The organism is Bacillus lumedeiriae (assembly GCF_044891285.1).
Classification (GTDB): Bacteria; Bacillota; Bacilli; order Bacillales; family Domibacillaceae; genus Pseudobacillus; species Pseudobacillus lumedeiriae.
Genome location: NZ_JAUIYO010000009.1, coordinates 1 through 57,671 on the forward strand (window position 1 = coordinate 1; position 57,671 = coordinate 57,671).

Genomic DNA, 57,671 nt, shown 5'->3' on the forward strand with positions numbered 1-57,671 from the left:
CTATATTTCTGTCAATAAACATGCCTTCACCTTCTAAATCTAATATTTGGAATAATATTCTTGATATATTCTAGTAAATAATAACTCAGATTTTCGTATACCTAGAGATCATCTGTAATTTTGTCACTATCTATTATATCGGATGCTACTATTTTTTTTTCATCACCTTCAACTCAAAAAATCCCTCCCAATGCTTACCACACTAAATTTCAGATATTTGAATTAAGTTTATAATTCCGTATTTAAAAGGAACACAGGCCTGCCAAAACATGATCTCTTCGTTATAATTGGATTAATGTCGATGGTTGAAAGATTAGTTTTAAATCGTTGGATAGATTTTAAATTATATAATTCTTGCAAATCAAGCAGGATTCTTTAGCGTATAATAGTCATAAGTAGTCTTCTTCCATCCTTGGAATTAGTTTGATCACTTACTCGGTTCGACATTTTGAGGAGGTGCTCTTTTTTGTGTGTCTCAAAATCCCTCGAGGCTCTAAAGGGTCAATTTATGAAATTCCTTCATTTATATGCACATCCAGCTTGTCAAACCGACACAAGAATTATCCCCTTATCCTGATTCAAATAGGTGTGAAGAGAGTGGGCTATATCGGAAAATCAGAATACGCTTATATAGTTTAACAAAATAGATCAAAAAGAGACCCTAGTAAAACTAGGATCTCCATTGTAATAAAAGTTATTAACGAAGAAGTTGTAGAACTCCTTGTGGTTGTTGGTTGGCTTGCTTTGCCACTATGTCTTTCGATCATAGAATAGACTATATCTTCACCCTTGTTCTCCAAGGGGCTGGGCACTTCGAACAGCGTTTGCTGCCCTACGAGATTCATAGCCATAGCTTTCGCCTTAGACCGTACTTCTCTAGTCGTTGAACCTTCTCCAGAGTTTCCTCACAGGAGCTTGGCTGCTGATTATCCATTGTTTCATCTTCACCATTTTCACACCCTCACGCTGACCGTTTCCAGTTACGTTGTGGTTGGTAAAGCTTTAGGAAGTTCCAGCAATTCACCCAGTTATACTCTGGCTCGTTACCAAGCTAGACGCCCTTTCAAAATTACTGAAGAAGTTGTAAAACTCCTTGTGGTAATTGTTGAGATTGAGCCAACATTGCTTGTGCTGCTTGAGAAAGAATAGAATTCTTCGTTTGGTTCATCATTTCTTTCGCCATCGTGCGAACATTTGCTTTCACAAATGACTAGACTATATCTTCACCCTCTAGCTTTCTAGTAGGGGTCGGGCACTTCGGATTCACAATGCTGATGATACACTGTTTCACCTATGGACTCATCGTCATAGCAATTGCCTTAGACGGTTTCCTAGTCGTTGAACCTTCTCCATTCTTTCGAAACAGGAGCTTGGCTGCTGATTGCCCAATCTTTTCTTTTTTCTAACCTTCACGCTTGTCGTTTCCAACTACGTTGTGGCAAAAAAAGCTCTAAGGGTTTTCCAGCAATTCACCCGATTATGATCTCTAACCGTTACCAGCTAGGACGACTGTGCTTGTCACTGCCTATGCAGCTAAAGCATAATCTACGTCACGGATACGAGATTCCGCGGCAGTTAGGTTTTCAGAAGATGTGCTTAAGTTATTGATTGTATGTTCTAAACGGTTTTGGATAGCACCTAGTTTTGAACGTTCTGAAGAAACTGATTTAATTGCAGAGTCTAAAGATGTTAAAGCATTAGATGCCCCAGCTTGTGTAGAAACATCAACACTAGCAATTCCTAGTGCTGCAGAGCGCATATCGTTAATACCAAAAGTGATCGTTTGACCTTTATTCGCACCAATTTGGAACGTCATTCCACCATTACCCGATGAGTCTGTTTGTGCCAAAGATAACCCTAAGTCTTTTACTGTTGTTTTACCAGACTTATCAGATAGATTAATCGGGCCTGTTTCACTTACAATTTCAAAACGTCCATCATCTAAAACATTAACTTTTACAGCGGCAATAAAACCTGGATCGGCATTTGAAGTAGCACCTGCAGTATTGTTTGCACTAGTAATAGCAGTATTAAGTGCTGTTTGTAATAAATCAGCTGCAGCAGACATGGCAGTCGTTCCATTTGTAATTGCTGCTGTAAGAGTAACATTCATTGTTACACCGTTGATATCTGCAGTAAAACTAGAACCACTAACAACAGTTGTTCCGTTATAAGTATTTGTTCCAGCTGCTGAAGTACCAGCTCCTCCAATAGCTTCTTTTAATACGCCTGCACTTCCTGCTGTAATTTTAGAACCTGTACCTTCCGATCCACTAGTAAGTGTAATTTTCCCACTAGTGTTATAACCACTTACATGAGCAACTCCACTTCCAGATTGATCAATTGCCTCATTAATTTTGCTTACGATTAAATCAAGCGCTTTTTGTTGGGAAGTAGCATCATCACTAGCACCATTTTTAATAATATTTTGCTCATCTGTGCTTAAATTCTGCCAATTCACAGTAATTTCAGTTCCATCAACATTAAGTGTTTCAGCTACAAAAGCTGCTGAGAATGTAGCTGCTGAAAGTGTATGAGTACCAGAAACAGTAATTGTTCCTGCTGCTAACTTACCAACAGTCGCACCTGTCGTTGTATTTTGTCCAACAGAGGCGCCGCCAGCAGATTTCAGGTTACCGTTCAATAACTTCTGAGTATTAAACTCTGTCGTATTACCAATACGATCAATTTCTTCTTTTAATTGCTTTACTTCATCTTGAATGGCTTTACGGTCTTCAGCTGTATTTGTACCGTTCGCTGATTGGTCAGCAAGTTCACGCACACGTTGAAGAATGGAATGTGTTTCGTTCAATGCACCTTCAGCTGTTTGGATCATAGAAATCAAATGTGTTATCGCAGTGGCTTTTTATCCGCTGCTTCTTTATGTTTCCATAAAGTTCAGGTCATATCTTCATCCCGGTAGGATGCCCCGCGCTCGTGGGTGGGTTATCGGTACGGTTCCTCACCACCTGACCGTCACACCTTCCTAACTACTTGTTACCGATTCATTAGGCTTGGCTCGGTATTGCCCACCATCCACCTTGAAAGGGTTGGTTTGGGGTTCCACCGAATTCACGGAGTGTTCATCTAAGCATTACTGCTTAGAGCGGCATTTCTAGTCTACCGTCTTGAGAGTTTTTAGCAGCTTGGTCTAAACCACGTACTTGAGCACGCATTTTTTCAGAGATTGCTAGACCTGCAGCATCATCTCCTGCACGGTTAATACGAAGACCTGAAGATAGTTTCTCCATTGATTTAGATTGTCCAGATGCAGCAGTATTCAACTGACGATACGTGTTAAGCGCCGCAATGTTGTGATTAATTCTCATTGTGAATTTCCTCCTTGAATGTGTCGTTCACGTCCGTGTGAACTTAAATTTTTTACGGGGCTTTGAGGTCGGCCGCCCTTTATTCCCCGTTACATGTTTAATATCGGAGATCGTTGGGGAAGTTTAATAGTTTTAAGGGAATTTTTTATCTTTATATCGTGAAATGTTTGTGACATCAAAAAGAGCCTCTTTTGCAGAAGCCCCTTTGTTTACGATTTATTTACTTTTCCCAACAAGCCAAAAATATCTTCCACCCCCGCTGATGCACTTTCATTTTCTTCCTGAATCGCTAAGTACACTTCTTTCCGGTGAATGTCCACATGCTTTGGTGCGTTGATGCCTAGTTTAATTTGGTCGCCTTTGACGCTGATGACAGTGATTTCGATGTCGTCGCCGATTTGGATGGCTTGTCCTGTTTTTCTTGTTAGAACTAACATTTTCTGCTCACTCCTTTGCGACGCCGACAGGCATGATGAGATGACGGGTTTGGTAGCGGCTGTCGTTTAGGATCGTTTGTTTTGCCTTTTTGTTGTTGATGTTGATAACTACTGGTGCCTGGAGATTGGCGGTTGTTTCGTTAAATGGTTCCCGAACGGTTAGGATTGTATACACCGCTGCATCTTCCGGCTTTTGCAGATCCAGTGCTTCCACTGTGGTGTCATCGAGTTGAATGTCATAGTCAGGGAAGAAGGTAAATGGGTTCGTGACGACGAAGCCCAGTGCTGGTGTATTTATGGATTGCAGAACGAAAAATGAATCGTTGTCCGGGAAAGCTAAAAGGGTGAAGCTTTTTTCATCGATGAATCCTGGAATACCGTGCGGAAACGATAAAATATCTTCTTCTTGGATCTCAACTTGTCCATGATATTTTGTTGCGATTTTCATTGCGTTCACGCTCCTTTTTTAGATTTCCTGTTCGTAATTGATGCCTCTATATTTTAAGTTCACAAAATCAATCGATAAGGACGCATACTGTTTTAGGGCGATGTGCACTTTACCCGGCTGGTAGTTGTGGATCGGCTTTTGCGGGCGGGTGTTGTTAATGACGGGGTTCGGCTGGACGTGAATGTCTACTTTCCCCGGAACGTAGTCGATACTCACGCCGCCGGCTGAAGGAATCCAGCCGATGTTGAACTCCAATTCCGGCCCTTCGCTGTTGCGCTGTGCCTGTTCTGGAATCGGATCGCCGCCGTTTTCAATCATCATGAGCTCGTCGCCCTCTGCAGAAACGCGCGCTAAACCTTCAAGCCAGTCTTGATAACCTAACTGTGCCGCTTCTTCAACCCGCTTCGATATATGCTTTAAATCCATATCTTCCCGTGCTTTTGTTTGGTTAATCGTCAGCTTCGCTGGTGTGCGTTCCAACTCCATATCCGCTTGTGGCTGCTGCAGATCAAGTTCGGCGAGCGGCTGTTCAATGGATTGAACCGGCTGCTGGATATTCAGTTCAATTTGTGCTTGCTGGGAGGTCATGCGTATTTGTGGCAGCTGCATTGTTTTTACCTCGTTTCTGTAGTGACAACTTTAAACCAAAGGGTCTGACCCCACATCAACAATATACTATACATCGTATATTAGGGGTGGGGTCAGACCCTTATAGAAAAAACTTTATCTTAAGAAGTCCATTAACGTCGGCTGAATGATGCGGGCGCCGACGCTTAGGGCGGCGCGGTGGACGCTTTCTTGCGTTTTTAAGTCGGTAATGAGTCGTTCCATATCGACATCTTCGTTTTCAGACATGACACGGCTGGCGATGACTTCTTGCTCCATTACCCGATCTTCCATTAATTCGATTCGGTTTAAGCGGGCACCTATGTTAGCGCGTTCGTAAGTGATCGCATCCTTATGCCCATCTATTTTCCCAAGAAAATCGCCAATTTTCGTTCCAGAGCCACCATCTTTTAATGAGGCAATCAGACCATCTAGATCCTCAAATAACCCTTTCGTAAATGCTTTTTGTGGATTCGCATTTACTTGGATATACACTCCTTTAGAGAGTTCTAGATTGACAGGATTGGAGTTATTACTCACCTCTAATGTAACGCCATTATCTTTAACAGGCGGATTGAGCGTATCCGTTCCATTAAACAAATACTTGTCTCCAAACTTCGTGTTAGCGATTTGGACGAGATGTTCTTTGAGCTGACTCACTTCCTGCATGACTGCTTCACGCTGAGTACCTTCGTACGTATCGTTACTTGCCTGCACCGTCAATTCACGAATCCGTTGCAGAGCACTTGTCGCCTTATCCAAAGCCGAATCCGTGTTTTCAATCCAGTTATACGCTTCGCCAAAGTTACGCTTATACTGTTCTACTTCCATCAAGTTCGTCCGATACGTCATCCCTTTCATCGCGACGACAGGATCATCGGATGGCCGGGTAATTTTCTTTTGTGTCGTCATTTGGTCTTGCAGCTTGCCGAGGCGGTCATAGCTGCTTGATAGATTCGTAAGCATATTGTTAGAAAGCATCGATTGTGTTACGCGCATTGTTTATTCACCTACCTCATCTTCCTACGGTTCCCATGCCGTTAATGATTTTATCAAGCATTTCATCAACGACTGTAATGTTTCTTGCGGCTGCGTTATACGCATGCTGGAATTTAATTAAATTCGTCATTTCTTCGTCTAGCGAAACCGAGCTGACGGATTGACGGTTCGTTTCTACAGATTGAGCGAGTACCGCGCTGTTTTTTGTCATGCGTACTGCTTGCTGGGCGTCGACTCCTAAGCGGCCAATCATTCCTTCGTAAAATGATTGGATCGTTCCACTTTCAATAGCACTTAAACTAGTCAAATCAATCGTGTTTGTGAAACCTTCTAATTTTTGTGCTGTTTCACTCAAAATCATACTTGAAATGTTGGCAAGATTAATCGCGTTTTTGCCATCGCCCGCATTATCCTTGCTGCTCGATGCCAAAATATCTCTCGCTTCAATTTTTTGATTCAATATAATCGATGAAGCTGCTCCTTTATGATCTGAACCGGCACCAAAAATAAAAAAGTTTTCTTTTTCGCTGCCAGCCGCCGGCCGATCCCCTTTTACTGGATAACCTAACTTATGAACTTCATTAAACAGCTTGCCAAACGTATAAGCCATCTTATCCAAGTTATCAAGCATGTCTGGATAAGTACCTTTTTCAGTACCTCCATCATCGTAACCATAAGCTTCTGCTAATGCCTTCAATTTTCCTTGAGAAAAACTAAGAACACCAACTTCACTAGAACCTGTGCCCCCTTCTATATTTTTCTCAATTGTAAACTGAGTTAACGGGGCTTTAGGCTGATCTGGAATATTATCCTGATCACTATCAATTCCGCCTTTAATACCTATCCGGTTAAACTTATCACCATCTACAAGCGGTACATCAGTTCCACCTGTATTGACCAACGAAATCTTATAAATCCCTTCTGCAATCTTCAACGCATTCCCGCCAGAAGCGACTTTCTCTACTTTAATATTCACATGCTGTGACAGCTGGTCTACTAATCTATCACGCTCGTCGTACAAATCATTCGGCAAGTAGCCGTGTGGTTCGATTTCGCTGATTTGTTTGTTGATGCCGCTGATTTGTTCGAGGATAGAGTTCACTTCTTTGATCGTGACACTGATTTGACTGCCAATATCGTTTTTAATCGCCGAAATCGAGCTATGTAAGTAGTGGAACGTGTCTACAACCGCTTCACCGCGCTGCAAGACAACTGCACGTGCGCCTTCATTCTCCGGATTCACACTCAAATCTTGCAGCGACTGCCAGAATTGTCCCATAACGGCGGATAGGCCGTTTGTGCTCGGTTCGTTTAAGATGTCTTCCATTTTGCTTAAGGCTTCTGATTTTGACTGCCAGTAGCCGAGTTTATTCGTTTCGCCGCGGTATTGTGTGTCTAAGAAGCTTTCGCGGACACGCTGAATAGAGCCCGCTTCGACGCCTGTTCCCATTTGGCCTGGAATTTGCGGTCTGTTCATTGAAGCTGGCGGATAGGGTTCGGTTTGTACAAAGTTCACACGCTGCCTAGTGTAGCCGGGTGTGTTCACGTTGGCGATGTTGTGCCCAGTGACGCTGATGGCGCCTTGCTGCGTGAACATGCCGCGTTTCGCGACTTCTAATCCATGAAAAGTGGAACGCATGGCTGTTCCTCCGTTTCTATCTTTATTAAATTAAAAACTAAAAGGTCAGACCCTTTTACAATTGTAAATACCATCAGGCTGATTGAAAACGTTTGTCTTTCGAGGCGCGAAGCCTGACGAGGAGCGGAGTGACCATAAGGGTCATGAGCACCGCAGGCAGACGAGCAACGAAGAAAGCGAGCGTTTGTCAACAGCCTGATTATACTTGCGAGTCAAACATCGAACGCTTCGGCCGCTGTCCTGCGCCCTTCGCTGGATGTGTGTATGTCGCTTGTTCGGGCTGGGGCTGCAGGAGGCTCATGCTCATGTTGACGAATTGCAGGGATTGATACACGAGCTGCTGGTTGAGGTCGTTTTGTTCTTTTAACTGCAGCACTTGTTCCGTTAGTCTAGCTGTGAGCTCCTGCAATGGTTCTTTCTCTTGTCCCGCTGCCGCTTCCAGGCAGTCGGTGAGTGTCGCCTCAGCTTTTCCTGTCATGGCGGCGGCTGCCTTTTGCCGCTCCCGTTCCATCGTGTGGATCGCCGCCACGTATTTCTGCTCGTCCTTGAGCAATTGATCGAGTCCGTTCATATCGTTTTGTTTGATGATGTCTGTTTTCTTGGCTGCGAGCTCCAGCAAATGCTCATGCAGGCGGCACATTTTATCAAGTACATCCATCAATGGTTGTGCAGACATGGTGTCTCCCTCTGCTTTCTTCATTAAATAAAATGAAGCGGCGGCGCTTTGTGCGCTATTTCTTGAGTGTTGTGCGCCGCGGTGATGATTTTATGCGCGGATATAACGAACTTATGCGCGCTCATGCCCCATTTGTGCGCGGCTGCTTCAAGAATATGCATGCTGCCTAGGCTTTACACCTAGAGTGCCGCTCCATTATTTCTTATAAAAATCCACAATCCCCTCGGCAATTTTCTCGGGGTTTGGCTGGTATTCGCCTTTTGCGATTTGCTGCTTTAGGCGTGCGATTTTTTCTGTTCGTTCTTTTGTCATTTTTGATACTTCCTGCATGCCTTTGGCCGCTGAAGAGATTTCCAGCTTATCTGTCTGCGCTTCGGAAGGTTTTTTCGGCCCGTGCGGTTTGTGGAACTGTTTTTGGTACGGGTTGATTCCGGATACGCCGGTTCGGTTGATTTTCACTGTCGATCCCTCACTTTCTTTTTTTCCGATTTTCTCATGTGATTATTCATTATATCGGTTTTCAGGAAAAAAAGTTAACAGCGGATTCATAGGCGATTTTTATCAATTTTATTGTCACGTCCATGGCTGCTTCAGAAAGAAAATCGGGTCATTTCTACTATTCCAGTTTTTACTTTCTTTTATTCGCTGCGTAGTACGTCAAATGTCCTTCTCCTCTTTGTTTTTCTACTTCAAACTCTTCTTCGCGCTGGATCTGTTTCAAGTCGCGTTCAATGTCCATCGTACACTTTCCACAAATTTTTCCTTTTGTGATGATCGCTCCACAGCGGTCACACGGATAGCCGAGATTCGGAAAATGAGCCGCATGGAGCCGGCCTTTTTTCACCCATTTATGAATGAGTTCTTCTTTTACCCCTGTGACTTCCACGACCCGTTCGATCGTCGCCGCCCGGTTTTCCCGCTGGCGTAAAAAACGATACACTGTTTCATACATTTCTTCTTCTGACTTTGCACATTTCGCGCATACGTCGCGAAAGGCGTTCTCCATATATAGCTCGCCGCAGCGCGAACAGTTGATGATTTCGTTCATGTCTATCCCTCCAACACTCCCTCAGCTCCCCTGCCCCCGGGCAAGTGTCAATGCCTGCACTTGCGCCGCTCCCATTTGTTTCAACAAGTGAGCAGCCTGCCGGAGAGTAGAGCCTGTAGTATATATATCGTCAATCACCAGGACTTTTTTATTAGAAACGGCCGATTTTTCTTTTAATCGAAAAACTTGCGGAGCCTGCAGCCGTTCGGCGCGGGATTTTTTCGCCTGTTTTTCAGAATGGACCCGCTGGAGAACGTCGATCAAATGGAGCCCCGCTTCCCGGGCGAGCGCTTCTGCCTGATTGAAGCCGCGTTCGTACAGCCGCTCCTCACTTAGCGGCACAGCGATCACAACATCATAGTCTATTTTTTTCGCCGCTGCTTTCAATTCTTCGGCAAACACTCGAGCGAGCACATAGTCGCCGCGGTATTTAAAGCGGGCGATGAACGCTTTCATCGCTTCGTTGTAGAGATAAAGTGAACGATTCGCAGCAAGTACGCCGTGATAAACCGGATCTTCTTCCCAGCGCCGGCAGTCGAAGCAGACGCCATTCGTGATAAATTCGGAATCCGTCCGGGAACAGATTCGGCACCCCTCTCCTGTAATCCGTTCGAAGGGCTGGCGGCACGCGGCACAAATAACAGGCGGCGCGTCCAGCAGGAAAAATTGGCGCCAGCTCAAGCTTCTGTTTGTTTCTTCTTCACATAACAAGCACACATTCATCGATCGAGCCACCCCTTTTCGCGTCCTTCTTTGTTCATTTGGCGGATATGGGCAGCTGCTTTTGCCATCGCTTTCGTTTTCCCGTAGTGAAAAAAGCGGACCTCACCATCAGGAAAATCAGCGCTTCGGCCGGCGCGTCCGGCAATTTGCACGAGCGCACTTTCAGTAAACACATCATCCTCTGCCCCAATGACAGCAACGTCAATGTTCGGAAATGTGACCCCCCGCTCCAAAATCGTCGTCGACAGCAGCAGCGGCAACTTTTTCTCACGCATGAGAGCGACCTTTTCTTTCCTATGGGGATCTTCGGCATGTACCGCCTCGATCGCTGGATGGAATTTCTGAAACAGCGGCAGCGCTTTTTCCATTGATTCGATGTGCGGGAAAAAGAGCAGTGCTTGCTTGCCCGCTTGTAAACGTTCCACTGTCCACTCTTTCACATTGGCTGGAATCCTGCCTTTTTCAATCGCTTTTTTCCAGTTGCCGCACCAGCTGAACGCGGGTACGGGCAGCGGCTGGCGATGAAAGCGGGCTGGAATTTTCATGAATGGTCTTTTTCCAGACCGGCATTCTCTTTGCCATGTTTCGTTGGGGGTGGCGGTTAAATAAATGAGAGAGGACTGGGACTTGCGGGATTTTGCAACAGCGTATTGCAGAGAGGCATCATACGAGTAAGGAAACGCATCAACTTCATCGACGATCATGACGTCAAACGCTTCGATAAAGCGAAACAGCTGATGAGTTGTAGAAACGACGAGCGGGCTATACTCGTGGCGGTCGAGGCTTCCGCCATACAAGGCAGTGACATTCACACCGGGGAACACTTTTTGCAGGCGCGGGGCGAGTTCAAGGACAACGTCGGTCCGAGGTGTCGCGATACAGACGCGTTTACGAGCGAGCAAGGCCGCTTCAATGCCCCGGAACAACACTTCTGTTTTTCCGGCACCGCACACAGCCCAAATAAGCTGCTCGCCGTCACGTTGAATCGCTTCAACAACCGCATGGGAGGCCGCGCTCTGCCCTTCTGACAAGCGGCCGCTCCAGTGAAGCGTTCCCTCCCCTTCGTGCGGCGGTTCCGCCCCCGTCCAGCGAACGAGCTTCGAACAGCCGGCAACGCGCCCCATCATGAGACAATGCCGGCAATACGAACACATTTGGCCACAGCGCGCACACGGGAACACAGCAAACCGCTCCTTTTGATCATTGCCGCATCGCTGGCAGAAAAAGCGATGATGTTTCGTTAAAATGCCGGGAAGGTACTGAATATCTGAGGAGTCAGAAAGCGGAAAAGGGATTTCTTCTTGAAGCAGAAGGCGGCCGGAAAGAAAAGTAGCGATTGAGGATGGTTGATTAGAGGAAAGCATGGGTTCATCTCCTTTTTTGATCGATCTCTTCTATTATAAAATGAAACTTCCATCAGTGGGGGCTTTCTTCCTCCCCCACTGATGGTTAGTTGAATGGATCGGGCATTTACTGGCAGCTGCTCCCCATCTATGAACCTGGGGCCTTGAGATTGGGGTCTTACTGCCAGTTCATGCGGGGTAAATAATTCTCTGTTGAAGCGGGGCTTTTTTCTCTTTTAAAAAGCTTTGTTCATGAACTATTATTGATTTTGCTGCTTTGTTGATTGGAGCGGAGGGTGCGAGACTCCTGCGGGAAAAACGTGGAGGGCACTGAAAAACTTACGATTTTAAATTCGTACCGGTTTTTCAAACAGAAATAGACAGCCGTTTGTTCGATTTTTTCTATTCTTTTTCTTTTCGTGGACCTTGCGTAAGATTTGGATTCAACTTTGCAACGAGCGCTATTTCGTTTTCTTTTGTGTATTCAATATTTGCCTTTTCGGAGTAAAGCAGTGTTTTAATTCCCTCCTGTTTTAAGCAGATACCGTTGATTGGAGCGGAAGGCGGCGACTCCTGCGGGACTAGCGGGACAGGTAAGACCCCGCAGGACGCGAAGCGGCTGAGGAGGCTTACCGCCCGCCCCGCGGAAAGCGTCCGCCTGGAGCGCAAATCAACAATGTTTAGTGTAGTCACTATTTTAGGTGGACTTTTTCAGTGCCCTCAAAAGCGTATCCAAGGGAGACCCCGCAGGAGCGATAGCGATGAGGAGGCTCCCGGACCGCCCACGGAAATCAACAGGCTCATTTAACAAAGCCTTTAAAAAAGGAAACAGCTATACTATGATGTTCTCAATGAGCTTAATATTGTCTAAATCAGACTTTGACTACATTTTTCATAATCTATTATCGCTAGTATGTTATAATGTCAAGTGTTAAAAAGTCCATCTGGAAAGGGGAAATTATGAAAAGATTAATAGCGAGTTTGGCCGTGATCGTTTTATTTTTCACATATACCGCTCAGGCGTCCGCCCAAGTGTTTAATGATGCAAAGAATCATTGGGCCGCTAAGGAAATTCAAGCGCTTGTCGATGCCGGTGTCATTAACGGTTACGACGACGGAACGTTTCGGCCAGATGCTCAAGTGAAAAGAGGCCAGTTTATTGCGTTTTTAGTACGGGCATTGGACCTGCCCCCTGGGGACTCTGCGTTTAAAGATGTCCCTCCCGGAAGCAGTTTATATAAGGATATCGCCGCCGCTAAAAAGGCCGGCCTGCTTTTAGGAAATGCGGAAGGGTACGCGCTCGCCAATGATCCGGTGACACGTTCTGATGTCGCCGTCATGCTTGATCGGGCGATGCAATTGAAAGGCGATTATCCAACGAAAGCGAAGTTAACATATAAAGACGCAGCGGACATTACGCGCTATGCTTACGAGTCCGTCCAGCGCATGACTCATTATGGGCTCATTAAAGGAACAGCCGACAACGAATTTTTACCGAAAAAAATTGCCACGCGCGGTGAATCAGCTGTCTTCGTGTACCGCATGATGGAAAAGCTTGATTTATTCTCTGCCGGCAAAGACCCGGTGCCGATTCCGAAGCCTGTTGATTCTTCAGAAGTTGTCGTGCCGGTGAATGACTATCAATATATTAAAGTGCGTATGAATACATCCGGTGTGCCGCTTACATATAACAAGCGCACGACAGATGCTCATATCCGCTCAACCGACACTCATTACTACTATCATATGGGCAATGCGTCTAAGCCGCTCGGCTCTCTGCGGGTAACGCTGAGAACGCTCGATAACGGCGATGTGTTCGTCTTTACGAAATTTGTTCATAACGGCGACAATACGTACTCTGCTTCTGTTATCGTGCCATTCCAGCAGTCAGATAACTATTCACTCGCGAAATACTCGACATTCGGCCAAGTGGATCAAAGCCACGACTCCACATTTGGCGTGGACAAAACGTCGCATCCGACAGGCATTTTATCAGCGAAAAAAGGCAGCACCGTTACAAATGAAATGATGATCGGCAAAAATTATCTTTCCGTTCACCGTCAAACGAATTACTCTAACGGACAGCGCTCTGTTCTCCGCGAACTCGCTAGTGAATTGGAAAGCTACAAAGTGTACACAGATACCGCTCGAAACCTCGTCACAACTCATGTAAATATGTCGGTGAAAGGAAAAGCGATCTCAGAAAACTGGGTCCTGCTTTCTAATAAACAGCTGTTTGCTGACAATACGAATCGCGACGAATGGTTTAAACGGACGATCAAAGAATACAGCTCAATCAACAACTGGCTCACAGCTGATGGAGCTTACACGAAACTGCCATGGTCGATTGAGCCAGGCTACAAAATGGGCTATGGCCGCAACATCGGCAGGCTGCAAGGCGGGATTTATTTAACCGCTTATACCGGCAACAAAGAACGCTACTTTTACGACCTTGTCGTGAATGCCATTGCCGACCTTGACGTCTTTTCCGGCGGAGTCATCACAGCTGGAAAAACACCTATTTTCAAAACAGAATACACGAGCACATGGCTGAAAAATGCGTATGGAACAACCGCTCCTTACGTTGATACCCGCCATAATGAAAACGCGGCGCTGTTCTTGAAGAACGCTTCGAACATCCTGAACATTCCGCAGCTGTCAGACGCGAATCTCCGCTATGCGGACTTCCTTGTGAAGCAAAAAGAAATCGGCAATATTATTCAGGTGACACCTACGAGTCATTTAATTGCTGACTATTATGCTGTAGGCGGTCAGAAAACACACGTGTCTCTCAATCACGCCCTTGGCGAAATGAGATTTTTATTAGAAACGTATCAACAGACGAAAAACTCCGCTTACTTGGAAACCGCCCTAGAGCTAAAAGGCGGGATTGAAAATCTCCATCCAAGCTGGATTCGCTCCAATGGCGACCTTTGGTACCAAGTGAACGGCAAGCTTCAATTTACAGGCAACGACTACGATTGGCTGACGCTCATGGATTTGCTGCTCTCACAAATTACTTTTGAAGAAAATGGCATTGCACGCAGTACCATTTTCGATGAGATGATCCGTTCGAAAGCGCAGTATCTCGTCGATAACAACATCCCGATTAAGTCACAAATTATTACTCTTTTAAAACAGCAAGGATTTGGCGACATCGTAAAATCAGCCTCATCCGCGTCCAATACGCCAGATGAAAAGCTGGACCTCGATGACCTGCCGAAAGATGAACTAGACTTGCTGGCAGAATAAGAAAAAGCATCCGCTGATGACTGTTCAGCGGATGCTTTTTTATGGTGATTTGACTGAATCGTGGCGAGAGACGACCGGATTTCCGCCTGGCTCAACCGTATCATGGCGGTTTCCGACCGTAAATCGGGGAAACCGACTGGATTCTGGATTTAGCCGACGGCTAGGCTACAAATAACAATGAAAAAGGATGCCCTTGAAATAGGACATCCTTTTTGCATAGAAATATAGAGCGTATCACCGGCTTTGGAACGCAACTTTTAATCCTAGACCGATGTAGATGGTGCCTACGATTTTGCCGCTCCAAGGGACAAGCCAGGAGATTCGCTTCACTAGCTTTCCGAGCGGACGCATGCCTAGTACAATCATCGCTGTGTACACAAAGCCCAGCACGACAAAGATTAAGCCGAGGGACAGAAATTGGAGCATGGATGCTCCTTGTTCTGGATGCACGAATTGCGGCAAGAAGGCTAAAAAGAAAAGAGCCGTTTTCGGATTGAGCACTTCAGCCAAGATCGCCTGGCTATAAGAACTTAACGGTGAAACGGGCGCCACGTTTGGCATCTCGGGATCGGCAGGCTTTTCCATGATTGCGCGAATTCCCATGTACAGCAAGTAAGCGGCTCCGGCAAATTTCACAATATTGAAAGCTAAGGCAGACGTCATCAAAATAGCAGACAGCCCTACAGCCGCAAAGACGGTATGAATGAAGTCGCCAGTCGCAATGCCAAGCCCCGTCATGATTCCTGCTTTACGCCCGCCTTGTACCGTCCGGGTAATCGTGAGAAAGACCGCCGGACCGGGGATTAAAAATAAGCCAATGACTACTGCAATAAATGTACCCAAAGTTGAAAGATCAAACATGGCGTGATTCCTTTCTATTATTTATTTTTCATGAGACAGTGTATACTAGCCAGCTTCACCCTTTTAAGGGCGGGATTTGCCCGTTTACTGACCAACTGGCGGGTAACCTTGACTTATAAGTTCTTCTTCGTCCAGCTAAATCCGAGTGCACCTTCGCCGAGGTGAGTACCGATGACGGGACTGAAGTCGCTGAGGCTGAAGGCTGCGTCCGGAAATCTTTCCTGCAGCTCCTCCATCCAGCGGCCTGCTTCCTGCTCCCGGTTGGCGTGAATAATCACGGCTTGGAGCGGTTCGCCTTTTTCATACTCCTCCCCGAAGAGGTCAGCAATCCGCTTGAGTGCTTTTTTGCTCGTGCGGATTTTTTCGAATGGGACAATCTTTTTGTCAACGAAATGCAGCAATGGCTTCACTTGCAAAAGCCCGCCGATCAATGCCTGAGCGCTGCTTAACCGGCCGCCGCGCTTTAAGTGGTTCAGATCATCAACGACAAAATACGCTTTAACGAATGGCCGCATCGCTTCCAGTTCGTTCATGATGTCATCGGGGCCTTTTCCCTCTCGAGCGAGCTCTGCCGCCCGAAGCACATAAAAGGCTTGCGGTGCACTGCTGATGCCTGAATCAAATGAATGAACGGTTAAGCCATCCACAAGATCGGCCGCTGCGATCGATGTTTGATACGTACCGCTGATGCCGCTCGATAAATACACACCGACGACGGCATCATACTCGTTTGCCAGCTGTTCGTACAGCTTCACGAATTCACCGATCGGAGGCTGCGTCGTCGTTGGCAGCTTTTCTTCTGTGCGCACAACTTCATAAAATGCTTCCGTTGTCATGTCTACTTCTTCCCTGTAAGCTTCCTGTCCGATCACGACACTCAACGGAATCATATATATGTCTAACTGCTTGCGCAATTCTTCCGAAAGATAACTCGTACTATCCGTAATAATTGCCGTTTTCATACTTCTCCCTGCCCTTATGATTCATATTTACTCTTTTTGAAAGCGTTTCTTTTATTCTATTAGATACATAACAAATTTTCATCCTTTTTTAACAAAATTGTTATTTGTTTGAGCAGGGGACGCTGCGCATATTTTTTCGTTTCGGCGCACAAATCAAGCAAAAGCGCGCAGAAGTGTATCTAAATGGCGCACAATGCCCGGGGAATCGAGCATAAGCTAGTTCGACGTGCATATTTCATAAATTCCCGTGCAGAAAATGGTTAAAGCCGTGCATAAATCCTGATCCTCCGCGCACATCCCTCTTTATTTACTAAAAAAATGGCTGTCCCGCATGCAGGACAGCCGTTTGTTATCTTGTTTTTATTTTCTCTTTTTTTGGCACAGTATGAATCGATTGTCCGATCAATCCTTCGACTGCTTCGAGCAAGCCTTCGTTTACGCTTGGGTGGGCATAGGATGGGAATTTGACGTCCTCTTCTTTTGCAGCCATTTCGAGCAGCTGGACGAAGGTGCTTGACAGTTCGATCGCTCCTTCACCGATCATGTGAATGCCGAGGACGATGTCATTTGAGGCATCGGAAATGACTTTAATGAAGCCGTCTTTTTTGCCGGTAATCATAGCATAACCATTGCTGCCGAGCGGAAATTGGCTGATGCGGATGTCGATCCCTAGTTCACGTGCCTGCTGTTCGGTCCACCCTGCTGAGGCAATGGGCGGAATCGTATGGGCAATCACCGGCAGAAAAGTGAGATCGACTTCCGGGTTGCCGCCGGCGATGGCTTCAGCTGCTGATTTTCCTTGCTTGATCGCTTTGACTGCCAGCAGCGGCCCTTCTGTCACGTCGCCGATCGCGTAGATGGAAGGTATAGACGTTTGCATGTGTCCATTTACGCAAATAAATCCTTCATCCGTTTGCTCGACACCGATTCGGTCAATGCCTAGTTCTTTCACATTCGGCTGCCGGCTGCCGGCCACAAATACATGCGATCCTGAAATTATTTCCTCTTTTCCACCGGCAAGAAACGTGACATTCACACCCCTTTCCATTTCCTCTGCAGATTGGATTGACGCTTCCTTCACGACGTTGATTTTTTTCTTTTTAAACAATCGGTCCCATTCTTTATTCACCGACTCATCAAATGGAAAGTCGGCTGCATGTTCTAAAAGGATCGTGACTCTTGCTCCTAAAGCGTGAAAACTCGTTGCCACTTCGAGGGAAATATAGTCATTTCCATAGACGATTAAGTGTTCTGGCACGTCTGTCACAGTAAACATTTCGTGTGACAACAGCACCCGCTTTCCGCTTTTCGGCAAGCCTGGAGGTAAAATAGGTGAGCTTCCTGTCGCAACAATGACCTGTTTACATACATAAATATCAAATTGGTGGCCATTTTCAACACCGATGCGGTTTTCGGCAATAAAACCAGCCTTCCCTTGAATGACTTCAACCTTATTCGCTTTACAAAGCGCTTCTACCCCTTTTCGAAGCTGTTCGGTCACTTTTTCTTTATAAGAAAGCAGCTGTCCGATATTCAATGTGACTTCTCCTGCTGATAAACCAAGCTCTTGCAGATGACTCATTTCCCACTGTTTCTTAGCGGCGTATGTAAATACTTTGGAAGGAATACAGCCTTTATTCAAACAAACACCGCCGAGGGCCTCTCGTTCGACTAACGTGACGGTCAGACCGAGCTGGGCGGCTCGGATGGCTGCGCTATAGCCGCCCGGGCCGCCGCCGATAATAACGAGATCTCTTTCCTGACTGACTTCTCCAACCACCATTTATATCATCTCCAGCATCAGTTTGTTCGGCTGCTCGATTAAACCCGCAAACCGGTTCGTAAAGGCCACAGCCGTGGCACCGTCAGCGACGCGGTGATCAAATGACATCGACAGCGTCATCATATGGGCAATCACAATCTCATCGTGTTCATTGACGATCGGCATTTTCTTCGTTTTATGAAAAGCGATCAACGCTGTTTCCGGGTAATTAATGATCGGCGTCGCACCGGTGCTGCCGAGCGGGCCGACGTTGCTGACGGTAAATGTACTGTTCCTCATATCCGCCGGCTGTAATTCTCCGTTTCTCGCTTTTTCGTTCAACCGTTTGATCTCATCATGAATCGTTTTGATCGACTTTTTATCCGCATCGTGAACGACTGGAACGATTAAACCATCCTCCGTATCGGCCGCCATGCCGATGTGATAGTCTTTTTTGAGCAAAATCTTTTCGTTTTCTTCATCTAGTTCGGCATTGAATACCGGAAAGTCCTTCAGTGCAATCACGAGCGCTTTGACGAAGAAGGCCGGCACAGAGACGGATACACCGGCTGCTTTCAGTTCTTCACGCAGCTTCAGCAAGTTCGTCATATTGACTTCATCGAAATGAGTGACATGCGGAATGGTAAAGAGCGACTTTGTCATCTTTTTGGCGATTTGCCTGCGTATGCCGCGGAACGGAATTTCATCCGGCGGGGACGCTTGCTGCTTCACCGAATGCTCTTTTGGCGGCGCCTTAGTTTCTGCTTTTGGCTGCTGTATTCCCTTCAAAAACCGGTATACATCTTCTTCTGTCACCCGGCCCGATGGATCAGATGGCGTCACGTCTTCAATATTAATGTGGTTGTCGCGGGCGATTTTCCGTGTGTATGGTGTTGCCAATACGCGGTTAAAAGTAGAAACGAAGGCCTTTTTTTCAGCCGGTGATTCTGTTTTTACCTCTTCAATAGCGGCCGTCACTTTATGATCTTTCGCTTCAATATAAAGCAGCGTCGTACCGACTTGAACCGTTGTGCCCGTGTCAACAACGATTTCTTTCACGATGCCAGTGCCCGGCGACGGCAGCTCAGCCACCATTTTATCCGTCTGCACTTCGACAAGCGGCTGATCCGCAGTTACCTGATCTCCTGGTTTCACGAGATAATGGAGAATTTCCCCCTCCGTCATCCCTTCCCCAATATCATGCAGCCTCACCTCTAACACAATATCCCTCCTTTTAAGAAAAGCGAAAGGCGCCTGCAGCTGGACAATAGAAAAGCGGAAGGCGAGTTTTTTACTTTTATGCGCGCCTTTCGCTGGATTATGCGCGCTCATGACTCATTTGTGCGCGGGAGGCACCGGTTTGTGCGCGCCTATGACACATTTATGCGCGGGGTTGCCGGTTATGCGCAACCCGGCGACGTTTGTGCGCGGACTTCACCGATTTATGCGCGGGAACGACGATGATATGTGCACCCACTCTTCATTAAAAATGAACAACCTTTTCGATGCCTTTGACTACGCGCTCTGGTGTTGGCAGGAAGTGTTCTTCGAGTGCAAAAAATGGGACTGGCACGTCGAAGCCTGTGATGCGTTCGATCGGTGCCCGCAAGTATAAGAAGGAGGTGTCGTTAATGATCGATACGATGTCGTTGCCGAGGCCGCCGGTTGAATGGGCTTCATGCACGATGACCGCTCTTCCCGTTTTTTGCACCGATTCCGCGATAAGGCCACGGTCAATTGGATAGAGTGTGCGCAAATCGATGATGTCACAGCTGATGCCCTTTTTCTCTGCCTGCTCGGCTGCTTTTTCAACGACGGTCATCATGGCCCCCCAGGCGATCAGCGTGACGTCGGTTCCTTCCCTTACTTTCTTTCCTTTGCCGATTTCGACGGTGTATTTGCCGGTCGGCACTTCTTCCCGCTTGGCACGATAGCTTCTCATCGGTTCGAGCATCAGTACAGGGTCCGGATCTTCCATGGCGGCAATGAGCAGACCTTTCGCGTCATAAGGAGTGGCTGGACAAACGACCTTTATGCCCGGCATATGAGTGAACAGTGTTTCTGTACTGTCCGAATGAATTTCCGGTGCGCGGATGCCCGCTCCGTATGGGGCACGAATGACCATTGGCACGGTAAAATGCCCCATCGTTCTCATACGCAGCCGGGAAACGTGCGTCATGATTTGCTCATAAGCCGGATAAATAAAGCCGAGAAACTGGATTTCCGCGATCGGCTTAAAACCGTTTACCGCAAGGCCGACAGACGTTCCGATAATTCCCGCTTCTGAAAGCGGCGTATCAACCACGCGGTCGGCACCGAATTTTTCCTGCAGTCCTTCCGTCGCACGGAACACTCCGCCGTTTTTTCCGATATCCTCACCGAGAATCATCACGCTTTCATCTGTCTCAAGCAATGTTTTCATCCCATCATTGACCGCCTGCACGATCGTTAACAATTGAGTGGTTTCTTTTTTTGGCGGCATATTCTCCAGCCTCATCTCCATTGCCATCTTACTCCCCCCTCAAATGTGCGAGATATGATTCTTTCTGGTCGGCAAGCTGGGCCGGCATTTCTGCATACACATGGTCGAATAAATCCTCCACGTTTGCTTGCGGATAGCTTTCCATCGCTTCGACAGCGGCTTCTATTTCCGCCTTCACCTTTTGATCGATTTCAGCGACCCACGCTTCATTCCAATAGCCGTGATTTTTCATAAAACGCTCCATGCGCAAAAGCGGATCAACAATGCCTTTCCCTTGATCGGCTGGCCGGTACTTCGTCGGATCATCTGCTGTCGTATGAGCACCGGTACGCCAAGTGACGGCTTCAATTAATGTCGGGCCGCTGCCAGCGCGGGCATCATCCAGCGCTTTTTTCACTTCAAAATAGACAGAGAAACAGTCGTTGCCGTCAATGCGTACACCCCGAATGCCGTAAGCGACGGCCTTTTGTGCAATCGTTTCTGAATTCATCTGCCTTTCAATGGGAACGGAAATGGCATATCGATTGTTTTGATTAAAGAAGACAGCCGGCACTTTAAAAACACTCGCAAAGTTCATTCCTTCATGGAAATCGCCTTCTGACGTAGCGCCGTCGCCAAAGTAGGCAATGGCCGCATTTTTCGTTCCTTTGCGTTTTTCAGCCCAAGCGGCGCCGGCTGCGTGAGGAAGCTGTGTAGCAATGGGCACAGCTGGAGGGAAAATTCTCTTGCCTTTCGGCGGCACACACCCTTCCGTGCGGCCGTTCCAGTAAAGATATGTCGCTGCCATGTCGGCGCCAAATGTCAGCTTTGCTCCATGGTCGCGGTACGTCGGAAACATCCAGTCATCCGCTCCAAGCGCCAGTGCACTTCCGACTTGGGACGCTTCCTGCCCTTCAAACGGCGCATACGTCCCGAGCCGTCCCTGCCGCTGCAAGCTGATTGCTTTTCTATCAAACGTTCGAATTCTATGCATGTGATAATAAAGGTCTTTCACTAGCTGCTCGTCGATTTTTTCTTTATAGGAAGAGTCCACCACGTTCCCCTCATCATCGATTACCTTTTTGATTGGATATTGAGTCTTCATGATATCCCTCCGAACAGTATTAGTCGCGAATATCCCATTTTGGCTTTACGGAAGAACTGAAAAAGCTGTTCCTTCTGCTTCTGGCAGCCATTCTTTGCTCACACATTTTATTTGCTGCCTCCACCGTTGTTATGTGATCAAGCTCGGCCTGCTGATATACTTCTAGGAGCGCGTTGTAAATGTGTTTCGTCTTTGCAAGCACACGCTCTTTGTTTGCTCCGTACAATTCATCAGCAACTTGAATCAGTCCTCCGGAGTTAATCATATAATCAGGAGCATACAGAATGCCCTTTTCTACGAGTTGTCTGCCATGATCTTCCGTCAGCAGCTGATTGTTCGCTGAACCTGCAATCGCCTTTACTTTAAACTGTTTCATCGTTGCATCATTCACTACCCCGCCAAAGGCACATGGAACGAACACGTCCGCTTCCTGAGAGTAAATTTCATCGCTTCCGACGACTGTCACAGCCCCAGGCGTTGTGTGAGCCCTTTCCTGAATCGCCTTTATACTCTGTTCATTAATGTCAGTGACGAAGATGCGTGCCCCCGCTTCAAGCAGACCTTCTGCTACTTTATAACCGACTTTGCCAAGACCTTGAACCGCGTACGCTGCACTGCCAAGATCTTCTTTACCAAACAACATTTTGTTCGTTGCCTGTATACCGTACAGGACACCCATCGCTGTCGGAACCGAAGAGTCTCCTCCTCCGCCGTAAGCTTCCGGCACGCCGACGATGCACTTTGTTTCTTTCATTGCATGGATGAAATCTTCCATGTTTGTGCCCATATCAGTTCCCGTATAAAAACGGCCGCCAAGAGAAGCAACGAATTGACCGAATGCGCGGAACAGCTCAGGTGATTTATCTTTTTGCGGATCACCGATAATCACTGCTTTTCCGCCCCCAAAATCCACGTCAGCTGCCGCGCATTTGTAGGTCATTCCTTTCGATAGACGAAGAACGTCCTCCAATGCTTCCTCTACACTGTCGTAAGGCTGCATACGGCAGCCGCCGAGCGCAGGACCTAATGTTGTATCATGAATCGCGATGATCGCTTTCAGCCCTGTTTCCTGGTCGTTGCAAAACACCACTTGTTCGTGTTCAGACATTTGTTCAAAAAGAAGAAATCCTTCTGTGATGGATGTTTTTTTTACTAGACTCATATTCAATCCCTGCTTTCATTATGCTTAGTGAAGCGCTTTCATTTTTTAGCGCTGACAAGATGATCACTTTTAGGAAGAGGGAACAAACCTTATTCCATAACATTCTATGCTACTTTAAGTATAAAAGGTTAAACGTCATCTATATATATCAAAGCGACTGAATTTTCGTGTCCATATTTACTTTTCGCATGGATTTTTTACCAATCCACTCCACTTTGTAAAGCGCTTTCATTTTACGAAAGGACGAGGTGAATGATGTTTGTTGATGTTGCTAATCGGAAGGCGCGAGACTTCTGCAGAAATCAGCAGGTACGTTTAACAAAGCCTGCAAAAAAGAAGAGCTGTCCCAAAAGAAAAGCATCAGACCCTTCTCACTGTATCGCCTGCCGACGAAAGTCGTTGAAGAGGTGAAACTTTTATGGGACAGCTCTTACGCTGTGAATATAGCTATTTATGTTCCTCATTTGCTGGTAAAATAATTTTCTCAGGAACAGGAGATTTCAATACGATCGAAGTATGAATGATGCCGAACTCAATCAAATAATCAATAAGCTGATTTAAATGCTCCATGTCCTTAACGGCCGCTTTTAGTAAATAATTAACGGTGCCGGTTAAGCGGTGGCATTCAATAATATCAGGATGTTCATCCGTCATTTGCTCAAATTCGTTATAAGGAACACTAATTTCACTTACTTGAATAAATAAAAGAATATGACGGCCGACAGAGGCGGGAGAAACTCTTGCACTGATTTTGTCTATGATCCCTTTCTCCATCAGCCTGGTGAACCGTTCCGCCACGCTCGGCCGGCTAAGCGATAGCTTCTTTGATAAATCACTTAATGTTATTCTTCCGTCTTCTTGAAGAATTTTGATCATTTGAATATCCGTCTCGTCCATGCTTCCACCTTCACATCCTTTTATAGTCAAAAGTTGGAAAGTTCAGGCTGTTAGGAAACTCCTGTCCCCGGGGACAAGCATTTTCAATCAGCCTGATCGTGTCTACAATCTTTTCGTATATGTTACATTGTATTCATGAAAAAACAAAGCATACTGCACAGACGTTTAAATGATACCGAGTACATCTAAGTAAACAATGATAATAGCGATCGGTGCCAAATACTTAATTAACAGAAACCAGATGGCAAATATCTTTTTCCCGATAGATGAACCGGCGGATATTTCTTCTAGAAGTCTTTGTTTAGAGATTTTCATTGGAACGAAAATCGCGATTAACAGCGCTCCGAGCGGCATTAACAAGTTGCTGACAAGGTAGTCGGCTGCATCAAAAATCGTTTTATTAAAGATCAGAACATCGCTCAATACCCCATAAGATAAGGCAGATGGAATACCAACGATAAAAATAAGCAGACCGATGATCCACGAGAATTTCATCCGTTTGCTGTCGTTTCCTTTCGCCAGGACAGCGACAATAATTTCCAGCATAGAAAAAGCGGATGTTAGTGTCGCAAACAAGAACAGCACTAAAAAAGCAACTAAGAACAGAGCACCGAACGGAATTTGATTAAACACCGTTGGCAGCACATTAAATAAAAGAACGGGACCCGCATCTGGCTTCAGTCCAAATGAAAAAACGGCCGGAAAAATAGCCAGTCCTGCTAAAATAGCAACGAGTACATTCAATGTCACAATCGAAATCGCGGATTGCGGAATGCTTTCTTTTTTCGATAAATAAGAACTGTAAGTGACCATGACAGACACCCCGACGCTCAGTGCGAAGAACGACTGTCCCATCGCGAACAGAATCGTTTCGGATGTGATTTTTGATAAATCCGGCTTTAGGAAGAACTCGATCCCCGCCATTGATCCGTGGAGCGTGACCGAGCGGAAAATAATGAGAAGAAATAAAATAAACAAGGCCGGCATCATAAACTGGCTTGCTCTTTCAATTCCCGCGGTGACCCCTTTAGATACAACGTAAATCGTGATGACCATAAAGAGAAATTGGGCAGCTGTGGCTAAAAATGGATTCGAGATCGTTTCGCCAAATAAGGCGCCATACTGTGCTTCTGATAATCCGCTTAACTCTCCCGTAACCCCTTTAAAAATATAAATTAAGATCCAGCCGCCCACTACGCTATAAAACGACAGCAAGACAAAACATGTAAAAATACCGAGACGGCCAATCAAGTGCCAAGACGAATTCGGCGCAAGTTCCTTATATGCTTCAATGGCATCTTTCTGCGTACTTCTTCCAATGATAAATTCGCCAATTAATAACGGCAGTCCGACGAGCAGCGTAAAGAGAACAAAGATGAAAAGAAAAATTCCTCCTCCGCTCGTTCCAGCCACATAAGGGAATTTCCAAATGGCGCCGAGTCCAATTGCTGACCCCGCCGCCGCTAGAATAAATCCCAGCTTAGATGACCACTGTTCTTTTTGCTCCATTTTTTCACCTCATTACATTATTAGAAAAAGCTATGTTACACTCCCCTGTTGATTTCCACTTGGGCGCTCCAATCAACAAAGAGACAACATCAACAATCATCATGAACATAGCCATTAGAAAAATAAAACATTGAAGCTGTTAACAAACGTTTCCAGCCGTCTGTTTTGTCTATTCCCTGTACTTCTATGATCTTTTTCAGCTGTCACAAATGTAGCATCTGCGTCATTTTATCAATCCGCTATACATCCGTCAATTACGTGTTTAGAAAAATGATTCTTTTAAAAATCATAAATATTTTCCAACAAAAAAAGGGCAGATGGAATCTCCCCTCTATAAAAAAGTTTTTTCAATAAAATACTATTCAGCTATTTCACGCTCGTTTATTTTCCCGCTTTCGCTTGAACTTCTTTCCATTCCTGCATGGAGCGATTCATCTGTCCGCCCGCCTCTGCCATCATGCTGTCCAGCAGCTCTTTCACGCTCGGGACGTCTTCAATCAATCCAGCGATTTGGCCGCTGTTAATAAACCCATTTTCCATATCGCCTGCCATCGCCCCTTGAATGTGCTTCGCTTCTGATGTCCATTCATTGTATTGCTCTAATGTCATCCCGGCTTTTTCCCGCTCATGAAGCGTTTCGGCATACGGTGTTTTTAAAATTCTTCTGACCCGGCCGACTGTGCGCCCGAAAATCATCGTTTCTGTATCGCCTGCTTGGACGAGGTTCTGCTTGTATACGTCATGAAACGGCGCTTCCTTCGTCGCGATGAGGCGAGTGCCCATTTGCACGCCGCTCGCACCGAGCATAAGCGCTGCTGCTAAGCCTTTGCCGTCACCGATTCCCCCGGCTGCCAATACCGGCACATTGACTTGCTTCACAATTTGCGGAATGAGCGTAAACGTTGTCAGTTCTAGACTGGAGTTAATTCCCGCCGCTTCCACACCTTCCGCCACAAGAACATCCGCTCCAGCCGCTTCTGCTTTCTGTGCATGCTTCACAGATGCAACGAGAGTAATCACTTTCACACCATGCTCGTGCAGCGCTGGAATAAATGGCGCCGGATTACCGGCAGAAAGAGACACAACTGGAATACGGTGCTTAATGACAAGTTCAATTAATTCCTTTGTATATGGCGACACGCTGATCGCAATGTTCACCGCAAACGGTTTATTCGTCCGCTGTTTCGTTTGGATGATAATTTTCTCCACTTCATCAGGCGTCATCGTGCCACAGCCAATTGTGCCGAGGCCGCCCGCTTCTGATACGGCAGCTGCCAGCGGTGCGTTGCTGATGTTACCCATTCCTCCCTGAATAATCGGGTAGTTAATTCCAAGCAATTCACAAACGTATTTCATTATTTCTCCTCCTCTTAGAAAGAATGTTATACTATATAAAAAAGAAACACAATTGCGTAAATTGTATCGGAGGGGATCCTATGATTGTTACATATAAAGGAAAAAAAGCACAGCTAGAGCCCAATGTATTTGTCGCCCCGAGCGCCCAATTAATCGGTGACATCCGCATTGGAGAGGAATCCACCATTTGGTTTAACGCCGTCCTACGGGCGGATGAAGGACCGATTACAATCGGCAAACGATGCAGCATCCAAGATAATTCAACGATTCATTTATATGAAGAAGCACCAGTTGTCATTGAAGACGAAGTCACGATCGGCCATAACGTCATTTTACACGGCTGTAAAGTAGGTAAACGGACAATTGTCGGTATGGGCTCAACGGTTCTTGATCATGCGGAAATCGGTGAAGAATGCGTGATCGGCGCCAATACATTGATCCCAAGCGGCAAAAAAATCCCGCCCCGCTCACTCGTCATCGGCTCCCCAGGCAAAGTCGTCCGCCAGCTGAACGATAAAGACTTGGAACTCATTCAGCTCTCCATTGACTCTTACGTTCAAAAAGGCTATGAATTCCGGGAAATTTTCGCAGACGAAAACAATTTTAAATAAGAGCGGCGCGCAGATTCTTACGATTCGCGCGCATAAACTGCACATGTGCGCGCACAAATCCGCCATTCCCGCACATAAAGCGGCGGTAACCGTACACAATACTCAAAAAATAGTGCACAATTAAGAAAGAGGATGCTCTAGAGCGTCCTCCTTCTTATTGGTTCAGTTTTCTAACTAACAATATACGGATGATCTGCGGCATCATACGATTCGTCTTTACAGCGCATATCATTGTCCTCACGGAAGACTTCCTCGAAGAAACGACTGGCTGGTTCCGCAAGCAGCTTATAATATTGCCCAAACAGCAGGGCTGCATGATCACCGCTCCACATGTCCGGAAGCAGCTCATTCGGCAGTCCTGGATCAGTAAAGAGAAACTTTCTGTATTCATGCACAAGGTTCGCGCGTTCCACAAAGCATTCGGCATCGGTCAATTTTCCGCTTGCCATCGCACTTTGATGGACGATGTACCTCTTGCTGTACGTAGAGATAAACTCTTCATATTTCTGTTCAATTTCTGCCAGCGGCCAGCTTTTTTCTATGAGCGCACGATCGGCCTGCGGACCTTTATATTCAGATATGAAGAAATCAACATATTCGCCAATATCATATTTCTCTATAAGCATCTTTGCTTCTTTTTCAAGGTCATTTGGTGAGATCCAGCAGCCGTTGGAAAAACTGCCGAAGCCGCTCCATAAAAGTTCTTTCCGCAGTTCATCGCGAATCTGCCTTTTATCCTCTGGAATCGTATACATGAGCATACGCCATTTTCCATCCCATTCATGCGCCTTTAATTTAAAAATCCGGCGGGCTGCTTCTTCCATGCGCACTTCTCCGCGTGGTGTAAGGAAATAATAGCTTTTATTCCCTTGTTTCTCTGATTGAATCCACCCCTGTTTGACCATTCGCGAAACGGCCACACGTACCGACTGCTCATTATGGCCAAACTCTTTCAATACTCGAATTAAGCTGCCGACCCAAATTTTGTTGCCGTAATGGCGAATGTAATCGCCGTAAATAGTGAAAATCATTGATTGTGTGTTCGCCATTTCTTCCCACTCTTTCTCCCTTTTTCGTTGCATCACTTTCCTTTATTTCTTTCATTATAACGTTGAACACTGAAAAAAGCTTACTTTCCTGTAAAATTTGGGCTTCTTTTTTCACTGAATGCCTGCAGTGCTTCTAAACGGTCTTCTGTCGGGATCGTTAATTCATATGCTTTTGATTCAATTGCAAGCCCTGTCTGCAAGTCTGTGTTCATCCCTTGTGTGATTGCATATTTTGCTTGTTTAAGCGCCACTGGACCATTTTTCATCATATCAGCGGCAAGCTGCTCACACGCCGCAAGAAGCTCTTCTTTCTTTACTACTTTCAACACAGCGCCAAGTTCAAGCCCTTCTTCAGCTGTGAATTTTTTCGCTGTAAAAATCAGTTCTTTCGCTTTCATTTCGCCTACGAGACGCGGAAGCCGCTGTGTGCCGCCAGCGCCGGGAATGATCGCCCAGCTCGTTTCTGTCAGCCCCATTTTTACTCCTTCTGCGGCAATCGGAAAATCGCAGGCGATCATTAATTCAAATCCGCCGCCAAGCGCATAGCCATTCACAGCAGCAATCGTCGGCTGCGGCAGAGCAGCAATGCTGTTAAAGACGTCACGAATCGCTTTCACGTTGCGCCGTACTTCTGTTTCTGTCAATGTCTTGCGCTCTTTCAAATCGGCACCCGCACTAAACGCTTTTTCACCCGCTCCAGTAAAAATAGCTACTTTCACCTCTGGATCAATGGCAATTGCATCCGTCACCTCCTGAAGCCTCTTCAGCGTCTCGTAGTTAAAACAGTTTAATGCTTCTTCGCGGTTAATCGTGACATAAGCGATGTTGTTTTTCTTCGTATATAAAACAGTTGACATGGTCTCTTCTCTCCTTCTATAGCAAAAGGCCGTCCAAAGACAGCCTTTTGTGGATAGTTATTCCGTTACGTTCTCAACAATGGCAGCGATTCCTTGACCGACACCGATACACATCGTTGCAAGGCCATATTTCTCATTACGCTTTTTCATTTCATAAATAAGCGTTGTCAAAATACGGGCACCGCTTGCGCCAAGCGGATGACCGAAAGCAATAGCTCCCCCGTTGACGTTCACTTTACTCTGATCTAATTCAAGCTGACGCATACACTCAAGTGCTTGGGAAGCAAACGCTTCATTCAACTCGATGAGTCCTAAATCGTCTACTGTCAAATTAGCACGGTCAAGTGCTTTTCTTGATGCGTAAATCGGACCAAGTCCCATAACGGCAGGCTCTAGTCCCGCTGTGGCTCCTGTTACATATTTCGCTAATGGCTTCAGATTAAGTTCTTTTGCTTTTTCTGCGCTCATAAGAAGCAGCGCAGAAGCACCGTCATTAACGCCTGATGCGTTACCGGCTGTCACTGTACCGCCTTCAAATAACGGCTTCAGCTGGCCAAGCTTTTCAAGCGTAGATTCTGGACGGGGATGTTCATCCGTATCGACGATTATTTCGTTGCCTTTGCGGTCTTTATAAACAACTGGAACGATTTCTTCAGCAAAGCGGCCTGATTCCATCGCTTTTTTCGCGCGCTGCTGGCTTTCAAAAGCGAACTTGTCCTGGTCTTCACGTGAAACGTTACAGCGCTGTGCCACATTCTCAGCCGTTTGCGGCATAGAATCTGTGCCGTACATTTCTTTCAGCTTTGGATTCGTAAAACGCCAGCCGATCGTCGTATCTTGTAATTCCATGTTTCCGCGCGGATAATCCTTATCCGGCTTCGCCATAACGAGCGGAGCACGCGTCATGCTTTCTGTTCCGCCGGCAATGAAAATGTCTCCTTCGCCAACAGCAATCGATCTTGCTGCATAGATGACTGCATCAAGGCCCGAACCGCATAGACGGTTCAGCGTTGTACCGCCTACTTCTACAGGAAGACCAGCTAATAAGCCAGACATTCTCGCTACGTTACGGTTATCTTCCCCTGCTTGGTTGGCATTTCCGAAAATCACTTCTTCGATTTGTTCAGGCGGAAGGTTAGGGTTTCTTTCAATCAATGCTTTGATGACGACTGCGCCGAGATCATCGGGGCGAACGTCTTTTAAAGCGCCTTTATATCTGCCAATCGGTGTGCGGACTGCATCAACAATGACTACTTCTCTCATTTTTTAACCAGCCCTTCTTTGTTAGTATAGTCGTACACGCCTTTGCCGCTTTTCCGTCCAAGACGTCCTGCTTTGACATATTGTTCAAGCAGCGGCGCCGGGCGGTATTTCTCGCCAAGCTTTTCGTGTAAATATTTCAAGTTGTTCAAACGAGCGTCTAAACCAACAAGGTCCACAAGTTCAAATGGTCCCATTGGATAGTTCAAGCCAAGTTTGATCGCTTTATCAATTTCTTCTGGTGTGCCGAGTCCTTCTTGCAGCATATAAAACGCTTCGTTGCCGACAAGGGCGCTGATCCGGCTTGTGACGAATCCAGGGAATTCGTTAATCACCACTGTCTCTTTGCCCATCTTCTCAGCCACTTCTCTAATAACTTCTGCCGTTTCATCGCTCGTTTCTAAGCCGCGGATAATTTCAACGAGAGGCATTTTATGTACCGGATTGAAAAAATGCATCGCGATTGTTTTTTCCGGACGTTTCGCAAACGAAGCAATTTCTGTCGGGCTCATCGTGGATGTATTCGTTGCAAAGAAGCATTCTTTTGAAGCATGCTCTTCAATCGTTTCGAACACTTGCTTTTTAATTTCCGCTTTTTCAGGAACCGCTTCAATAATTAAATCAGCGGAAGCTGCTGCTTTTGCCAAGTCGCTTTCATAGTTCAAATTCGCACGTGCTTTTTCCGCCGCATCAGCTGTAATTTTGCCGCGTGACAGGCCTTTTTCAAAAATTAAGTCAATTTCTTGTTTCGCATTTTGCAAAGCTGCTTCACTGACATCTACTAGTTTCACTGAATAACCGCCGACTGCTCCTACGTAGGCAATCCCTCTGCCCATGACACCGGAACCGACGACAACAACGTTATTAATCATCGCTTCATTCTCCCCTTTATGCTTGTTAATGAAGACGGACAGATGGCTAAATGCCGTCTGTCCGTACTCATCAGTCAATTAAACTCCGAGTGGATTGATCGGACGACTGCCGTAATAAGAAATGATGCTCTTCGTTTCTGTGTAAAGATCTAATGTTTCAATGCACAGCTCACGGCCGAATCCAGATTGTTTGTATCCGCCGAATGGCGTACCAGGGAATGCAGAGAATGGGCAGTTGATCATAACGATACCTGCTTGAATTTGGTTCGCTACGCGAGTCGCACGCGCACCGTCTTTAGACCAGACAGCAGAACCAAGACCGAATTCTGTATCATTCGCAAGTTTGATTGCTTCTTTTTCATCTTTAAATTTCATGATGACAACAACCGGGCCAAAGATTTCTTCTTTCACGACTGTCATATCATGGTTGACGTTTGCAATAACCGTCGGCTCATACCAGAAGCCTTTTTCGAAGCCTTCTGGATGTGCTTGCTTACCGCCTGCAAGAATTTCAGCGCCTTCTTTAATCGCAGATTGAACATAGCCGTCTACTGTATCAAGCTGACCTTGGTCAATAACAGCACCAACATGTGTTTCTTTATCAAATGGATTGCCAAGCTTCAATTTTTTCGTTTTCTCAACAAACTTGCTGACAAACTCATCGTAAATGTCTTCATGAACGTATAAACGAGAACGCGCTTCACAGGATTGTCCTGTGTTGTAGAAAATACCGAACAATGAACCGTCTACAGCGGCATCGATGTCCGCATCTTCGAATACAAGGTTAGGTGATTTTCCGCCAAGCTCAAGTGTAACGCGCTTTAATGTTTGAGATGCTTTCGCCATGATGTCTTTACCGATTGGTGTAGAACCTGTGAATGCCACTTTGTCCACTTTCGGATGCTCCACTAAGTAGTTGCCCACTTCAGAACCTGAACCAGGAACGATGTTTACGACACCAGCGGGAACGCCTGCTTCTAAGCAGATCTCACCAAGAATGATCGTTGTCAGCGGAGTAAGAGAAGCTGGTTTTACGATTACCGAACATCCAACTGCAATGGCAGGTGCGATTTTCCAAGCAGCCATCATCAGCGGGTAGTTCCATGGAGTGATTTGCGCACAAACACCTACAGGCTCTTTCTCAGTGTAGTTGTGGAATTGACCAGGCATATTGTTTACTGCACCACGGTGGCCGACAAGAGCGCCCGCATAGAACTCAAAATCTTCAATGGCTTGAGACACTTGTCCTTGTGCTGCTTGAAGAGATTTACCTGTGTCAAGAATTTCTAATTCGACAAGCTCATTGAAACGAGAGCGCATAATAGCAGCAATTCTGTTCAATACTTGTGCGCGGCGTCCGATCGGATACTTCTTCCATTTACCGTTATCGAATGCTTCGCGTGCTGCTGCGATCGCTTTCTCTGTATCTTCTTGTGATGCTTTTGCTACTTCAGCCACTAATTCACCAGTTGCCGGGTTGTATGTTTTAAATGTTTCGTCTTTGCTGCCTTTTACTTTCTCGCCGTTGATGATTAAATGATAAAAGTCGCGTTTGATCGCTTCTTGTTCTACTTTCGTTTCTTGAGTTGTTGACATATATGACACTCCCTTTATTTTCCTGAGAAAACAGGTTTTCTTTTTTGCATAAATGCTTCCACACCTTCGCGGTGATCAGCTGTTAACCCAGCTGCCCGCTGTCCTTGCGCTTCGTGCTCTAAGTAGTCTTCAAAAGAAAGCACAGAAGCGGCTTTCAATGACCGTTTAATTAGGCCGATCGCTTTTGTTGGCATAGCTGCAAGACGAGCCGCAAATGCGCTGACTTCTTCTTCAAATGTGTCCATGGGAATCATTCGATTCGCAAGTCCCATCTCAACTGCCGCCGCAGCTGGTACTTTCTCTCCTAAAATAGACAGTTCCGCTGCTTTTGCCTGACCGACAAGCTGCGAAAGAAAATATAAGTTACCAGAGTCCGGAATCAAACCGACATGGACGAAAGCATTCACGAAACTAGCTTTCTCCGAAACAAGTCTGAAGTCGCAGGAGAGTGCAAGAGAGAATCCTGCTCCCGCAGCCACTCCGTTTACAGCTGCTACAATTGGTTTTTCACATTTGCTAATTTGTTTGACCATCGGACCGTAATGCTTTCTTAACACTTCTCCGTGGTCCATGTTTTCATCGACTTCCGATAGATCTTGGCCGGAACAAAACGCCCGTCCTTCACCTGTAATCACGATACAGCGAACGTTCTCATCTTGTGAAGCAGCTTTCACTGCGTCTTTCACTTCACGATTCATTTGCGCTGTAAAGGCATTTAACGTATCAGGTCTGTTTAAAAAGAGCCAGGCGACTCCGTCTTTAACGTCGTAGCGAACCGTTTCAAACATTCGACAAAGCCCCCTTACTTTCCTGTATAATTCGGTTTTCTTTTTTCAACGAATGCATTCATGCCTTCTTTCTGATCCTGTGAGGCAAACAGTAAATAGAAGTTCTTCCGTTCATACTGCATGCCTTCATATAAAGAGTAGTCCACTGCTTTATTCACTGAATCTTTAATAAGGCGGATGGAAAGAGGCGGCTGGTTCGCGATTCGATTCGCAAATTTCATCGCTTCTTCCATTAACAGTTCAGGTGCAACAATTTTATTCACGACACCGTGTGCAAGTGCAGTTTCGACTGGGATGCGTTCACCCGTCCACAGCCATTCAAGTGCTTTCGTCCGGCCGACGAGCTTTGTTAATCTTTGGGTACCGCCTGCTCCCGGCATGACACCGATCGATACTTCCGGGAATGAAAATTCTGTGCCAGGTGCGGCAATTAAGAGGTCGCAGCTCAATGCCAGTTCAAACCCTCCGCCGAAGACAAACCCTTTGACGACACCGATGATCGGCTTCTTAATCAATGAGATTCTGTCCCAATCCGCAAACTGATTTAACAGCTCCAGGCGGATCGGATCGTCCTCTGCCATTTCATCGATATCAGCACCGGCTGAGAACGAATGTCCTTTTCCTGTTAACAGGATGACACGAATATCATCATCACGGTCGAATGTTTCCATCGCCTCTACGATCTCGCTGACCATTTTGCGATTCAAAGCATTCAACTGGCGGGGGCGGTTTAATTCAATCACCGCCGTGCCGCCTGTTACAGATGTTTCGATGAATTCAAAACCGCTCATTCTGCGTCCTCACCGATCATGAGGGTAACCAGGTCACCTGCAAATCCCATTAAGTCTTTCCCAGAAGCTTTTCCTTCGTCTGAGCGCATGCCATTCTTTAAATCTTCCATGCTGTCATAGATCATTTCGCACATAAGATAGTATTCTGCTTCTCCGCCGGTCATCACTGATTTATTGAATTTCGTTACTTTCATTTCACGAAGACCTGGAATTTTTGCTGTAAGTGGGGCATGCACATTAAAATAGTGCTCATCGAATTTCTCTTTATCTTTCGGTTGTTTATACAATGCTACTACTTTAGCCATTGTTGATCCTCCTCTACTTTACATCATTGTTGAAACAGGCTTCATCGCTTCAAATGGATTTTTACAGCTTTTGCAGTACAAAATGCTTCTGCACGCTGTCGGCCCGAAGATATTTTCCATCGTGACATACGTTGATTCACAATAGGGACAATCGACATGCCAAGAGCCATCTTCTTCAAAGTGCTCCGGCGGCGGGGCAATCCCGAACGCGCGCAAACCTTTGTGGCCTTCCTCTGTGATCCGGTCTGACGTCCATGGCGGGTGAAAAATAAATTCCACTTCCACGTCTTCCACAGACGGCAGTTCGTTCACTGCATTCACGATATTCTTTTTAATAATATCCAGTGCCGGGCATCCTAAAAATGTCGGCAGAAGAACAACTTTTACGTTCTTTCCTTCCGTAACAACCTCTTCCACCATGCCGAGATCAATAATGCTGACTGTATCAATCTCCGGGTCTTTTACATTGTTGAGTGCTTCATATACTTGTTGATTAAAAGATTCTACAGATGCAGTCATTAAAGACACCTCTTTCCGGTATTAGATTACCAAGCAGCAGCCGTATCCAATCGATACACTTCAGAAAGAGTGGATAGCGCTTCTGTTAAGTCTTCTGTATGTTCGCCATTCCGTCCGCTCTTAGCTGGAGCTTCAGGAATCACTGGCACTTCCATTCCGATCGATTCAAAAATTGGTGCCATGTTTGCTTTCCATTTATCTTTTAATTCTTCTTCGCTGGCCATCAAACCGTTGCTTTCGATCGCTGCTTTCTGATCTCCATAAGAGAAGACATCTCCAAAGTCTTTCATTACGCGTTCGATCGCTTCGTTCATTTTCTTTTTCGCTTCGTCTGTAGAGCTTAACAATTGAACGAACCATGTTTTCCAGTGCAATAGGTGATAGTAAAGCTCCATGTTTACTTTTACCGCTGCTTCTGCAAGTGGTGTATAGGAGCTTTGGCGTAAAGAATCAATTTTTACTTTTTTCGCCTGTGCGTAGAAGAAGCTTCTAACGACTGCGTACGCCCAGTCATAGTTAGGTGTTTCCATGTAATTTCCTTCACCGTTCACACGCTCAGCTAACACGCTGTTTTTTCTTTCTTGTGCCGGACGAAGGTGAGCAAGTTCATCTGCATTTCCTACTTCCAAGTCTTCAAGAAGTGTGTAGTACATTGCTGCATGCCCCATTGTGTCTTGGCTGATCGAGGAAGAAGCAACGTCTTCTTCAATATGAGGAGCAAGTCCGAGCCACTCAGAACCGCGGTAAGCGACTAAGAAGTCGTCATCTGCTAGTTGAAATAACAAGTTCGTTACTGCTTCTTTGTACTCTGGACTTAATACGTTTTCTGCGCTGCTCATTTGTTGTCGCCTCCCCAAGACAGAATTTCTTTTTCATCCAGCATTTGCTGTTCGTAATGACGCCATTTTTTCTTTAAGTAACCGTAGCCTTTTGTTGTGCGGTAATCTTTATTGTCAAGTCTGCTGAGTGTTAATTTCTCTTCAGCGTCCATTCCTCTAATGTGTTTTCTGTTCACGATCCAGATGTCTGCAACTGGTTCGCGGCGCATGAAGTTCTCCTGTGCCATGATAAGGGCCATATCTTCGTTTGGAGCTAACAGACTGAACTGATGCTGGAATGCAGAGCTCGGAGTCCGCTTGCTGAATACTTCATATTCTTGGTAAAATGTTTTTTCTGCCATTTTTCTGCTCCTTTCTGTTCGCTCAGTTTACTGTTGCTGCAAGTGCGTCGCGCACCCACGCGTTATTTTGATAAGAAGATCTGCGTAAGTTCAAACGTGCTTGAGAACGTGGACCTTCGTTTTTAATGATTTTCTTAAACTCTGCCCAATCAGGCTGCTGATAAATCCACTCTTGCTTTTCTTCATCATATCGCATCGTTGGATCTGGAATGGTTAATCCAAGTGATAAGATACGCGGGATATATTTATTAAAGAAGTCTTGTCTTAATTCTTCGTTTGTTTTTGTACGGATTTTATATTTAATTGTTACATCTTGTTTAGAAGCGCCTGTTGTTGCTTTGCTCGCTGGGCCAAAGAACATAAGAAGTGCATCCCACCAGCGGTTTAATGCATCTTGAATCATTGCTCTTTGTTCTTCTGTACCTTCTGCAAGCGCCATGATGATCGATTCCCCATGCTGAGCGTGGAATACTTCCTCTGCACAGATACGCTGAAGTGCTCTTGCGTATGGACCGTAAGAAGCGCCAAGCATGTTTGTTTGAGTGATAATAGCGGCACCGTCTACGAGCCAGCCGATCAATCCTGCATCTCCCCATGTTTTTGTATCCATATGGAAGACGTTGTGGAATTTCAAATCGCCATTAAATAAGTCTTGCATTAAGTCGCCGCGGTTTTTGCCGTATGGCTTTAATAAATCTTCCGCCACACGAAGCAGAAGCTGTCCGTGTCCCATCTCGTCCTGGACTTTCGCCATGATGCCAAGCTTTCTTTTAAGGGAAGGAGCTTTAGGCACCCATTCTTTTTCCGGAAGCGCTCCCATTATTTCGCTGATTCCATGCATAGAAATTAATTTAATAAGCGCCACGCGGTATTCTTCAGGCATCCAATCATCTGCTTCGATTTTGTCTCCTGCCTCGATACGCTGCATAAATTGTTCCAATTTTTCTTCTTCAGTCATCATTGCTAGATTAGACATTGCGTGCTCCCCCTCAGTTCTATATTTGAAATTTCATTAATTTCATATAACGTTTTTATAACGTAATTATAATTTATTGTTATACATAATGCAAATATATTCTGATAATTTTTTAAAATTTTTTCGGGATATTTAAACGCTTTCATGTCGGGATCCACTTTCTACACACACATATAAACGCCTATCTTATCGATAGGCGTTTATATAAGTATCATATGATATAAAAATCAACTTTAGACTTGTTCAACACAGAATGGCTGTTGAGCTATTTTAATCGACTCAGTCGGGCAGCCGTCTGCCGCATCTTCTAAGTCATCAATCAAATCGTCAGGAACTTGGGCTGTCCCCTCGTTATCGTCAAGGATCACATAGGAAAGACCTTCATCATCATAATCAAAAATGTCTGGTGCACTGGCACCGCAAGCTCCGCAGGCAATGCACGTCTCTTTATCGACAATCGTATATGTTGCCATGATGTTGTTTCCTCCTTTAAACATTATTCGTGTATGCGATTATTTCACCGCTCCGATTATCCCATAATGGATGTGCTGTGAAGCGGCTGTACTTTTGATTTTGGATCAATATATACTTTCGCGTTGCTGATCGCCGTTGGTGCTTCACCAAAACCGCTCGCAATTAATTTTACTTTTCCTTCATACGTACAAATATCGCCGGCTGCATAAATGCCTTCGATATTTGTTTCCATGCGGGAGTTCACGACGATGCTGTTTTTCTCGATTTCAAGACCCCAGTCCTTGATTGGGCCAAGAGAAGAAACGAAACCGTATGTTACGACAACATCATCTACGTCGATCACTTCTTTGTTCGTGCCTTTTACTTCTTCAAGGACCACTTGTTCAATCCGCTCTTCACCGATTAATTCAGTCGGCACGTACGGTGTCATAATGTTAACAGACGAGTTTTCCATCGTTTCGACACTATGCTCATGCGCACGGAATTTGTCGCGGCGGTGGGCGATCGTTACTTTTTCAGCAATCGGCTCCAGCATAAGCGCCCAGTCTACAGCAGAGTCGCCGCCGCCGAATACTTGTACTTTTTTGCCGGCAAATTGGTTTAAGTCGTTAATGAAATAGTGAAGGTTTTTGCCTTCGTATTTCTCTGACCCTTCAAGCTCAAGTTTTCTCGGCTGGAACGCACCGTTTCCTGCTGTAATAATGATTGTTTTCGTATAGTGTTCGCCGGCGTTTGTCGTTAACTTAAACACGCCATCGGCCTGCTTTTCTACTTCTTGTACCGCTTCTTCAAGACAAATCGTCGGATTGAATTGATTCATTTGCTCTTTTAAATTATCTATGAGTTCCTGCGCTCTCACTTTCGGAAAGCCGGCTACGTCGTAAATATATTTTTCAGGGTACAGTGCAGAAAGCTGTCCTCCGAGCTGCGGAAGGCTTTCGATAATTTTGCACGACATTTGTCGCATCCCCGCGTAAAATGCGGTAAATAACCCGACTGGGCCTCCCCCGATAATAGTTACGTCAAAGATTTCCTGATTACTAGACATTCTGTATTTCCTCCTTCAATGTAAGTGATTCCTTTATTATACCTCGACTTTATCAGAATTTCTAAGGTCAACTACACGAATCGCCTTTCCTTCTGATCTTGGAATCGCTTTAGGCACATTGAAGACGATATGCATTGTTACTAAGCATGTTGATTTCATCAAATGCTGAATCTCTTTTTTCATCTGCTGCACGCGGGCATGAGCAAAGTCTCCTGCGATTTCTTCATATAGTTTGCTTTCTACTTCTACATGAAGTTCTACGCCGTCCATCGTACCTTTTCTTACTAGATGGATTTGGTAGTTCGGCGCAAGTCCTTCAATTTGCAGAAGCACGCGCTCGATTTCAGATGGGAAAACGTTCACTCCGCGAATGATGATCATATCATCTGTACGTCCTTTGACTCTGGACATTCTAACCGTCGTCCGTCCGCACTTACATTTTTCTCTCGTAATAGAGGCAAGATCGCCTGTACGATATCGAATAACTGGAAACGCTTCCTTCGTCAAGCTTGTAAACACAAGTTCACCGACTTCGCCTTCAGCCACTGGCTCTTGCGTTTTCGGGTCAAGAACTTCAAGGTAGAAATGATCTTCTTGAACATGCAGCCCATCCTGTGCTTCGTGACACTCGATCGATACACCAGGCCCCATAATTTCGCTTAGTCCGTAAATATCAACCGCTTTCAAATTAAATGTTTCCTCTAACTTCGCACGCATTTCTTCAGACCATGGCTCTGCACCAAAGATACCGTACTCAATCGCTGTATCTCTTGGATCTTTCCCCATTTCCTGCATTTTCTCAGCAATGTTTAAAATATAAGACGGTGTTCCGCAAATACCTCTGGGCTTAAAGTCTTCAATAATTGTAATTTGTCTTTCAGTGTTACCGCCAGAAATAGGAACAACTGCTGCTCCAAGCGTTTCTGCACCGTAATGCAAGCCAAGACCGCCAGTAAATAATCCGTATCCGTAAGCATTGTGGAAAATATCTGACTTTTTCCCGCCTGCCGCTACAATCGCACGGGCAACGACTTCGCCCCATACTTTAATATCATTTTCGGTATAACCAACTACCGTCGGTTTTCCACTTGTACCGGAAGATCCATGAATACGAACGACATCTTCTTGCGGTACCGCAAATAAACCGAATGGATAGTTATCTCGTAAATCTTGTTTTTTCGTGAAAGGAAGTTTTCTTATATCATCTAAACTTTTGATGTCTTCTGGAGTGATACCCAGCTCTTCAAACTTTTTCTTATAACATTCCACATTTTCGTACACTCTTCTTGCTGTTGTTTGAAGGCATTCAAGCTGCAAAGCTTCCATTTCGGAACGCGCCATTGATTCAATTTGTGGATTATACATGTGTACCCCTCCATTACATAATATATAACCTTGATGTTCGCGAGAACTTTTCTAATAAAATTCACATAACACTTTTCATACGAAACTTTAAATATTAGTAATATAACTAAATATTAAAATTCCGATAGCTAGTTTGTCAATAATAATTTCTGAAAATTCATATTTGAAATTTTCGTTCTTATATTCTTTCCATTCAGTTTTGTTACCGTTTCCATTTTTCATAGCTTTCAAAAAAAGATATCGAATTATTTTACTGAAATATTAGAATTTTAGATTTACACATGGAGAAGGGTATGGTATTTTGATTTCAAGATTTATAAGCGCTTTCATTCATGTCGTTTTTAAATCGTTTGTCTGTTTTTCTGTTATAAACTAACAAAAACCAAAGGAGGAATGCCGCTTTACTCTCATTTATTTTACTCAAATACAGTAGCAGAGAATCACAGCAAGATCCATTTCATTATATATCTTCTATGGAGAAAGGGGTTATTTAAATGGGTGCTTTACCTCAAAAAGATCATATGTCTTCAGCAGCCCTTCCAAACAAGCCAGACTATACACAATTAGTACAACAAGCCGACTTTCAAAAGCTCATAAAGAAAAAGAAATCATTTATTGTTCCGATGACGATCTTCTTCCTTGTGTTTTACTTTATGCTGCCAATCTTGGCTGCTTATACAGATATTTTGAAAGCGGATGCATTCGCTGGACTTACGTGGGCCTGGGTGTACGCGCTGGCACAATTTATCGTCGTTTGGATTGCTGGAATCGTTTATATTAAAAAAGCACAAGGCTATGATGCTCTAGCCGCATCAATTTTAACCGAAAACAAGGAGGAATTAGATGTATGAGCATACTATCATTAGCTTTATTTCTAGGAATCATCTTCTTGACCCTCGGCATCACCTATCTTTCGTCTAAAAAAACAAAAAGTGCAAGTGACTTCTATACAGCTGGTGGCGGATTAACCGCGTGGCAAAATGGACTAGCTGTCGCCGGTGACTTTATGTCTGCCGCTTCCTTCCTTGGCATTACAGGCGCGATTGCTTTAGTCGGTTTTGATGGATTTTACATGAGTATCGGCAACCTTGTCGCCTTCTTATTCTTACTATTTCTCGTGTCAGAGCCATTGCGTAATTTAGGGAAATATACGCTTGCTGATATGATTACAGCCCGATTTAATTCAAAGAAAGTGCGGGGAATGGCAGCAATCAACACGCTTGTCATTTCGATCTTTTACATGATTGCCCAGCTTGTCGGAGCAGGAGGATTAATTAAGCTTCTTCTCGGCATCGATTATTGGCTGTCGGTTCTTATTGTTGGCATTCTCATGACGATCTACGTTATTTTCGGAGGCATGACGGCTACGAGCTGGGTACAAATCACGAAAGCCGTGCTGCTTCTTGGCGGATCATTTATTTTAACGTTTATTGTTTTTGCTAAATTTAATTTCAGCGTCACTTATATGTTCGAACATGTGAAAACAGTGACTCCGCTTGGCGATATGTTCCTTCATCCAGGAAATAAGTACACAGATGCGCTTGATATGATTTCATTCAATATGTCACTCGTTCTTGGAGCTGCCGGACTGCCGCATTTGCTTGTCCGTTTCTTCACAGTAAAGGATGCAGCAACTGCCCGGAAATCTGTCGTATATTCCACTTGGTTTATCGGTGCCTTTTTCATTATGACGATTTTCCTCGGTTTCGGCGCAGCTGCATTTGTCGGCTTTGAGAACATTGTCGCAGCAAACCCGGCTGGCAATATGGCCGCACCGTTGCTTGCTCAAATAGCTGGCGGCGAGTTTTTATTCGCTTTCGTTTCTGCCGTCGCTTTTGCAACGATTCTCGCTGTTGTTTCAGGGCTCGTATTAACATCCGCTTCTGCTTTTGCCCATGATATTTACGGCCAAATTATTAAAGGCGGCAACATGACAGAAAAAGAGCAAGTGCTTGTAGCCCGCGTTGCTTCGATCGCCGTTGCTGTCGTTTCGATCTTGCTGGCCATTTTTGCGCAAACGTTAAATGTCGCTTTCTTGTCTGTTCTCGCACTCGGTATTGCAGCAAGTGCAAACTTACCGGTTATTCTATGTACGATTTATTGGAAGCGCTTTAACGCCGCAGGTGCAATTACTGGTATGTTATTCGGCCTCGTGAGCTCTGTCGTTCTCGTTCTTTTGAGCCCGAACGTATGGAATCCTGTACCGGGAGCAGCTATCTTTACGGGTGATCCTATTTTCACTATGGCTAATCCAACGATCTTCACGGTTCCACTCGGCTTCCTTGGCGCTTATTTAGGAACGATTCTGTCCCGTGAAAAAGCCAATGAAGACATGTTCGCAGAAGTGCTGTTTAAGTCTAACACAGGCCATGGCATCAGCTCAGCACAAGACCATTAAGGAAAGGTGATTGAATTGACGAAACAAATAGACGAACTCGAAGTCCACGATACACACTACGAACAAATCTTTGAAACACTGAAACAAGAGCCCTATGCGAATCATTTGGGCATCCAGTTAACAAAGCTTGGTAAAGGAACGGCTTCTGCTGAGCTCCAAATCGAAGACCACATGTTAAATGCCCACGGAACTGTGCACGGCGCCGTCATGTTCGCTATCGCTGATTACGTATTCGCAGCAGCGAGCAACTCTTACGGCAAAACATCCGTCGGCTTATCCACAAACATGAACTTTATGGCCCCCGGCCGTAAAGGAGCTCTTCTAACGGCGTCCGCAGCGGAAGAAAAGAAAACCCGGCGAATCGCCTGGTACCGGATCACCGTTGAAAGCGAAGGAAACCTCTTAGCAACGATGGAAGCCACCGTATATCGCAAAGACCAATATTTCGTCCCAGTTGACGAATCATAAAATAAAGAGAGGATGTCCCAAAGGTATAACTTTTAGGGACACCCTCTCTTTTGTATGGTTCTTTACACTTGTCTGTTGATTTCTGTTTCAGGCGCTTCGCTTTCCCCGCAGGAACCTTCGCACCTTCCACTCCAATCAAATCAGTGAAAAATAATCATTTGAATTTTGTCAAAAAACAAAAAAAAGACTGACCCTAAAAAGTCGTTTTTAACGACCCAGGCTATAGACAAACTCGATGAAAATCGAGATTTGCCTGCAGTCTTTTTTATTTTGCTTGTGGATGAGGGCTGTTGATTTCTATTCCAGGCACTTCGCTTTCCGCGGGGCGGGCGGTGAGCCTCCTCGTCGCGAACGCTCCTGCGGGGTCTCACCTATCCCGCTAATCCCGCAGGAGTCTTCGTGCCTTCCATTCCAATCAACAGGGTTTACAAAGTTAGGGTAGCCGTACAATAATGACTGTTTTAAAATAAATAGATAAAATGCTTGAGGGGATGAAGATGCTTCCGAAAAATAATCCAATCCAACGGGACCAATTAGAAATGATCGCTCTAGACCAGCTTGTACCAGAGAATCATCTGGTTCGTAAAATGGAGGCAACCATTGATTTCTCTTTTATTTATGACTTAGTGGAAGAATTGTACTAGGAAGTAGGCCGCCCAAGCATTGATCCTGTTACTTTAATTAAACTGACATTCATCCAATATACATTTGGCATCTGCTCTATGCGGAAGACGATTGAAGAAGTGGAAACGAATATGGCTTATCGCTGGTTTCTCGGTTATAGGTTCCATGATAAAGTGCCGCATTTCTCCACCTTCGGCTCGAGGTCACAAGCCATTCCGCCCAGAAGGTGAAAGAACAACCTTCTAGACGGCTTGTCTTGTGCTTGTCGCCGATAAGCAGGCGCTCTGCGCTTTTCTTTGTCCAGCTCCGAGCGCCATCGGCTCGAGGTCACAAGTCATTCCGCCTAGAAGGTGAAAGAACAACCTTCTAGACGGCTTGTCTTGTGCTTGTCGCCGATAAGCAGGCGCTCTGCGCTTTTCTACTTAAAATACTTCTGTCCACTCTTGGCGTTTTGACAGCATATAACGGGCCAGTTCTTTCGCTCCTTCAAGACTGTGGCTCGCTGCCCATCCGCACTGCACTTCATTGCAGGCTGGCACTTCTGTTGCTTCTAGTACGTCTTTCAGTGTTGCTTCGATAATTCGTAAAATATCATCGTAGTCTTCATGATTAATGACAGATAGATAGTAGCCAGTCTGGCATCCCATCGGGCTAATGTCTACAATTTTATCAGAATGATTGCGGCTAAACTCCGCCATCATATGCTCAAGGGAATGAATCGCAGGCATGTCCATATGCTCTTTATTTGGCTGAGAAAAACGCAGGTCGTATTTGAAGATCTTATCACCATTCAATCCTTCTTTCGTACCAGCAAGCCGAATATAGGGCGCCTTTACTTTCGTATGATCCAAATTAAAACTTTCCACGTTCATTTGCTGCTTTTCAGTCATGACAATCGCTCCTTTATGAAAAACTAACTTCTATTTGGGTTAAGATGAAAATATCTAAGATGGATTTTTTCTATATTCTTCTATTAGTATATCATAGTTATCCGGTCCCTTTTAGACTATTTCATGGCGGATAAAGCGGTTTGTTTCCAGCCGTCTTCTTCTTTATTTAATTTCATTACTTGACGCGTTGTTTCTTCTATTTCTTTTCCTGTCTGCAAATCCTTCGTTATGGACTTCATGACAATAAACATATACGCTTCTTTTTTCTCTTCATCGTATTTAATAATAACGGTATGCTGCGGCTCCATTTTCGCTTCAAAGGTGTCAAACACTTTTTTTACATATAACCGCTCTTCTTCATAATTACGTTCTGTATGTTTGGATATGGTGCTCATATAGGCATCGAGGTCCTTTGCATTAAATGCATCGACATGCCGGGCGAGCGTCTTCATTAATGCCTCTTTCTCTTCCGGAGGAAGATTCTTCGCTTCTTCAATAGGCTGAGTGACGCGATTCTCCCCTGTCTCTTTGGATCCATCCACTGCCGGCTTCGTTTCGCTTGTTGTTTGTGGTGCCTCCGCTTTCTCTTTCGTCTCTTCCTTATCGCTGCAGCCGGCGATCAAAAGTCCCGCCAGCAAAACAAGTCCCATTGCTTGTCTTTTCAACCGCTTCACGTCCTTTCTGCCTTATTGTATGTCAAAATCCCTTCTATTCTCAACTATGCCGTTCGTTAACAAACATCATCAACTTGCAGGCGACTTCCCGTCAAATATCGTCGGTTCCTTTTCATTTGCGGGCGCTTTCGGCCATTTACGGGTGGAAAAGGGAAACTTTCGGTCGGACATAGGCACATTACAGGCAAATCAGCTCCACTCCGCAAAAAGCGGCAGGTACGAAACCTGCCGCTAAAAAATTATCGCACTTCCACCCAGCCTTTTTTAATCGCAGTGACGACTGCTTGTGTCCGGTCGTTCACGTTCATTTTTTGTAAAATATTGCTGACGTGGTTTTTCACTGTTTTTTCACTTATATACAATGCTTCGCCAATCGCACGGTTGCTTTTTCCATCTGCAAGCAGCTGAAGTACTTCACATTCACGGCGCGTAAGCAAATGCAGCGGACGGCGCACTTCTGTTTGCTGGAAACCTTTTCCTTTACCTTCATCATTAGCAAGGCGGCGATAATCAGAAATCAAGTTATGCGTCACGCGCGGATGCAAATAAGAGCCGCCGTCAGACACAACTTTCACTGCTTCGATGAGTGCGTCTGCATCCATTTCTTTTAATAGATAGCCCATCGCCCCAGATTTCAAGGCATGTGTGACGTAATTTTCATCATCGTGAATGGAAAGGATGATCACTTTCGTATCTGGAAACTTTTCTACAAGTCCGCGTGTCGCTTCCACTCCATTCACTTCCGGCATGTTAATATCCATTAACACGACATCAGGATGGTACGTCTCGATCAGCCCAACAGCTTCTTTGCCGTCATCCCCTTCAGCTAACACTTCAAATGATTCTTCAAATTCTAAAATTCGCTTAACCCCTTCACGGAATAATTGATGATCATCAATAATAACGATTTTCGTTGTCATTGGATTCTTCCTCCCTTAATTCAACCTCTACTCTACAATAGGAACGCGGATCACAACGAGCGTTCCTTCATCTGGCTTTGAGTGAATGGATAGGTCTCCCTCCAGTAATTCAAGGCGTTCCTTCATCCCCATGATGCCAAATGAACTTGTTTTTTTCTCTCTTACATCAAATCCACGGCCATTATCTTTAATAACGACTAGTACTTGATGTTCTTTTATTTCTAACTTGACTGCAATTTCGGTTGCTTCTGAATGTTTCAGTGCATTTTGTACGGATTCCTGAATCAAACGGAATAAGGCAACTTCCAGTTTCGATGGGAGCCGCCTTTCACTCCCCATATTTTTAAAGTGAATCTTCGTTGTTTTTTTCAATGATTGAACGTGCTCTTCTATCGTTAGTAAATATTTTTTTAACGTCGGAACAAGACCGAGATCGTCAAGAGCCATTGGGCGCAAGTCATAAATAATCCGACGGACTTCATACAGAGCCGAGCGAACCATTTGTTTGAGGCTGCGGATTTCTTTGAACGCTTCTTCCACGCCTCTCTCTCTGTACAATCGTTCAATTAAATCAGACCTGAGCAGTACATTAGCCATCATCTGCGCCGGACCATCATGTATTTCACGAGATAACCGCTTTCGCTCCTCTTCCTGAGCTTCCATAATCTGCAGACCAAATTCCTGCTTCAAACAGGCATCTTCTAATGCCTCACCAATTTGCTTCATATCTTGTGTCAAATAATTCAAAACAACGGATACTTGGGAAACGAGGTGTTCCGCCCGCTCGATCGTAGACTCAACGACAGACAAACGCCGTTCCAAGTCATTTCTTTTGTCAACAAGCTGCTTTTCTTTTTGCCTCGAAACGAGCAGCTTCATTTGCAGGTCATGAGCCTTTTCATATGTCTCACGAATCGCTTCTTCAGAATATGTATGAAAATTCTTGCTCACTTTCGACAGACGATTTCTTGCCAGCCTGACTTTGTTTTCTAAATCATCCTGCTCGTCAATTAACGCATGTACTTCAGTACGTACTTGCTCAAGTTCACCGAGTAGGTCTTCATAGTCTTGTCTGCTTTGTTCAGCAATGGCGAATAATTCTCCCTTGCTTTGATCTACCGTTACAATCATTTTCTTTAAAATTGTATCTAAAAGTGATGTACTCGTGTTTTTAGCAGCCATCAGGTTATCCCTTCCTCGATATCCCTATTTTACCTTTTTGTGATCTGTATAACTATATGAGGATAGAATCTTACGTAAAATCCCTTCTAAAGACCCTTAAAAATAAAAACAGCGCTTTCTCTTTAGGTCATAACGACCTAAGTTTCGTACATTGCCCCGCGCTTTAAGAGATCGTATGTACTATCCCACCTCAATTCCCCAGCAAACACACAATATTGAGGATGCACTCATTATATCACGACTAAATTTCCCATACATTAAAGTTTAATTACTATTGCGTTAAAAAGATTTCTTTATGTGCACAAAGGACTATATCGCTTATTGACAATGCCTGCTTTCTTCATTGTCCGCCTGCCTGCGGCGCTCCTCAGCAAGTTTCGCACCTCGAAAGGCAAACGTTTTCAATCAGACTGGGAGTATTTAATTAGACTTTGTCTGCCTTCTCGCTTTGCTCTTCCTTTGTTTTTGTATATCATAAGAATGATTAGTACCCAATTTCACGCGAATTAAACCTATTATTTCAGATTTTAGTCATATCCAGGCTAGGTGAAACCACCTGTCCACAGTCTGTAATGTTTAAATTATTTATTGGAGGAATCAATCATGCTGCCTCATTATTATACCGTCAAAGGCTATGGTGAAGAAGAAATTACCATTCAGAAATCCCGTTTTATTGCTTACGTGAACCGTGTCGAAACAGAGGAAGAAGCTCAACAATTCATTCATGATATTAAGAAAAAAAACTGGAACGCTACCCATAATTGCTCCGCCTATATGATCGGCGAAAAGAATCATATCCAGAAAGCGAACGATGACGGTGAGCCGAGCGGAACAGCTGGCTTGCCTATCCTTGAAGTATTAAAAAAGCGAGATTTAAAAGACACGGTCATTGTCGTTACCCGCTATTTTGGAGGAATTAAGCTTGGGACGGGCGGTTTAATTCGTGCCTACGGAAAGTCCGCTTCGGAAGGAATCAACGCAGCACAAGTGGTCGAACGCCGGCTCATGCAAATCATGGAAACCGTTATTGACTATACGTGGCTCGGTAAAGTAGAGAATGAACTGCGCTCTTCTGTTTATGAACTCAAAGACATTCATTACCTGGAGAATGTAATGGTGGAGACATTTGTTGAAGAAAACCAAAAGGATGCCTTTGCGGCTTGGATGACAGAGTTGACAAATGGACAAGCTGTTATAAAAGAAGGCGCTCTTCTGTACAAGGAGAACATTGTCAAATCATCGTAAATTTTTTTGAATATACTCGAAAAATTAAATTTACGCTTAGTGTATTTCATAGTAAAATGAAGGTTGGTCCTTGGAAAACCCAACTATTTGACTAGTTGATCCTTGCCGCATCATTCGTTGAAGGAGATAAATTATATGTCATCAGATAGACAGCGTATGCAAAGACGAAAAAGGCAGAGACGCAAGCGGCGCATCGCGTTTTTCATCTTATTGCCTATTGTGTTTCTCACATTTACAGCTGCCGGCTACGGTGCATTTTTATATAAAAAAGCAGAAACCATTTTCACCGGTTCTTATATGGATGACGGCCGCACAAAGTCGGCTTTACGGGATGCGAAAGTTCATCCCCTGAAAGACAATATTTCCATTTTGTTTATCGGAATTGATGAAAGCGATGTACGTACGAAAGAAGATAAGACACGCTCGGACGCTTTGATGCTGGCTACTTTAAATGTCAAAGATAAATCCATTAAATTACTTAGTATTCCACGCGATTCTTATGCGTATATTCCTGCAGTTGACTATAAAACAAAAATTAACCACGCGCATGCCTTCGGCGGGCCAAAAGCGACGATCGATACCGTAGAAGAGTTGTTGGACATTCCCGTTGATTATTATGTCCGCATGAATTTCTACGCATTTATGGACGTTGTAGACGCATTAGGCGGCATTAAGTTTGATGTTCCGTATAAATTGTCTGAAAAGGATTCAAATGATCAGCATAATGCCATTCAGCTGGAGCCCGGCCTTCAGCATTTAAATGGCGAAGAAGCATTAGCCTTGGCACGGACGAGACATTATGACAGCGACATTGAGCGTGGAAAACGCCAGCAGGAGCTATTACAGACGATTGTCAAAAAGGCAACTTCTCTCAACTCCATTACAAAGTATGATGAAATTCTGGAAGCTGTCGGCTCAAACATGAGAACCAACATGACATTCAGCGATATGAAATCGTTAATTAATTACAGCAAATCAGGAAGCATGGAATTTGAAACGATTACATTAAAAGGCGAAGATGATAAAATGTCCAACGGCGCTTACATTTATCGCCTCGACGACGAAGAACTTGAAGTCGTGAAACGCAAACTCTCCCGGCACCTTGGGCTGGATTAATCCATTGAGAAAAGAGCGGTCTAACCAGTCGGCCAATGATTGGTATTAGACTGCTCTTTTAATATTTCGCATAAATGGCCACTCAATTAGCGGAAAAAACAAGAAACTTCTTGAGCAGCGCTTTTTTAGGCTGCCTCTCCTCTAAATAGATGAAAAAAAGCTGCCAAGTGAACAGGCAGCTTTTTTTCATCTATTTAATTCTTTTTTGATACGAATGCGCATGAAGTTAAGGAGCGGTTTATAGTTGACGCTGACAAGGCCAATGCTTTCAACGAACAACTCGATAGCGATGACTAGTACGGCGATAATGATAAATGCTCCCCAGATCGTAGCCATCGAAAAAATAATGGCCGCCAGTCCGAACATGGAGGCAATCGCATAAATGAGGAACACGGTTTGTTTGTGTGTATATCCCCTGCGCAGCAGACAATGATGAAGATGCGACTTATCTGGAGCCGATAAAGGCTGCTTATTCACCTTTCTTCTAATGATCGCAAAGAGTGTATCAGAAATCGGCACACCGAGAATAATAACTGGAATAATTAACGAAATAACTGTAACGTTTTTAAATCCAAGCAGAGAAAGCACGGCAATGATATACCCTAGAAACAATGCACCCGTATCTCCCATGAAAATTTTAGCCGGGTGAAAGTTGTAATGTAAAAAACCGAGCGTACTGCCTAAAACGAGCAGCGCCATACTCATTACATATATATCGCCCTTCATATAGGCCATCAAACTGATTGTCAATAAAGCAATGGACGACACTCCCGCTGCAAGCCCATCTAGGCCGTCAATCAGGTTAATCGCATTTGTAATTCCAACAATCCAAATGATCGTCAGTGGAATACTAAGAAAGCCAAATTCCATTACGCCGCCAAATGGCAATGTAATAAATTCCATTTTGATGCCGCCATACAGTACAACGACAAGAGCCGCCAGCAGCTGTCCGCCAAGCTTCACTTTTGCTGATAATTCAAATCGGTCGTCGAGTACACCTGTGACAATAATGATCACGCCGCCGATAACGATCGCTAAGTTAAAGGGAGACTGCGGCTGCAGCACGAGCAGGCCGAGCATAAAGCTGATAAAGATAGCCAGCCCTCCCATGCGGGGCATAATGCTTTCGTGGACTTTACGGTAATTCGGTTTATCGACCGCACCAACAGCAACCGCCAGCTTCTTAACAAGAGGTGTGATGGCAAGCGATGCTAACATACAAATCACAAAAGCAAGGGAAACCATGGAGTACCTCCTTCAAATATAAACAAACAAGTGATCCAGAAAAGCTTGATCTATTAAACGGCTTTCATCCGCTTATTTTTATGTTCTCTCATAAATGAAATTCCTTTCAACATTATAATGGCAATTCAAAATAACTTCCATAGAAAACATATAAAAAGACCATAACTTTTCCATTTTCTCTTTCTTCTGACTTTTCAACTACCCGTTTCCCGTTGCATTCACACCATTTTTTTCTTTATTTTGACAATCTCCCACATATATTAGTCATTCGATTCTTCTTTTGATAAAATAAAATAATGATTTGCCTTTTATAAACCTTATTTAGTTTGAAATTTCTCCAAGGGAGCGTAAAAATACATGATTTCGTTTTTTAAAAAGCTGAGTGACTCGAACGATCAGCGTTTGAAAAAATATTATAAAATAGTCAACCAAATCAATGAGCTGGAAGCCGGTTTTGAAAAGCTGTCAGATGAAGAATTAACCCAAATGACTGACACGTTTAAAGAAAGACTGGCAAACGGCGAAACCATTGATGATATTAAGGCAGAAGCTTTTGCAGTTGTACGGGAAGCGTCTAAACGCGTACTTGGCATGCGACACTATGATGTGCAGCTGATCGGCGGTCTCGTGCTGACAGAAGCGAATATTGCTGAAATGGCCACTGGAGAAGGAAAAACACTCGTCGCTTCTTTGCCAAGCTATTTGCGGGCTTTAGAAGGAAAAGGCGTACACGTCATTACAGTGAACGACTACCTGGCAAGCCGTGACCGGGAAATCATCGGTCCTCTTCATGAATTTCTAGGACTGACAGTCGGCCTTAATTTGCCGCTTATGGACCCTGAGCAAAAACAAAAAGCTTACCAGGCTGATATTACATATGGCGTCGGCACCGAGTTCGGCTTTGATTATCTGCGCGACAACATGGTGTGGCATCCGAGCCAGCGCGTTCAGCGTCCATATCATTTTGCCATCATTGACGAAGTGGACAGCGTCTTAATTGATGAAGCAAAAACACCGCTCATCATTGCCGGCAAAATGCCTGCAAGCGCCGATCTTCACGTCATCGGCGCCCGCGTTGCCAGCCGCTTCGTGAAAGATGAAGATTATCATATGGATGACGAAACAAAAGCGGTCAGCTTAACTGAGCAGGGCATTGAAAAAGTGGAAAAAGCCTTTGGAATCGACAATCTATATGAACTGGAACATCAAACGCTCTACCACTACATGATCCAAGCTGTACGCGCCCATGTCATGTTTGAGCGCGACGTTGATTACATCGTAAAAGACGGCAAAATTCTGCTTGTTGATATGTTCACTGGCCGGACGATGGAAGGACGAACATTAAGTGATGGTCTGCACCAAGCCCTTGAAGCGAAGGAAAAGCTAGAAATTACAGATGAAAATAAAACACAAGCCTCCATCACGATTCAAAATTATTTCCGCATGTATCCTCACCTTTCAGGGATGACCGGTACAGCGAAAACAGAAGAGAAAGAATTCCAGCAAGTATATAACATGCAAGTCATCCAAATTCCAACGAATCGACCAAAACAGCGCGTAGATATGCCAGACAACATTTACGCTACGGAAGAAGCTAAATATAATGCTGTAACAGAAGAAGTAAAAAAACGACACACAACGGGCCAGCCGGTTCTCGTTGGTACAACTTCCATTCTGCAATCCGAAAAAATCGCGAAACATTTCCAAGAAGCTGGCCTATCCTTTGAACTGCTGAATGCAAAAAGTGTGGAACAAGAAGTTGAGTTAATTTCCAGATCAGGTCAAAGAAATCATATTACCATTGCGACCAATATGGCGGGCCGCGGAACAGATATTCTGTTAGGAGATGGCGTGGCGGAACTTGGCGGACTCTTCGTGTTAGGCACAGAACGGCATGAGAGCCGCCGGGTGGATAATCAGCTGAAAGGCCGCTCCGGACGGCAGGGAGATCCGGGAGCCAGCCAGTTCTTCATTTCACTGGAAGACACGATGTTCCGCCGCTTCGCCAAAGAGGAGCTGGAAAAGCTCGCAAAGAAGCTGCAAACAGATGAACACGGAATCGTAACAAATAAAAAAATGCAGGAATTCGTTGATCGTGTCCAGCGTATTGTCGAAGGGGCTAACTTCTCCATGAGAGAATACAACTTAAAGCTCGATGACGTCATTAACGAGCAGCGCGGAATTATTTTTAGCCTTCGTAATAAAGCGGTTGACTCCGACAAACATTTCGACCGATTCCTTGCTATGCTGCAAGAAGCGGTGCACGATGAGATTGATCGTTTATGTCCCGAAGACGAGTCTCCAGATGAATGGCTGGTCGACCAGCTTGCCGGAAATATCAGCGCTCTTCTCGGCGGCCGCCCTGTGCATCTGCCTGAAGAAGCCATGGGAAGAAAAGAAATCGATGCCATTGTTCAGCAGGCTGTTTCCGCTTATGTTGAGGAACTGACAGCGGAGTATCAGCCAGAATGGGATGAATACATTAAACGAATCATTCTTTCTGTCATCGATCGCCTCTGGGTGGAGCATTTAGAAAATATGACCCGCTTGAAAGAAGGAATCGGCCTCCGCTATTATCAGCAGGAAGACCCGATGAGAATTTATGCACGCGAAGGGCTGCAGCTGTTTACAGACATGCATCATCAGCTCCAAAAAGAGATCGCCGCTCAATTTGGACAGATCGTCAAAGAATTAAATACTAAGGAGATATTATGATGTTCTCATTTTTTAAAAAGAAAAAAAACGATATAAATCAATTGAAAAACGACGGCCGTGAAAGTGCTATTGCTTCAAGCGAATTAACAGACGGCGAAACAGCCGAATCAGCGGAAGAAGTAGAAACAGAACTTTCCCTTCATCCGTCGGCCAACATCCCAAAAGAGCAAATGTACGTTCTGCGCTTTCTAAACAATGAACTGTCGCCTTTAAAAGCAAATCAGCTGTCCCTATCAGGCATTGAATGGGATGAACAGCCAGAGGGGCTCGCTGTTTCTGCCTTCGTCCGTAATTCCGTCGATAAAGGCATCCAATTAGGTGACGTCTCCCTCTTGTTAATCAATGAGGAAAACCAAGTCAAAGCAAGACACGACTTTAATCTAGCCGAAGTGGGAGAAATCCCTGCCAAAAGCAGCCGGCCATGGACATTCATTTTTCCAGCAGCTTCTGTTGAACAACAAGTAGAGCTGGGCAAAGAAAATTGGACGCTCGCCTTTGATTTAACATCCAAAGAACATCAATTGGATTTAGCTGATTCATGGGAAGAATCCTTGCCAGCCGAAGAAAAAGAAAAACTGCAGCAGCTCGTCAAACAGCTTGGTGCTCCTGGCAAAAATGAATTAAATTTCACTGGGCTGCAGGCAAAAGCAGCGGAAGACGGCAAATTTCATGTCACGATTTTGATCCGTAACGGCTATACCCGCAACATCAACATTGAGAAGCTTCCATTGCAAGTACTCGATAGCCAGAAAGAAATCATAGCGGAAGGGCAGTTTAACATTGGGAGCTTAGAAATAAAGGCCAACACAACGAAGCCGTGGTCCTTTATTTTCCCGAAAGAACTTTTAAAAGCCGAACATCCAGATCTTTCAAGCTGGAGTGTACAAGTGAAAAACAACTAATTTGCTAGTTTATAAGAATTTTAAGATGAAAAATCCAGCAGTATACAATTCCTGCTGGATTTTTCATTTTATTTCTATTTATTTACTTTGAAACACTTCTAAAATAGCGGAAACCGCCCGCTCACGTCCATCCGAAGGCCGGTTCAGCACTTTTGATTTGCTTGAGCCGATTGCCCGTCCCGCCATCGTCGTTGAACCTCCTCCGTCTAGGTTCAATGCTTGATAGCCTCCAACACTTTGTAAATACTGAGCGAATTCTTTCAGTGTCATTCCTGGACGGCCTTTTTGGCGGCCGTCAACGGTAACAAAATACACTTTTCTTCCGGATTGATCGACCATAACAGCTGATCGTGGTGCTCTTGATTTTGCATTTGGACTCGTTTCTGCCATCGTCATATTTACTTTTCCTTTTTGCACGAGCAGCGGTCCGCTCGCGAGCATGAAGCGGCTGTCTTTCCATTTCTCATCTAAATCAATGGTTAAAGAAACGGAGTCACCTAGCCTCAATTGTTTCACAAGTTCTGTTTTCTCCCCGTGTGCCGACAAGACAAATCCATTTTTCGGAATAGCAGAACTTGATCGTTCTCCATACTTTCTGATAGCTGACACTTTTCCGGTCACTTCCCTGCCAAACTCGGCTCCTGGGTCAAGCGGCTGATCAAGCCCGCTGACAGTGACTTCATAGCCATATGGATTCGTCCTCGTATGGTTAAATTTCATGCTTCTCGTATACAGAATCAATTCATCCTTTTCACGCGACTCATTGTATCCTGTCATCGGCAAAGCCGTTTCTTCAAAACTAGCCGTGATTCGTAATTGAAAACGGTCAATCACGGCTGCGCCATTTCGCATAACACCAAACGCTGCCGGCACGTACATGTAGTCGGTGTGTTTATTTGACACTGCACCAAGGTTATCCAGTTTATTGTCTTTAGCAAGCAGATAAGCTGGTTCCTTCGAAGCAAAGTGGAAAAATGAAGCATTGATCGCTCCCAGCTGCCTCTGTCCGGCCGGCATTTTACGATTAGACAGTGCGGATACCCGATCCAGGCGATAATATGGTGCAGGCAAATAATAAGAAATACTATGCCCCCTCTTCGTTAAATCAATCCCCATGATGTCAATGGATTGATAGGTTCCGTTCACTTTCGTGTACACGTTCTTCCAGTTAACTCCATTGCTTAACGCCGTTGTTTTTGCTGAACTTTCCACCGGAAAAGCCAGCAGCAGGACGAATATGAAAAGAAACGGTCCTGTTTTGTTCTTATACAATAGGTATAACTCCTCTCTATCTGCTAAACTATTTCAATTATATCAAAATACCCAGACCTTTTTGGGTGTTTTTTACAAAAAGAAAAAGCACCTGTTCATAAAAACAGGTGCTTTCGGGCCATCCAACCGTTGCCACTTCATTATTATCAAATTACAAAACAGAAAACTATACTTTCATTTTACCATATCTCCGTATTTTAACAAGAAATATTTTCATCTAATGGATATAATATCTTAAGTGCAGGGAAATCCGCTTCATTGTGTTCGAGTATTGATTATAGTATGATTAGTTCGCCGTTATTTTCGGATGGTTTGTGGAGGAGATCAGCTTGATTTTTAATTCATTTGAATTTATTTTTTTATTTCTTCCGATTGTTTTGCTCGGTTACTTCTTGTTGAATCACTGGAATTTCACGCTGGCTAAAGCTTGGCTTCTCGGAGGTTCTTTATTTTTTTACGGCTGGTGGAACCCGAGCTATTTGCCCTTAATTTTCGCTTCGCTTATTGTAAACTTTCTCATTGGCACAGCACTCGGCAAGGAGTCTTTCCTTTCTAAAAGAAAGCTGATCTTAACGATCGGTGTAGTCTTTAACGTCAGCCTGCTCGGCTACTTTAAATACTATGATTTTTTTGTAGAAAACATTAATTTTTTATTCCATGAGTCTATTATGTTAAAAAACTTGCTGTTGCCTTTAGCGATTTCTTTTTATACATTTCAGCAAATTGGTTATTTAGTAGATTCCTATCGTCAGGAAACGAAAGGGTACAGTTTTTTAGACTACTCTTTGTTCGTCACATTTTTCCCGCAGTTAATTGCCGGGCCGATCGTTCACCACAGCCAGGTGATGAAACAGTTCCGGCAACAAGAAAATCGCCGGCTGAACCCGCACAATTTCGCACTCGGGCTGCTTATATTCAGCATCGGTTTGTTTAAAAAAGTAGCGGTTGCCGACTCATTCGCGATTTGGGCCAATAAAGGATACGCGATGGCAGACAGCCTTACGTTTGTAGACGGCTGGATGACAGCGCTGGCTTATACGTTTCAGCTTTATTTTGATTTCAGCGGCTACTCAGATATGGCCATTGGCGCCGGGTTGTTGTTTAACATCCGTCTTCCGAAAAACTTCTTATCTCCGTATAAAGCGGTAGATATTCAAGATTTTTGGAGAAGATGGCATATTACTCTCAATATCTTTTTAACTCAATATATTTATATCCCTCTTGGCGGCAGCCGGAAAGGGCCGGCTAGGACGTATATCAATATATTGATTATTTTCTTCATCAGCGGCTTTTGGCATGGAGCCGGCTGGACTTTCATCGTCTGGGGAATGATGCACGGCGCAGCAAGTGTCATAGCCCGCGCATGGAAAAAAGCGGGACATGCCCTGAACAAGCCGATTGCTTGGTTTATCACCTTCAACTTTGTTAATGTGTCATGGGTGTTCTTCCGTGCTCCCGACTTCCAAACCGCCATCCATGTGTTAAAGAGCATGGCTGGAATGAACGGTTTTTATTTACCAAAAGAAGTGATTGAATCCTTACATATCCCGCTCGGCAGTCCGGTACTGTTTAACTTTAACTTAGGCAGCCCATTTTTAGAAGTATTATTGTATATGATCGGCGGATTCCTAATCATTCTGTTTACGAAAAACTCCATCGAATGGAGAGACGAATTTAAACCTAAAAAGACAGTTGCTTTGTATGCCGCTATTCTTTTTCTTTATTCTGTGATGCAGCTGCAGCAAGTGACAGCT

General features: G+C 44.8%; 52 protein-coding genes and 3 pseudogenes (1 of these 55 running past the window's edge). 11 read left to right on the plus strand and 44 right to left on the minus strand.

Annotation, left to right across the window (positions count from 1 at the left end; all coding sequences use genetic code 11):
- Positions 1-1,069 precede the first annotated feature (1,069 nt).
- The 13 genes and pseudogenes from QYG89_RS11700 to QYG89_RS11760 form a co-directional block, all read right to left on the minus strand.
- Positions 1,070-1,183: pseudogene (locus QYG89_RS11700) on the minus strand (flagellin); the annotation flags it as partial.
- A gap of 342 nt (positions 1,184-1,525) precedes the next feature.
- Positions 1,526-2,836 carry a flagellin N-terminal helical domain-containing protein gene (locus QYG89_RS11705; RefSeq protein WP_449727747.1) on the minus strand — a complete coding sequence of 437 codons (1,311 nt, stop codon included), beginning with the start codon at positions 2,834-2,836 and terminating at the stop codon, positions 1,526-1,528.
- Between the two features lie 286 nt (positions 2,837-3,122).
- Positions 3,123-3,329 (minus strand): annotated as a pseudogene (locus QYG89_RS11710) (flagellin N-terminal helical domain-containing protein); the annotation flags it as partial.
- 209 nt (positions 3,330-3,538) lie between these two features.
- Entirely contained in the window at positions 3,539-3,766 is a 228-nt protein-coding gene (csrA, locus tag QYG89_RS11715; protein ID WP_404317501.1) for a carbon storage regulator CsrA, read from the minus strand.
- A 7-nt stretch (positions 3,767-3,773) separates the two neighbouring features.
- Positions 3,774-4,214, minus strand: coding sequence for a flagellar assembly protein FliW (fliW, locus tag QYG89_RS11720; RefSeq protein ID WP_404317504.1), 441 nt, complete (start codon positions 4,212-4,214; stop codon positions 3,774-3,776).
- A gap of 18 nt (positions 4,215-4,232) precedes the next feature.
- The gene (locus QYG89_RS11725) at positions 4,233-4,823 is read right to left on the minus strand and encodes a DUF6470 family protein (RefSeq protein WP_404317507.1); all 591 of its coding nucleotides are present in this window, start codon (positions 4,821-4,823) and stop codon (positions 4,233-4,235) included.
- Positions 4,824-4,937: 114 nt separating this feature from the next.
- A complete protein-coding gene (gene flgL / locus QYG89_RS11730) occupies positions 4,938-5,819 on the minus strand; it encodes a flagellar hook-associated protein FlgL (RefSeq protein WP_404317510.1) in 882 nt (293 codons plus the stop codon).
- Between the two features lie 16 nt (positions 5,820-5,835).
- Positions 5,836-7,458, minus strand: a complete 1,623-nt coding sequence (flgK, locus tag QYG89_RS11735; protein WP_404317513.1) for a flagellar hook-associated protein FlgK — start codon at positions 7,456-7,458, stop codon at positions 5,836-5,838.
- Between the two features lie 199 nt (positions 7,459-7,657).
- The gene (locus QYG89_RS11740; RefSeq protein WP_404317515.1) at positions 7,658-8,134 is read right to left on the minus strand and encodes a flagellar protein FlgN; all 477 of its coding nucleotides are present in this window, start codon (positions 8,132-8,134) and stop codon (positions 7,658-7,660) included.
- Between the two features lie 195 nt (positions 8,135-8,329).
- Positions 8,330-8,593 carry a flagellar biosynthesis anti-sigma factor FlgM gene (flgM, locus tag QYG89_RS11745; protein ID WP_404317518.1) on the minus strand — a complete coding sequence of 88 codons (264 nt, stop codon included), beginning with the start codon at positions 8,591-8,593 and terminating at the stop codon, positions 8,330-8,332.
- A 169-nt stretch (positions 8,594-8,762) separates the two neighbouring features.
- Positions 8,763-9,182, minus strand: coding sequence for a TIGR03826 family flagellar region protein (locus QYG89_RS11750; RefSeq protein WP_404317521.1), 420 nt, complete (start codon positions 9,180-9,182; stop codon positions 8,763-8,765).
- Between the two features lie 21 nt (positions 9,183-9,203).
- Positions 9,204-9,905, minus strand: coding sequence for a ComF family protein (locus tag QYG89_RS11755; RefSeq protein ID WP_404317523.1), 702 nt, complete (start codon positions 9,903-9,905; stop codon positions 9,204-9,206).
- The gene (locus tag QYG89_RS11760; protein ID WP_404317526.1) at positions 9,902-11,269 is read right to left on the minus strand and encodes a DEAD/DEAH box helicase; all 1,368 of its coding nucleotides are present in this window, start codon (positions 11,267-11,269) and stop codon (positions 9,902-9,904) included. The genes QYG89_RS11755 and QYG89_RS11760 overlap by 4 nt, the downstream gene beginning before the upstream one ends.
- A gap of 939 nt (positions 11,270-12,208) precedes the next feature.
- Between QYG89_RS11760 and QYG89_RS11765 the strand changes: the two genes are divergently transcribed.
- Complete coding sequence (locus tag QYG89_RS11765) at positions 12,209-14,500, plus strand: S-layer homology domain-containing protein (RefSeq protein WP_404317529.1); 2,292 nt, start codon at positions 12,209-12,211, stop codon at positions 14,498-14,500.
- Between the two features lie 234 nt (positions 14,501-14,734).
- On the opposite strand, the gene QYG89_RS11770 is transcribed toward QYG89_RS11765, so the two are convergent.
- The 10 genes from QYG89_RS11770 to QYG89_RS11815 all read right to left on the minus strand — a co-directional run bounded on the left by QYG89_RS11770 (position 14,735) and on the right by QYG89_RS11815 (position 26,575).
- Positions 14,735-15,361, minus strand: a complete 627-nt coding sequence (locus tag QYG89_RS11770; RefSeq protein ID WP_404317532.1) for a LysE family translocator — start codon at positions 15,359-15,361, stop codon at positions 14,735-14,737.
- A gap of 113 nt (positions 15,362-15,474) precedes the next feature.
- Positions 15,475-16,323: a DegV family protein gene (locus QYG89_RS11775; protein WP_404317534.1), complete on the minus strand. Its 849-nt coding sequence runs from the start codon at positions 16,321-16,323 to the stop codon at positions 15,475-15,477.
- Between the two features lie 349 nt (positions 16,324-16,672).
- The gene (gene lpdA / locus QYG89_RS11780; protein WP_404317536.1) at positions 16,673-18,106 is read right to left on the minus strand and encodes a dihydrolipoyl dehydrogenase; all 1,434 of its coding nucleotides are present in this window, start codon (positions 18,104-18,106) and stop codon (positions 16,673-16,675) included.
- Positions 18,107-19,306, minus strand: a complete 1,200-nt coding sequence (locus QYG89_RS11785; RefSeq protein ID WP_404317539.1) for a dihydrolipoamide acetyltransferase family protein — start codon at positions 19,304-19,306, stop codon at positions 18,107-18,109.
- A gap of 262 nt (positions 19,307-19,568) precedes the next feature.
- On the minus strand, positions 19,569-20,588 hold the full coding sequence (locus tag QYG89_RS11790; protein WP_404317670.1) for an alpha-ketoacid dehydrogenase subunit beta: 1,020 nt from the start codon (positions 20,586-20,588) through the stop codon (positions 19,569-19,571).
- A gap of 7 nt (positions 20,589-20,595) precedes the next feature.
- On the minus strand, positions 20,596-21,651 hold the full coding sequence (gene pdhA / locus QYG89_RS11795) for a pyruvate dehydrogenase (acetyl-transferring) E1 component subunit alpha (protein ID WP_404317542.1): 1,056 nt from the start codon (positions 21,649-21,651) through the stop codon (positions 20,596-20,598).
- A 19-nt stretch (positions 21,652-21,670) separates the two neighbouring features.
- Positions 21,671-22,813, minus strand: coding sequence for a Leu/Phe/Val dehydrogenase (locus tag QYG89_RS11800; RefSeq protein WP_404317545.1), 1,143 nt, complete (start codon positions 22,811-22,813; stop codon positions 21,671-21,673).
- 447 nt (positions 22,814-23,260) lie between these two features.
- Positions 23,261-23,710, minus strand: coding sequence for an Lrp/AsnC family transcriptional regulator (locus tag QYG89_RS11805; protein WP_404317548.1), 450 nt, complete (start codon positions 23,708-23,710; stop codon positions 23,261-23,263).
- A 165-nt stretch (positions 23,711-23,875) separates the two neighbouring features.
- Positions 23,876-25,219 carry a sodium-dependent transporter gene (locus QYG89_RS11810; protein ID WP_404317551.1) on the minus strand — a complete coding sequence of 448 codons (1,344 nt, stop codon included), beginning with the start codon at positions 25,217-25,219 and terminating at the stop codon, positions 23,876-23,878.
- Between the two features lie 381 nt (positions 25,220-25,600).
- Positions 25,601-26,575: an NAD(P)H-dependent flavin oxidoreductase gene (locus QYG89_RS11815; protein ID WP_404317554.1), complete on the minus strand. Its 975-nt coding sequence runs from the start codon at positions 26,573-26,575 to the stop codon at positions 25,601-25,603.
- 80 nt (positions 26,576-26,655) lie between these two features.
- Between QYG89_RS11815 and QYG89_RS11820 the strand changes: the two genes are divergently transcribed.
- Positions 26,656-27,186 (plus strand): gamma carbonic anhydrase family protein, encoded by a 531-nt coding sequence (locus QYG89_RS11820; RefSeq protein ID WP_404317557.1) that lies wholly within the window; start codon positions 26,656-26,658, stop codon positions 27,184-27,186.
- Between the two features lie 170 nt (positions 27,187-27,356).
- Here QYG89_RS11820 and paaX read toward each other — a convergent pair whose 3' ends face one another.
- From paaX to QYG89_RS11895, 15 genes are all read right to left on the minus strand, one after another.
- Positions 27,357-28,235 (minus strand): phenylacetic acid degradation operon negative regulatory protein PaaX, encoded by an 879-nt coding sequence (gene paaX / locus QYG89_RS11825; RefSeq protein ID WP_404317560.1) that lies wholly within the window; start codon positions 28,233-28,235, stop codon positions 27,357-27,359.
- Positions 28,236-28,315: 80 nt separating this feature from the next.
- On the minus strand, positions 28,316-29,092 hold the full coding sequence (locus QYG89_RS11830) for an enoyl-CoA hydratase-related protein (RefSeq protein ID WP_404317562.1): 777 nt from the start codon (positions 29,090-29,092) through the stop codon (positions 28,316-28,318).
- Positions 29,093-29,149: 57 nt separating this feature from the next.
- Positions 29,150-30,355 (minus strand): 3-oxoadipyl-CoA thiolase, encoded by a 1,206-nt coding sequence (locus tag QYG89_RS11835; RefSeq protein ID WP_404317565.1) that lies wholly within the window; start codon positions 30,353-30,355, stop codon positions 29,150-29,152.
- The gene (locus tag QYG89_RS11840) at positions 30,352-31,224 is read right to left on the minus strand and encodes a 3-hydroxyacyl-CoA dehydrogenase (protein ID WP_404317673.1); all 873 of its coding nucleotides are present in this window, start codon (positions 31,222-31,224) and stop codon (positions 30,352-30,354) included. Before QYG89_RS11840 ends, QYG89_RS11835 begins: the two co-directional genes overlap by 4 nt.
- A 78-nt stretch (positions 31,225-31,302) precedes the next feature.
- Positions 31,303-32,820 (minus strand): aldehyde dehydrogenase family protein, encoded by a 1,518-nt coding sequence (locus QYG89_RS11845; RefSeq protein WP_404317568.1) that lies wholly within the window; start codon positions 32,818-32,820, stop codon positions 31,303-31,305.
- A gap of 14 nt (positions 32,821-32,834) precedes the next feature.
- Entirely contained in the window at positions 32,835-33,608 is a 774-nt protein-coding gene (locus QYG89_RS11850; RefSeq protein ID WP_404317570.1) for an enoyl-CoA hydratase-related protein, read from the minus strand.
- Between the two features lie 14 nt (positions 33,609-33,622).
- Positions 33,623-34,399 (minus strand): enoyl-CoA hydratase/isomerase family protein, encoded by a 777-nt coding sequence (locus tag QYG89_RS11855; RefSeq protein ID WP_404317572.1) that lies wholly within the window; start codon positions 34,397-34,399, stop codon positions 33,623-33,625.
- Positions 34,396-34,704 (minus strand): EthD family reductase, encoded by a 309-nt coding sequence (locus tag QYG89_RS11860; protein ID WP_404317574.1) that lies wholly within the window; start codon positions 34,702-34,704, stop codon positions 34,396-34,398. Before QYG89_RS11860 ends, QYG89_RS11855 begins: the two co-directional genes overlap by 4 nt.
- 18 nt (positions 34,705-34,722) lie before the next feature.
- The gene (paaD, locus tag QYG89_RS11865; RefSeq protein WP_404317576.1) at positions 34,723-35,223 is read right to left on the minus strand and encodes a 1,2-phenylacetyl-CoA epoxidase subunit PaaD; all 501 of its coding nucleotides are present in this window, start codon (positions 35,221-35,223) and stop codon (positions 34,723-34,725) included.
- 26 nt (positions 35,224-35,249) lie between these two features.
- The gene (gene paaC / locus QYG89_RS11870) at positions 35,250-36,062 is read right to left on the minus strand and encodes a 1,2-phenylacetyl-CoA epoxidase subunit PaaC (RefSeq protein ID WP_404317578.1); all 813 of its coding nucleotides are present in this window, start codon (positions 36,060-36,062) and stop codon (positions 35,250-35,252) included.
- Entirely contained in the window at positions 36,059-36,403 is a 345-nt protein-coding gene (paaB, locus tag QYG89_RS11875) for a 1,2-phenylacetyl-CoA epoxidase subunit PaaB (protein WP_404317580.1), read from the minus strand. The genes paaC and paaB overlap by 4 nt, the downstream gene beginning before the upstream one ends.
- 22 nt (positions 36,404-36,425) lie before the next feature.
- Positions 36,426-37,379 carry a 1,2-phenylacetyl-CoA epoxidase subunit PaaA gene (gene paaA / locus QYG89_RS11880; protein ID WP_404317582.1) on the minus strand — a complete coding sequence of 318 codons (954 nt, stop codon included), beginning with the start codon at positions 37,377-37,379 and terminating at the stop codon, positions 36,426-36,428.
- A 233-nt stretch (positions 37,380-37,612) separates the two neighbouring features.
- Positions 37,613-37,852 (minus strand): ferredoxin, encoded by a 240-nt coding sequence (locus QYG89_RS11885; RefSeq protein ID WP_404317583.1) that lies wholly within the window; start codon positions 37,850-37,852, stop codon positions 37,613-37,615.
- 56 nt (positions 37,853-37,908) lie between these two features.
- Positions 37,909-38,901, minus strand: coding sequence for an NAD(P)/FAD-dependent oxidoreductase (locus QYG89_RS11890; RefSeq protein ID WP_404317585.1), 993 nt, complete (start codon positions 38,899-38,901; stop codon positions 37,909-37,911).
- A 36-nt stretch (positions 38,902-38,937) separates the two neighbouring features.
- On the minus strand, positions 38,938-40,266 hold the full coding sequence (locus tag QYG89_RS11895; RefSeq protein ID WP_404317587.1) for a phenylacetate--CoA ligase family protein: 1,329 nt from the start codon (positions 40,264-40,266) through the stop codon (positions 38,938-38,940).
- Between the two features lie 494 nt (positions 40,267-40,760).
- Here QYG89_RS11895 and QYG89_RS11900 point away from each other — a divergent pair, with 494 nt between their 5' ends.
- The 4 genes and pseudogenes from QYG89_RS11900 to QYG89_RS11915 form a co-directional block, all read left to right on the plus strand.
- On the plus strand, positions 40,761-41,117 hold the full coding sequence (locus QYG89_RS11900) for a DUF485 domain-containing protein (RefSeq protein ID WP_404317589.1): 357 nt from the start codon (positions 40,761-40,763) through the stop codon (positions 41,115-41,117).
- Positions 41,114-42,664, plus strand: coding sequence for a solute symporter family protein (locus QYG89_RS11905; RefSeq protein ID WP_404317591.1), 1,551 nt, complete (start codon positions 41,114-41,116; stop codon positions 42,662-42,664). The genes QYG89_RS11900 and QYG89_RS11905 overlap by 4 nt, the downstream gene beginning before the upstream one ends.
- Positions 42,665-42,670: 6 nt before the next feature.
- Positions 42,671-43,132: a PaaI family thioesterase gene (locus QYG89_RS11910; RefSeq protein ID WP_404317593.1), complete on the plus strand. Its 462-nt coding sequence runs from the start codon at positions 42,671-42,673 to the stop codon at positions 43,130-43,132.
- A 497-nt stretch (positions 43,133-43,629) separates the two neighbouring features.
- A pseudogene (locus QYG89_RS11915) lies at positions 43,630-43,953 on the plus strand (transposase); the annotation flags it as partial.
- 225 nt (positions 43,954-44,178) lie between these two features.
- Here QYG89_RS11915 and QYG89_RS11920 read toward each other — a convergent pair.
- The 4 genes from QYG89_RS11920 to QYG89_RS11935 all read right to left on the minus strand — a co-directional run bounded on the left by QYG89_RS11920 (position 44,179) and on the right by QYG89_RS11935 (position 47,422).
- Positions 44,179-44,646 carry an S-ribosylhomocysteine lyase gene (locus tag QYG89_RS11920; protein WP_404317595.1) on the minus strand — a complete coding sequence of 156 codons (468 nt, stop codon included), beginning with the start codon at positions 44,644-44,646 and terminating at the stop codon, positions 44,179-44,181.
- A 116-nt stretch (positions 44,647-44,762) separates the two neighbouring features.
- Entirely contained in the window at positions 44,763-45,311 is a 549-nt protein-coding gene (locus QYG89_RS11925) for a hypothetical protein (protein ID WP_404317598.1), read from the minus strand.
- Positions 45,312-45,559: 248 nt separating this feature from the next.
- Positions 45,560-46,240 carry a response regulator gene (locus QYG89_RS11930; protein ID WP_404317600.1) on the minus strand — a complete coding sequence of 227 codons (681 nt, stop codon included), beginning with the start codon at positions 46,238-46,240 and terminating at the stop codon, positions 45,560-45,562.
- A gap of 27 nt (positions 46,241-46,267) precedes the next feature.
- Positions 46,268-47,422, minus strand: coding sequence for a sensor histidine kinase (locus tag QYG89_RS11935; protein ID WP_404317602.1), 1,155 nt, complete (start codon positions 47,420-47,422; stop codon positions 46,268-46,270).
- A 603-nt stretch (positions 47,423-48,025) separates the two neighbouring features.
- Between QYG89_RS11935 and QYG89_RS11940 the strand changes: the two genes are divergently transcribed.
- Entirely contained in the window at positions 48,026-48,667 is a 642-nt protein-coding gene (locus QYG89_RS11940; RefSeq protein ID WP_404317603.1) for a YigZ family protein, read from the plus strand.
- 135 nt (positions 48,668-48,802) lie between these two features.
- The gene (locus QYG89_RS11945) at positions 48,803-49,783 is read left to right on the plus strand and encodes an LCP family protein (protein ID WP_404317605.1); all 981 of its coding nucleotides are present in this window, start codon (positions 48,803-48,805) and stop codon (positions 49,781-49,783) included.
- A 186-nt stretch (positions 49,784-49,969) separates the two neighbouring features.
- On the opposite strand, the gene QYG89_RS11950 is transcribed toward QYG89_RS11945, so the two are convergent.
- Complete coding sequence (locus tag QYG89_RS11950) at positions 49,970-51,028, minus strand: glycosyltransferase family 4 protein (RefSeq protein WP_404317607.1); 1,059 nt, start codon at positions 51,026-51,028, stop codon at positions 49,970-49,972.
- A 357-nt stretch (positions 51,029-51,385) separates the two neighbouring features.
- Here QYG89_RS11950 and secA2 point away from each other — a divergent pair, with 357 nt between their 5' ends.
- A complete protein-coding gene (gene secA2, locus QYG89_RS11955) occupies positions 51,386-53,743 on the plus strand; it encodes an accessory Sec system translocase SecA2 (RefSeq protein WP_404317609.1) in 2,358 nt (785 codons plus the stop codon).
- Positions 53,740-54,645 carry an accessory Sec system S-layer assembly protein gene (locus QYG89_RS11960; RefSeq protein ID WP_404317611.1) on the plus strand — a complete coding sequence of 302 codons (906 nt, stop codon included), beginning with the start codon at positions 53,740-53,742 and terminating at the stop codon, positions 54,643-54,645. Before secA2 ends, QYG89_RS11960 begins: the two co-directional genes overlap by 4 nt.
- A gap of 78 nt (positions 54,646-54,723) precedes the next feature.
- On the opposite strand, the gene QYG89_RS11965 is transcribed toward QYG89_RS11960, so the two are convergent.
- Positions 54,724-55,917 carry a phosphodiester glycosidase family protein gene (locus QYG89_RS11965; protein WP_404317613.1) on the minus strand — a complete coding sequence of 398 codons (1,194 nt, stop codon included), beginning with the start codon at positions 55,915-55,917 and terminating at the stop codon, positions 54,724-54,726.
- 329 nt (positions 55,918-56,246) lie between these two features.
- On the opposite strand from QYG89_RS11965, the gene QYG89_RS11970 reads away from it, so the two are divergent.
- Positions 56,247-57,671, plus strand: partial view of an MBOAT family O-acyltransferase gene (locus QYG89_RS11970; protein ID WP_404317615.1) — the 5' portion only. It continues 21 nt past the right edge of the window; 1,425 of the gene's 1,446 nt are visible here — the first part of the coding sequence; the start codon lies at positions 56,247-56,249; its stop codon lies beyond the right edge, outside the window.

Bases quoted from the DNA above. Each gene is read 5' to 3' on its own strand.
- QYG89_RS11705 (WP_449727747.1), bottom strand. From the start codon at position 2,836: ATGATCCAAACAGCTGAAGGTGCATTGAACGAAACACATTCCATTCTT.
- csrA (WP_404317501.1), bottom strand. From the start codon at position 3,766: ATGTTAGTTCTAACAAGAAAAACAGGACAAGCCATCCAAATCGGCGAC.
- fliW (WP_404317504.1), bottom strand. From the start codon at position 4,214: ATGAAAATCGCAACAAAATATCATGGACAAGTTGAGATCCAAGAAGAA.
- QYG89_RS11725 (WP_404317507.1), bottom strand. From the start codon at position 4,823: ATGCAGCTGCCACAAATACGCATGACCTCCCAGCAAGCACAAATTGAA.
- flgL (WP_404317510.1), bottom strand. From the start codon at position 5,819: ATGCGCGTAACACAATCGATGCTTTCTAACAATATGCTTACGAATCTA.
- flgK (WP_404317513.1), bottom strand. From the start codon at position 7,458: ATGCGTTCCACTTTTCATGGATTAGAAGTCGCGAAACGCGGCATGTTC.
- QYG89_RS11740 (WP_404317515.1), bottom strand. From the start codon at position 8,134: ATGTCTGCACAACCATTGATGGATGTACTTGATAAAATGTGCCGCCTG.
- QYG89_RS11750 (WP_404317521.1), bottom strand. From the start codon at position 9,182: ATGAACGAAATCATCAACTGTTCGCGCTGCGGCGAGCTATATATGGAG.
- QYG89_RS11755 (WP_404317523.1), bottom strand. From the start codon at position 9,905: ATGAATGTGTGCTTGTTATGTGAAGAAGAAACAAACAGAAGCTTGAGC.
- QYG89_RS11760 (WP_404317526.1), bottom strand. From the start codon at position 11,269: ATGCTTTCCTCTAATCAACCATCCTCAATCGCTACTTTTCTTTCCGGC.
- QYG89_RS11765 (WP_404317529.1), top strand. From the start codon at position 12,209: ATGAAAAGATTAATAGCGAGTTTGGCCGTGATCGTTTTATTTTTCACA.
- QYG89_RS11770 (WP_404317532.1), bottom strand. From the start codon at position 15,361: ATGTTTGATCTTTCAACTTTGGGTACATTTATTGCAGTAGTCATTGGC.
- QYG89_RS11775 (WP_404317534.1), bottom strand. From the start codon at position 16,323: ATGAAAACGGCAATTATTACGGATAGTACGAGTTATCTTTCGGAAGAA.
- lpdA (WP_404317536.1), bottom strand. From the start codon at position 18,106: ATGGTGGTTGGAGAAGTCAGTCAGGAAAGAGATCTCGTTATTATCGGC.
- QYG89_RS11790 (WP_404317670.1), bottom strand. From the start codon at position 20,588: ATGGAGATGAGGCTGGAGAATATGCCGCCAAAAAAAGAAACCACTCAA.
- pdhA (WP_404317542.1), bottom strand. From the start codon at position 21,651: ATGAAGACTCAATATCCAATCAAAAAGGTAATCGATGATGAGGGGAAC.
- QYG89_RS11800 (WP_404317545.1), bottom strand. From the start codon at position 22,813: ATGAGTCTAGTAAAAAAAACATCCATCACAGAAGGATTTCTTCTTTTT.
- QYG89_RS11805 (WP_404317548.1), bottom strand. From the start codon at position 23,710: ATGGACGAGACGGATATTCAAATGATCAAAATTCTTCAAGAAGACGGA.
- QYG89_RS11810 (WP_404317551.1), bottom strand. From the start codon at position 25,219: ATGGAGCAAAAAGAACAGTGGTCATCTAAGCTGGGATTTATTCTAGCG.
- QYG89_RS11815 (WP_404317554.1), bottom strand. From the start codon at position 26,575: ATGAAATACGTTTGTGAATTGCTTGGAATTAACTACCCGATTATTCAG.
- QYG89_RS11820 (WP_404317557.1), top strand. From the start codon at position 26,656: ATGATTGTTACATATAAAGGAAAAAAAGCACAGCTAGAGCCCAATGTA.
- paaX (WP_404317560.1), bottom strand. From the start codon at position 28,235: ATGGCGAACACACAATCAATGATTTTCACTATTTACGGCGATTACATT.
- QYG89_RS11830 (WP_404317562.1), bottom strand. From the start codon at position 29,092: ATGTCAACTGTTTTATATACGAAGAAAAACAACATCGCTTATGTCACG.
- QYG89_RS11835 (WP_404317565.1), bottom strand. From the start codon at position 30,355: ATGAGAGAAGTAGTCATTGTTGATGCAGTCCGCACACCGATTGGCAGA.
- QYG89_RS11840 (WP_404317673.1), bottom strand. From the start codon at position 31,224: ATGATTAATAACGTTGTTGTCGTCGGTTCCGGTGTCATGGGCAGAGGG.
- QYG89_RS11845 (WP_404317568.1), bottom strand. From the start codon at position 32,820: ATGTCAACAACTCAAGAAACGAAAGTAGAACAAGAAGCGATCAAACGC.
- QYG89_RS11850 (WP_404317570.1), bottom strand. From the start codon at position 33,608: ATGTTTGAAACGGTTCGCTACGACGTTAAAGACGGAGTCGCCTGGCTC.
- QYG89_RS11855 (WP_404317572.1), bottom strand. From the start codon at position 34,399: ATGAGCGGTTTTGAATTCATCGAAACATCTGTAACAGGCGGCACGGCG.
- QYG89_RS11860 (WP_404317574.1), bottom strand. From the start codon at position 34,704: ATGGCTAAAGTAGTAGCATTGTATAAACAACCGAAAGATAAAGAGAAA.
- paaD (WP_404317576.1), bottom strand. From the start codon at position 35,223: ATGACTGCATCTGTAGAATCTTTTAATCAACAAGTATATGAAGCACTC.
- paaC (WP_404317578.1), bottom strand. From the start codon at position 36,062: ATGAGCAGCGCAGAAAACGTATTAAGTCCAGAGTACAAAGAAGCAGTA.
- paaB (WP_404317580.1), bottom strand. From the start codon at position 36,403: ATGGCAGAAAAAACATTTTACCAAGAATATGAAGTATTCAGCAAGCGG.
- paaA (WP_404317582.1), bottom strand. From the start codon at position 37,379: ATGTCTAATCTAGCAATGATGACTGAAGAAGAAAAATTGGAACAATTT.
- QYG89_RS11885 (WP_404317583.1), bottom strand. From the start codon at position 37,852: ATGGCAACATATACGATTGTCGATAAAGAGACGTGCATTGCCTGCGGA.
- QYG89_RS11890 (WP_404317585.1), bottom strand. From the start codon at position 38,901: ATGTCTAGTAATCAGGAAATCTTTGACGTAACTATTATCGGGGGAGGC.
- QYG89_RS11895 (WP_404317587.1), bottom strand. From the start codon at position 40,266: ATGTATAATCCACAAATTGAATCAATGGCGCGTTCCGAAATGGAAGCT.
- QYG89_RS11900 (WP_404317589.1), top strand. From the start codon at position 40,761: ATGGGTGCTTTACCTCAAAAAGATCATATGTCTTCAGCAGCCCTTCCA.
- QYG89_RS11905 (WP_404317591.1), top strand. From the start codon at position 41,114: ATGAGCATACTATCATTAGCTTTATTTCTAGGAATCATCTTCTTGACC.
- QYG89_RS11920 (WP_404317595.1), bottom strand. From the start codon at position 44,646: ATGACTGAAAAGCAGCAAATGAACGTGGAAAGTTTTAATTTGGATCAT.
- QYG89_RS11930 (WP_404317600.1), bottom strand. From the start codon at position 46,240: ATGACAACGAAAATCGTTATTATTGATGATCATCAATTATTCCGTGAA.
- QYG89_RS11935 (WP_404317602.1), bottom strand. From the start codon at position 47,422: ATGGCTGCTAAAAACACGAGTACATCACTTTTAGATACAATTTTAAAG.
- QYG89_RS11940 (WP_404317603.1), top strand. From the start codon at position 48,026: ATGCTGCCTCATTATTATACCGTCAAAGGCTATGGTGAAGAAGAAATT.
- QYG89_RS11945 (WP_404317605.1), top strand. From the start codon at position 48,803: ATGTCATCAGATAGACAGCGTATGCAAAGACGAAAAAGGCAGAGACGC.
- QYG89_RS11950 (WP_404317607.1), bottom strand. From the start codon at position 51,028: ATGGTTTCCCTTGCTTTTGTGATTTGTATGTTAGCATCGCTTGCCATC.
- secA2 (WP_404317609.1), top strand. From the start codon at position 51,386: ATGATTTCGTTTTTTAAAAAGCTGAGTGACTCGAACGATCAGCGTTTG.
- QYG89_RS11960 (WP_404317611.1), top strand. From the start codon at position 53,740: ATGATGTTCTCATTTTTTAAAAAGAAAAAAAACGATATAAATCAATTG.